Source organism: Roseospira marina, from assembly GCF_014197855.1.
In the GTDB taxonomy this organism is placed as follows: domain Bacteria; phylum Pseudomonadota; class Alphaproteobacteria; order Rhodospirillales; family Rhodospirillaceae; genus Rhodospira; species Rhodospira marina.
The window spans coordinates 1-46,354 of sequence record NZ_JACIGJ010000024.1 but is presented as its reverse complement, the minus strand read 5'-3'; the positions used below and the strand labels follow the sequence as shown (position 1 = coordinate 46,354).

Annotated in this window: 36 protein-coding genes, 2 tRNA genes and 2 pseudogenes; 23 read left to right on the top strand and 17 right to left on the bottom strand. The window is 68.5% G+C overall.

The window, feature by feature from the left end:
- Positions 1–135: 135 nt before the first annotated feature.
- The 3 genes from GGD82_RS19065 to GGD82_RS19055 all read right to left on the bottom strand — a co-directional run bounded on the left by GGD82_RS19065 (position 136) and on the right by GGD82_RS19055 (position 3,992).
- Complete coding sequence (locus GGD82_RS19065; RefSeq protein WP_150063905.1) at positions 136–1,395, bottom strand: O-antigen ligase family protein; 1,260 nt, start codon at positions 1,393–1,395, stop codon at positions 136–138.
- 149 nt (positions 1,396–1,544) lie between these two features.
- On the bottom strand, positions 1,545–2,276 hold the full coding sequence (gene cobB, locus GGD82_RS19060; protein WP_150063904.1) for a Sir2 family NAD+-dependent deacetylase: 732 nt from the start codon (positions 2,274–2,276) through the stop codon (positions 1,545–1,547).
- Between the two features lie 99 nt (positions 2,277–2,375).
- Complete coding sequence (locus GGD82_RS19055) at positions 2,376–3,992, bottom strand: response regulator (protein WP_150063903.1); 1,617 nt, start codon at positions 3,990–3,992, stop codon at positions 2,376–2,378.
- 138 nt (positions 3,993–4,130) lie between these two features.
- On the opposite strand from GGD82_RS19055, the gene GGD82_RS19050 reads away from it, so the two are divergent.
- The 3 genes from GGD82_RS19050 (at position 4,131) to murA (ending at position 6,323) form a co-directional block, all read left to right on the top strand.
- Entirely contained in the window at positions 4,131–4,388 is a 258-nt protein-coding gene (locus tag GGD82_RS19050; protein ID WP_150063902.1) for a hypothetical protein, read from the top strand.
- Entirely contained in the window at positions 4,379–4,936 is a 558-nt protein-coding gene (gene dcd / locus GGD82_RS19045; RefSeq protein ID WP_150063901.1) for a dCTP deaminase, read from the top strand. Before GGD82_RS19050 ends, dcd begins: the two co-directional genes overlap by 10 nt.
- A 76-nt stretch (positions 4,937–5,012) precedes the next feature.
- Positions 5,013–6,323: a UDP-N-acetylglucosamine 1-carboxyvinyltransferase gene (murA, locus tag GGD82_RS19040; protein ID WP_150063900.1), complete on the top strand. Its 1,311-nt coding sequence runs from the start codon at positions 5,013–5,015 to the stop codon at positions 6,321–6,323.
- Positions 6,324–6,348: 25 nt separating this feature from the next.
- Here the strand turns inward: murA and mutS are convergent, their stop codons facing one another.
- The gene (mutS, locus tag GGD82_RS19035; RefSeq protein ID WP_375782139.1) at positions 6,349–9,174 is read right to left on the bottom strand and encodes a DNA mismatch repair protein MutS; all 2,826 of its coding nucleotides are present in this window, start codon (positions 9,172–9,174) and stop codon (positions 6,349–6,351) included.
- A gap of 168 nt (positions 9,175–9,342) precedes the next feature.
- Here mutS and GGD82_RS21495 point away from each other — a divergent pair, with 168 nt between their 5' ends.
- Both GGD82_RS21495 and GGD82_RS19020 read left to right on the top strand, forming a co-directional pair.
- Entirely contained in the window at positions 9,343–11,181 is a 1,839-nt protein-coding gene (locus GGD82_RS21495) for a PAS domain-containing protein (RefSeq protein ID WP_170284458.1), read from the top strand.
- Positions 11,182–11,508: 327 nt separating this feature from the next.
- Positions 11,509–11,952, top strand: a complete 444-nt coding sequence (locus tag GGD82_RS19020) for a hypothetical protein (protein ID WP_150063897.1) — start codon at positions 11,509–11,511, stop codon at positions 11,950–11,952.
- Positions 11,953–12,555: 603 nt separating this feature from the next.
- Here the strand turns inward: GGD82_RS19020 and GGD82_RS19015 are convergent.
- Entirely contained in the window at positions 12,556–12,765 is a 210-nt protein-coding gene (locus GGD82_RS19015) for a hypothetical protein (protein WP_150063896.1), read from the bottom strand.
- 308 nt (positions 12,766–13,073) lie between these two features.
- Here GGD82_RS19015 and GGD82_RS19010 point away from each other — a divergent pair, with 308 nt between their 5' ends.
- Entirely contained in the window at positions 13,074–13,334 is a 261-nt protein-coding gene (locus GGD82_RS19010) for a helix-turn-helix domain-containing protein (RefSeq protein WP_150063895.1), read from the top strand.
- Between the two features lie 180 nt (positions 13,335–13,514).
- Here GGD82_RS19010 and GGD82_RS21280 read toward each other — a convergent pair whose 3' ends face one another.
- The 3 genes and pseudogenes from GGD82_RS21280 to GGD82_RS18995 all read right to left on the bottom strand — a co-directional run.
- Positions 13,515–16,610 (bottom strand): site-specific DNA-methyltransferase, encoded by a 3,096-nt coding sequence (locus GGD82_RS21280; protein ID WP_150063894.1) that lies wholly within the window; start codon positions 16,608–16,610, stop codon positions 13,515–13,517.
- On the bottom strand, positions 16,610–17,437 hold the full coding sequence (locus tag GGD82_RS19000; protein WP_150063893.1) for an NYN domain-containing protein: 828 nt from the start codon (positions 17,435–17,437) through the stop codon (positions 16,610–16,612). The genes GGD82_RS21280 and GGD82_RS19000 overlap by 1 nt, the downstream gene beginning before the upstream one ends.
- 325 nt (positions 17,438–17,762) lie before the next feature.
- Positions 17,763–19,895, bottom strand: a pseudogene (locus GGD82_RS18995) (BPTD_3080 family restriction endonuclease); the annotation flags it as partial.
- On the opposite strand from GGD82_RS18995, the gene GGD82_RS18990 reads away from it, so the two are divergent.
- The 4 genes from GGD82_RS18990 (at position 19,867) to GGD82_RS18975 (ending at position 23,536) form a co-directional block, all read left to right on the top strand.
- Positions 19,867–20,733 carry a DNA cytosine methyltransferase gene (locus GGD82_RS18990; RefSeq protein ID WP_150063892.1) on the top strand — a complete coding sequence of 289 codons (867 nt, stop codon included), beginning with the start codon at positions 19,867–19,869 and terminating at the stop codon, positions 20,731–20,733. The pseudogene GGD82_RS18995 and the gene GGD82_RS18990 sit on opposite strands and share 29 nt — an antisense overlap.
- Positions 20,734–21,382: 649 nt before the next feature.
- Positions 21,383–22,477, top strand: a complete 1,095-nt coding sequence (locus GGD82_RS18985) for a hypothetical protein (RefSeq protein WP_150063891.1) — start codon at positions 21,383–21,385, stop codon at positions 22,475–22,477.
- Positions 22,446–22,877: a hypothetical protein gene (locus tag GGD82_RS18980; RefSeq protein WP_150063890.1), complete on the top strand. Its 432-nt coding sequence runs from the start codon at positions 22,446–22,448 to the stop codon at positions 22,875–22,877. The genes GGD82_RS18985 and GGD82_RS18980 overlap by 32 nt, the downstream gene beginning before the upstream one ends.
- Positions 22,874–23,536, top strand: coding sequence for a hypothetical protein (locus GGD82_RS18975; RefSeq protein ID WP_150063889.1), 663 nt, complete (start codon positions 22,874–22,876; stop codon positions 23,534–23,536). Before GGD82_RS18980 ends, GGD82_RS18975 begins: the two co-directional genes overlap by 4 nt.
- Here the strand turns inward: GGD82_RS18975 and GGD82_RS18970 are convergent.
- Both GGD82_RS18970 and GGD82_RS18965 read right to left on the bottom strand, forming a co-directional pair.
- Entirely contained in the window at positions 23,448–24,428 is a 981-nt protein-coding gene (locus tag GGD82_RS18970) for a phosphoadenosine phosphosulfate reductase domain-containing protein (RefSeq protein ID WP_150063888.1), read from the bottom strand. The genes GGD82_RS18975 and GGD82_RS18970 overlap by 89 nt on opposite strands.
- Entirely contained in the window at positions 24,425–25,480 is a 1,056-nt protein-coding gene (locus GGD82_RS18965; RefSeq protein WP_150063887.1) for a hypothetical protein, read from the bottom strand. The genes GGD82_RS18970 and GGD82_RS18965 overlap by 4 nt, the downstream gene beginning before the upstream one ends.
- 295 nt (positions 25,481–25,775) lie before the next feature.
- Between GGD82_RS18965 and GGD82_RS18960 the strand changes: the two genes are divergently transcribed.
- Together GGD82_RS18960 and GGD82_RS18955 are read left to right on the top strand one after the other, a co-directional pair.
- Positions 25,776–26,060: a hypothetical protein gene (locus tag GGD82_RS18960; protein WP_150063886.1), complete on the top strand. Its 285-nt coding sequence runs from the start codon at positions 25,776–25,778 to the stop codon at positions 26,058–26,060.
- 75 nt (positions 26,061–26,135) lie between these two features.
- Complete coding sequence (locus GGD82_RS18955) at positions 26,136–26,429, top strand: hypothetical protein (RefSeq protein WP_150063885.1); 294 nt, start codon at positions 26,136–26,138, stop codon at positions 26,427–26,429.
- Here GGD82_RS18955 and GGD82_RS18950 read toward each other — a convergent pair.
- Together GGD82_RS18950 and GGD82_RS18945 are read right to left on the bottom strand one after the other, a co-directional pair.
- Positions 26,354–27,622, bottom strand: a complete 1,269-nt coding sequence (locus tag GGD82_RS18950) for a tyrosine-type recombinase/integrase (RefSeq protein WP_150063884.1) — start codon at positions 27,620–27,622, stop codon at positions 26,354–26,356. The two genes, GGD82_RS18955 and GGD82_RS18950, sit on opposite strands and share 76 nt — an antisense overlap.
- Before the next feature lie 217 nt (positions 27,623–27,839).
- Positions 27,840–27,930 (bottom strand) — tRNA-Ser (locus GGD82_RS18945).
- A gap of 470 nt (positions 27,931–28,400) precedes the next feature.
- On the opposite strand from GGD82_RS18945, the gene GGD82_RS18940 reads away from it, so the two are divergent.
- Together GGD82_RS18940 and GGD82_RS18935 are read left to right on the top strand one after the other, a co-directional pair.
- On the top strand, positions 28,401–28,691 hold the full coding sequence (locus tag GGD82_RS18940) for a hypothetical protein (protein WP_150063883.1): 291 nt from the start codon (positions 28,401–28,403) through the stop codon (positions 28,689–28,691).
- A 251-nt stretch (positions 28,692–28,942) separates the two neighbouring features.
- Positions 28,943–32,587, top strand: a complete 3,645-nt coding sequence (locus GGD82_RS18935) for a chemotaxis protein CheB (RefSeq protein ID WP_150063882.1) — start codon at positions 28,943–28,945, stop codon at positions 32,585–32,587.
- A gap of 246 nt (positions 32,588–32,833) precedes the next feature.
- Here the strand turns inward: GGD82_RS18935 and GGD82_RS18930 are convergent.
- The 4 genes from GGD82_RS18930 to secA form a co-directional block, all read right to left on the bottom strand.
- Positions 32,834–32,917: transfer RNA gene (locus tag GGD82_RS18930), tRNA-Leu, on the bottom strand.
- 109 nt (positions 32,918–33,026) lie between these two features.
- Positions 33,027–33,575: an NUDIX hydrolase gene (locus GGD82_RS18925; protein ID WP_150063908.1), complete on the bottom strand. Its 549-nt coding sequence runs from the start codon at positions 33,573–33,575 to the stop codon at positions 33,027–33,029.
- Positions 33,576–33,991: 416 nt separating this feature from the next.
- Entirely contained in the window at positions 33,992–34,204 is a 213-nt protein-coding gene (locus GGD82_RS18920; protein WP_150063881.1) for a hypothetical protein, read from the bottom strand.
- A gap of 212 nt (positions 34,205–34,416) precedes the next feature.
- Entirely contained in the window at positions 34,417–37,155 is a 2,739-nt protein-coding gene (secA, locus tag GGD82_RS18915; protein ID WP_150063880.1) for a preprotein translocase subunit SecA, read from the bottom strand.
- Positions 37,156–37,457: 302 nt separating this feature from the next.
- Between secA and GGD82_RS18910 the strand changes: the two genes are divergently transcribed.
- From GGD82_RS18910 to GGD82_RS18895, 5 genes and pseudogenes are all read left to right on the top strand, one after another.
- Entirely contained in the window at positions 37,458–38,315 is an 858-nt protein-coding gene (locus GGD82_RS18910) for a peptidylprolyl isomerase (RefSeq protein ID WP_246164003.1), read from the top strand.
- Between the two features lie 13 nt (positions 38,316–38,328).
- Positions 38,329–39,561: a bifunctional glutamate N-acetyltransferase/amino-acid acetyltransferase ArgJ gene (argJ, locus tag GGD82_RS18905; RefSeq protein WP_150063879.1), complete on the top strand. Its 1,233-nt coding sequence runs from the start codon at positions 38,329–38,331 to the stop codon at positions 39,559–39,561.
- A pseudogene (locus GGD82_RS21705) lies at positions 39,524–40,039 on the top strand (GNAT family N-acetyltransferase); the annotation flags it as partial. The gene argJ and the pseudogene GGD82_RS21705, both read left to right, overlap by 38 nt.
- A gap of 84 nt (positions 40,040–40,123) precedes the next feature.
- Entirely contained in the window at positions 40,124–40,564 is a 441-nt protein-coding gene (locus GGD82_RS21700; protein WP_246164004.1) for a (deoxy)nucleoside triphosphate pyrophosphohydrolase, read from the top strand.
- Positions 40,565–40,672: 108 nt separating this feature from the next.
- Positions 40,673–41,437 (top strand): competence/damage-inducible protein A, encoded by a 765-nt coding sequence (locus GGD82_RS18895; protein ID WP_150063877.1) that lies wholly within the window; start codon positions 40,673–40,675, stop codon positions 41,435–41,437.
- Positions 41,438–41,443: 6 nt separating this feature from the next.
- Here the strand turns inward: GGD82_RS18895 and GGD82_RS18890 are convergent, their stop codons facing one another.
- Complete coding sequence (locus GGD82_RS18890; protein WP_150063876.1) at positions 41,444–42,334, bottom strand: LysR family transcriptional regulator; 891 nt, start codon at positions 42,332–42,334, stop codon at positions 41,444–41,446.
- 153 nt (positions 42,335–42,487) lie between these two features.
- On the opposite strand from GGD82_RS18890, the gene GGD82_RS18885 reads away from it, so the two are divergent.
- From GGD82_RS18885 to GGD82_RS18870, 4 genes are all read left to right on the top strand, one after another.
- The gene (locus tag GGD82_RS18885; RefSeq protein ID WP_150063875.1) at positions 42,488–43,690 is read left to right on the top strand and encodes a YbfB/YjiJ family MFS transporter; all 1,203 of its coding nucleotides are present in this window, start codon (positions 42,488–42,490) and stop codon (positions 43,688–43,690) included.
- 3 nt (positions 43,691–43,693) lie between these two features.
- On the top strand, positions 43,694–44,311 hold the full coding sequence (locus tag GGD82_RS18880; RefSeq protein WP_211364846.1) for a glutathione S-transferase N-terminal domain-containing protein: 618 nt from the start codon (positions 43,694–43,696) through the stop codon (positions 44,309–44,311).
- A gap of 300 nt (positions 44,312–44,611) precedes the next feature.
- Entirely contained in the window at positions 44,612–45,226 is a 615-nt protein-coding gene (gene rpsD / locus GGD82_RS18875) for a 30S ribosomal protein S4 (protein WP_150063874.1), read from the top strand.
- 322 nt (positions 45,227–45,548) lie between these two features.
- Positions 45,549–46,172: a hypothetical protein gene (locus tag GGD82_RS18870; protein ID WP_170284456.1), complete on the top strand. Its 624-nt coding sequence runs from the start codon at positions 45,549–45,551 to the stop codon at positions 46,170–46,172.
- Positions 46,173–46,354: the final 182 nt, after the last annotated feature.

Here is a 46,354-nt window from a genome sequence, read left to right as displayed (position 1 = left end):
CTTTCCAAACCATGGCCGCACCTCCGCGACCATCTTGACGACCTGTTACCCATGTCTCCGGTCTGTTCTGTTACCTATGTATCCGGATTGGACCCACCAAGGCCCTCCCCCCGGTGTCGTGGGTGGGGTGCACTGCTAAGGGGCTGGGTCGGGGACGTCGCGCGGCGCCGCCTCGCTCCCGTCGTCCGCCAGCGGTCGCCGCCGCCGGCGCGGCGCCTCCCCAGCGGTCCCCAACCACAGCCCGGCCGCGACGTAGAACACATACAACGCCAGCGGTTGGTTCCAGATGTGCACGGTCAGGATCGCAAGGGACATGCCCGAGATCATGATGATGTGCCCGGTGCGGAGTTGGCGCAGACGCCGGTCTCTGAGACGCGCGCGGGCCATGTAGGCAATGCCGAACAGCAGACACAGGAGCAACAGGGCAAACCCGGGTATGCCATAGCGCAACGCCGTCACCAGCCAGAAATTATCGACGCTGGGCAGCATCCACGACGGCCGCGTCCACTCGTTGAATCCGATGCCGAACATCGGGTTTCGGAACAGATCGTCCGACGCATAGGTCCAGATGCGCAAGCGATTGAAGGCCGTGCCCGTGTTCAGAGAGAACAGGCTGATCGCCACCTGATACGGCGTGCGGCTGGACAGAAGATCGAGGGCGACATACGCCGACGACACCAACCCCAGGAGCAGCCACCACTTGTGGCGCACCCGGGCGACCGTGTCCCACGCGAACCCGGCGAACTGAATCCCCAAAAACGCCAACGCACCGGACGACATGGACAGGGCCGTTGCCGCCATGGGAATGGCGACCCGGGCGAAAAACGTCACGACATTTCGGCGGTGCCGCCAAAAATACAGCATCGGCGCAAGCAGACTCGCGCAGGTGACTCCGTACAAAATCGGGTGGTCGAATGCGGCTTGCGCCCGAAACAGGCCGAGGCGGGGCGGGTAATCGACGCGCCCCACCGTGTATCGCCCGAGAATGCTTTCGAAAAAACCGACATTCGTCAGCGATTCAAACAGGGCGATCGGCAGCATGATCGCAACGCCGGTCAGAAGGATCGTGAACGCCTGGCGAAAGGCCCGCGGGGTGCGGATTTGTGTTCGGGCCAGAAAGTAGGCCGACAGGATTTCGAGGGCGTAGATGCCGATTTTCTCGATGTACGACGTGCCGTGGACAAGGAATATGGCAAGCGAGGCCCACAGGACGTGGGCGATGATCAAGCCATCGGCGGTACAAAACCGAATGCGCCGGTTCGAAATAAACGTCGCAAGAGAGGGAAATAAGGCGACGATCAGGACCAGGCGATACGGCTCCATGTACAACGGGCCGATGTAGAACTGCAGGGGAACAAACAGGGCGACCAGAAACAGGGTCGCAAACAGACCCAAGCCTCGTTCCCGTCGCTGGGGAGGGGGGGGCTGATCCAGGGGCTGGGTCGTGTCGGTCAACGCTTCTGAGTCCTGCATCGTCCACGTTTGCATGGTTGTGTTCGCGTAAATTCCGAGCGATCTGGAGCCGGTCGTGACGACGATGTGCCCTACCTCGGGATCCCATCGGTCAGCAGGCGCTCCACATAGGCCGGCACCACCCGGGTCGCGGGGCCGAGCACGGACTCACGGAACAGCGTCGCGCCCAGGCTGGCCTCCATGTTCAACTCGACCGTGTGCGCCTGCCCCAGCCGCTCGACCTCGGCCACGAAGCCGGCCGCCGGATACACCGTGCCGCTGGTGCCGATGGACAGGAACAGCGCGCAGCGGTCGAGGGCATCGGCGATCCGCTCCATGCCGAACGGCATCTCCCCGAACCAGACGATGTCCGGCCGCAGGTGCCCGGTCTCACCGCAGGCCGCGCAGTCGTGCTCCGCGCCCAGGTTGTCGTGCCAGGGGTGCACGGCCGCGCAGGCGCCGCACCGGACCTTCAGCAGTTCGCCATGCATGTGCAGCAGGTTGCGGGAGCCCGCGCGCTCGTGCAGGTCGTCGATGTTCTGGGTGACCAGAAAGACCTCGTCCGCCCACTCCGCCTCCAGCCGCGCCAAGGCGTCGTGGGCGGCGTTGGGTCGGACGTTGTCGCTTTGCAGGCCGCGCCGGCGGTCGTTGTAGAACGCCTGCACCAACTCCGGATCGCGCGCGAAGCCCTCCGGGGTCGCCACGTCTTCCAGGTTCACGCGCGCCCAGATGCCATCGGCGTCGCGGAACGTGTCGAGGCCGGATTCCTTTGAAATGCCGGCCCCGGTGAGGATGACGATCGGGCCGGTGCGCGGAGGGGACATGGTTCGGGCTCCCTAGTGGGCAGGATGAATGATGCGCAGGACGGATGGTGGGCAGGACGATGGGACAGAGCCGGGCGTTCGGGAGGGTCTTCGGCCCGCTCAGGTCCCGCCCGTCCCCCCCAGAACCGTTTCGACGGCAGCGCGCAGGTCGGCCAGACCGAACGGTTTGCGCAGGATGGCGTCGGCCATCGCCGCGACCTCGGCGTGGCTGGTGTCGCCCTGGATATCCAGGCCGGACGCGACGATGATGGCGAGGTCCGGATGGGCGGCTTCGGCCGCGCGCATCAGGCTGCGCGCCCCGCCCCCGGGCATCGACAGGTCCGTGATCAGCACGTCGAACGGGCTCCGATCCAGGGCCGTGATCCCCGTCGGCACATCCCCGACCACGGTGACGTGATAGTTCTGATCGCGCAGGAACTCGGCGATCTCCGTGGCCGCTTCGATTTCGTCCTCGGCGACCAGCACGCGGACGGCACGGGTCCCGCCGTTGCCCGGCGCCGCGTCGCCGCGCGGCGGTCCGGCGGTCGCGTCCGGCACCGGATCGATGGCGCGCGCCAGGTCCAGCCGCACACCCCGCAGCGCCCCGCTGTCGTCCACCAGCATCATCAGATGACCGCCCAGCCCGGCCAGCGCCATCGCCGCCAGCATCACCCGGCGCGGCATGGACAGGTCGGGCGCCAGCGCCGTGAGCGGGATGGCCTCGCGGAACACCGTGTCGTGCGCCATGTCGACGGTCAGGCGGGTCTCGGCGGCGTCCGGCGCCAACCGCACCATCAACGAGGTCACCGCGCCCGCGGCGTAGGGACGGGGGCGCCCGGCGTTGCGGGCCTCGGTCGCGCCCTCCGCCGCCGTGGTGCCGATGGCGTCCGCCAGCACGGTCAGCGCCGCGAACCCCACCTGCAGCAGCAGGATCGGCTCGGCCAGCGCCATCGGCATGTCGGGCGGTGTGACCACCTCGGGCCGCAGGCCGGCCGCCCGCAGCGGGCCGCGCGCCAGATGCGCCGCCCGGTTCATCATCACGCCCAGGTCGAGCGGTTGGAGGTCCTCGGTGCCGGCCACGGCCGGCGCGCCCTGCACCAAGGCGACGGTCTCGAACACCGCCTCGGCCTGATCCGCCAGCCGGGCGAAGCGATCGGCGAGGGCCTGATCTCCGGGGCCGTCCGGCCCGCCCCGCTCCGCTTCCATCGCCGCACGCTCGGCGGTCAGGCGGATGACGTTCAGGGGCTGCGTCATCTGGTGGGCCAGCGCGCCGCCCATCTCCCCCAGCAGAGCATGCCGGACTAGCACCGCCATCATCTCGTCGAACCCGCCTTCATCGGCGCCGGCGGCGTGGGCCTCGTCCTCGTTGACGCGACAGGGCCACAGGGCGTGCAGCAACGCCGAGGGACCGGCGTCCTGCGGCCCGATGTCGGGCGGAAGGGGGCGGCTCCAGATCCAGAACGGGCGGGGATCGCCGCCGTCGCCCATCGGCAGGGTGTCCCACCCCCCGGCGTTGCGCGCGGTGGCGCCCGGCAGCCGCCCGGGCCAGTCGCCGGGCCGCGCCGCGTCGGTGACTCCGAGCAACCGGCGGGCGCGCCGGTTCATGTGCAGGGCCACGCCGTCGGCGTCCGCGAGGATCAACGCCTGCGGGGTCGCCTCCAGGGCCGCGCGGTACACCGCGCCGTCCGGCGCGTGTGCGGCGGGCGCGCCGGGGGGACGGGTCGGACGGGTCGCCAACGATTCAACCTCCAAGGAGATCCGCGTGGGGTTCGGAGCGACCGACCATGCCGCGAAGCGGCGGGCGCGTCCAGCCTTCCGGGCGCGGGGGTATCATCGGTCGTTGACGCTGTCGCGCGCTCAGGCCATGGTGCCGCGATGACACGCACACCCGCCACCCCGGCGGGATCCGGATCGCCGCGCGCCGGCGAGGGATCCCCGGCTTATTCTGATCGTTCGACCGGCCCGGACCGGCGCGACCGCAGCGCCGCCGCGTTGCGCGCCAATCTGGCACGCCGCAAGGCCCAGGTGCGCCAACGCACTGAAACCGTGCCAGCACCCGACGCGGACGGCGCCGACACGGGCTCCAGCGAGACCACCCCTCACACCGCCGCTGGGGACCGTCCATGTCCGTGATGCCGGATACCTGGATCCGGGAGCGCGCGCTTCGGGACGGCATGATCGAACCGTTCGTGGATCGTCTGGAACGGACGGGTGTTATTTCGTACGGCCTGTCGTCCTACGGCTATGACGCGCGCGTCTCCGGCGAGTTCAAGGTGTTCACCAACGTCGATTCGGCGGTGGTCGATCCCAAGCAGTTTTCGGACAAGAGCTTCGTGAACCGCGACGTCCAGGATCACGTCATCATCCCGCCGAACAGTTTCGCCCTGGCGCGGACGGTCGAGTACTTCCGCATTCCGCGCGATGTGCTGGTGATCTGCCTGGGCAAAAGCACCTACGCCCGCTGTGGCATCATCGTTAACGTGACCCCCCTGGAACCCGAGTGGGAGGGGCATGTGACCCTGGAGTTCTCGAACACCACGCCGCTACCGGCGCGGGTGTACGCGAACGAGGGCGCGTGCCAGTTCATCTTCCTCCAAGGCGCCGAATCCTGTGCGGTGTCCTACCGGGACCGCAAGGGCAAGTACCAAGGACAACAAGGTGTCACACTCCCCCGTCTCTGACGCGATTCTCTCCGACGCCCTGTCTCATCCCATCCCGGACTGGATTGCGCGCGGGGCCTCAGGAAAGGCCTCTGGCATGGACCGCATTCGCATCGAGGGCGGCCGCCGGCTCGACGGCACGATCACGATCAGCGGCGCCAAGAACGCCGCCCTGGCGGTGATGCCGGCCTGCCTGCTGACCGACGGGCCGCTGGTGCTGACCAACGTGCCGCGCCTGATGGACATCGAGTCCATGATCACCCTGCTGGCCCAGCACGGCGCCCTGGTGGAGGATGCGTTCGCGCCCCACCCCAACACGGCGAGCGGCACGGCAGATGGGGGGGCGACGCGGCGCCTGACCCTGCGGGCAGCGACCATCGCCAGCGCGACCGCGCCTTACGACATCGTGCGCAAGATGCGGGCATCGGTGCTGGTGCTGGGGCCGCTGCTGGCACGCCACGGGCACGCGCGCGTGTCGCTGCCGGGCGGGTGCGCCATCGGCACGCGGCCGGTGGACCTGCACCTGAAGGCGCTGGAGGCCCTGGGCGCGGAGATCACGCTGGAGGGCGGCTACATCGACGCGCGGGCGCCGGCCGGGGGCTTGCGCGGGGCGGAGATCGTATTCCCCACGGTCACCGTCGGCGGCACCGAGAACGCCCTGATGGCGGCGGTCTTGGCGCAGGGCGAGACGGTGATCGAGAACGCGGCGCGCGAGCCCGAAATCACCGATCTGGCCACCTGCCTGACCGCCATGGGCGCCCACATCGAAGGCATCGGCACCAACACCCTGCGTATTCAGGGCGTGACGGCCCTGCACGGCGCGGAGCACGCCATCCTGCCGGATCGGATCGAAAGCGGCACCTACGCGCTGGCGGCGGCCATCACGCGCGGCCGCATCCGGTTGCAGGGCACGCGGGCGGACCTGTTGCAGGCCGTGATCGAGACCCTGGAGGAAACCGGCGTGACCGTGACGCCGGAGGCCGACGGCTTCACGGTGGACGCCCGCGACCGCACGCTGCGCGGCGTGGACGTGATGACCAAGCCGTTCCCGGGCTTCCCGACCGACATGCAGGCGCAGTGGATGGCCCTGATGGCGACCGCCGAGGGGGCCTCCATGATCACGGAGAACATCTTCGAGAATCGCTTCATGCATGTGCCGGAGCTGGCGCGCATGGGGGCGGACATAAACATTCACGGCGGCTCGGCCATCGTGCGCGGGCGGGCCCACCTGTCCGGTGCCGAGGTGATGGCCACGGACCTGCGGGCGTCCGTCTGTCTGGTGCTGGCCGCGCTGGCGGCCGAAGGCGAGACCGTGGTCAACCGCGTCTATCACCTCGACCGGGGCTATGAGACGGTCGAGGCCAAGCTGGCCGCCTGCGGCGCCGCCATCGAGCGCCTGCGCGCCTGAGCCCGTTTCCCGGTCCCCGTTTTCCCTACCCCTTCCCCGCCAGGGTCTTGAGCCGATAGAGCGCCTCCAGCGCCGCCCGCGGCGTCAGGTCGTCGGGCTGAAGGTCCGCGAGCGCGACCTCCAGCGGCGAGGGGGCTGGCGGCGCCGTCGTCGCCAAGGGCGGTGATGCCGGCGCGGCCGGCGGCGGCGGTGGGGCGGCGCGCTTGGCCCGCGCGGCCGGGCGCCCCTTGGGCGCGACGGCGGCGAACAGCGGCAGATCCTCGACCAGTTGCGCCGGACTCGGCGCCCCCTCGGCGCCCTGTTCCAGGCGCTGCAGCACGGTCTCGGCCCGCGCCAGCACCGGCCCCGGCAACCCGGCCAGCCGCGCGACGTGGATGCCGTAGGAGCGATCGGCCACCCCGGGCGTGACCTCGTGCAGGAACACGATGCCGTCGTTCCATTCCCGCACCCGCATGGTGTGGCAGGACAGCCGGTCCAGTGTTCCCGACAGCGCCGTCAGTTCGTGATAGTGGGTCGCGAACAGGGATCGACAGCGGGACACCTCGTGCAGGTGTTCCAGCGTCGCCCAGGCGATGGCGAGCCCGTCATAGGTCGCCGTGCCGCGCCCGATCTCGTCCAGAATGACCAGCGAGCGGTCGGATGCCTGATTGAGGATGGCGGCCGTCTCCACCATCTCCACCATGAACGTGGAGCGCCCGCGCGCCAGATCGTCGGCGGCGCCCACGCGGCTGAACAGCCGGTCCACGATGCCGATATGGGCGCTCTCCGCCGGGACGAAGCTGCCCATCTGCGCCAGCACGGCGATCAGCGCATTCTGGCGCAGGAAGGTGGACTTACCGGCCATGTTGGGGCCGGTGACCAGCCACAGCCGGGTGGCGTCGCCCAGATCGCAGGCGTTGCCGACGAAGGCGCCGGCCTGCTCCGCCTCCAGCGCGGCCTCGACCACAGGATGGCGCCCGCCGACGATCGCGAACGCGGTCGAATCATCCACCTGCGGCCGCACGTAGCGCCGCGCCTCGGCCAGATCCGCCAGCCCGGCGACCACGTCCAGCCCGGCCAGCGCGCGCGCCGTCGTGGCGATGGCGTCGGCCCGCGCCGTCACCTCGGCGACCAGATCGGCGAACAGCTCCTGCTCCACCGCCAGGGCCTTGTCGCCCGCGCCGCGCAGCTTGTTTTCCAGGTCGGACAGCTCAACCGTGGTAAAGCGGGCCGCGTTGGCCATGGTCTGCCGATGGATGTACCCGGAGTCCGGCGCCATCAGCCGGTCGGCGTGGCGGGATGGCACCTCGACGAAGTAGCCGATGACGTTGTTGTGCTTGATCTTCAGCGCGTTGATGCCGGTCTCGCTGACCAGCCGGGCCTGAAGCACCGCGATCAGGCGGCGGCTCTCGTCGTGCAGGGTGCGTAACTCGTCCAGGCCGGCGTGATAGCCGGAGCGGATGAACCCGCCGTCGCGGGCCAGCAGCGGCGGCTCGGCCTCCAGCGCCCGGGTCAGGCGGTCCACCAGGGTGTGGTGATCGCCCAGATCGCGGGCCAGATCCCGCAGCATCGCGGGCACGGCATCAGGGGCCTCGCCCTCCAGCCTCTCCCCACCCAGGGCCCGGCTCAGATCCTCGTCGAGCCCGGCGCGCAGGCCCGGCCCCTCGGCCAGGGCATCGCGCAGCATGGCCAGATCGCGCGGCCCGCCCCGGCCGAGCGCCAACCGCGACAGCGCGCGCTCCACATCCGGCACCCGGCGCAGGCGGTCGCGCAGCGCGTCCCGGGCCGCCGGCCCCGCGACCAGGGCGCCGACCGCCTCCAGCCGCGCGGTGATGGCGGCTGGATCGGTCAGTGGTGCTGCCAGCCAGCGTTCCAGTTGCCGGGCCCCGGCCCCGGTCACGGTGCGGTCGAGCACCGCCAGCAGGGAGCCCCGGCGCTCTCCGGACAGCGTGCGGGTCAGCTCCAGGTTCCGGCGGGTGGCGGCGTCGATCTCCATATGCGCGCCTTCGCCCAGGCGGCGCGGCGGCTCCAGCCGGGGCAGGCGGCCTTTCTGGGTGGCCTCAACGTAGTCCACCAGAGCCCCCGCCGCCGCCAGATCGGCCCGCGAGAACGACCCGAAGGCGTCCAGCGCCTCGACCGCAAAGGCGGCCTTCAGGCGGGTCTCACCCCCCTGCGAGGTGAACCGCGCGGACGGCAGCGGGGACAGCGCTCCTTTCCACTCGCCCCAGGTCTCGTACAGGTCCGAGCGTTCCAGCAGGCGGTCGGGGACCAGGATCTCCCCGGGCACCAACTCGGCCAGCGCCGCGCCCAGCCGGCCCGCGTCCACCGCCCGCACCGCGAAGGCCCCGGTCGAGATCTCCACCCAGGCCAGGGCCAGCGCGCCGCCGGCCTCCGCCACGCAGGCGAGGTAGTTGTGGCCGCGCGGGTCGAGCAGCCCATCCTCGGTGATCGTGCCGGGGGTGACGATGCGGATGACGTCGCGCTTCACCACGGACTTGCCGCCCCGCTTCTTGGCCTCGGCGGGGTCCTCCATCTGCTCGCAGATGGCGATCTTGCGGCCGGAGCGGATCAGCTTGGCGAGATAGCTTTCATGGGAGTGCACCGGCACCCCGCACATGGGGATGTCCTCGCCCAGGTGCTTGCCGCGTTTGGTCAGCGCGATGTTCAGGATTTCGGCGGCATCGACCGCGTCGTCGAAGAACAGCTCGTAGAAATCCCCCATGCGGTAGAACAGCAGGCAGTCCGGATGCGCGGCCTTCACCTCCAGAAACTGGGCCATCATCGGCGTGACGGCGCCCCCTTCGGCCGCGGCCGGAGGGGCGGACGGATCGGCGGATTCGGCGGACGGGGCGGGTTCGGGGGACGCGACCATGGACTCTCGAAACGGCAAAGGGGACGGGGTGGGCGAGTGCGGCCCACTCTATCCGCGGCGGACCGGCGGCGCCACACGGCCCGTGTCTCACAGGGTGCCAAACGGCGGCCACAATGGCATAGTGAGCGGGTTTCCGCCCTCGTGGTCGCAGAACGGACCCGCCCCGCCGTGACACCCCATCCGCGCATCGCCGCCCGTCTCGTCCTGTTCCATGGTGGAATCATTGTGGTCTGCGTGGCGCTGGCCGTGGTGCTGTTGGTGCAGCAGGAGTGGGCCGCGCGGGAGCGGCATGCCCTGCTGGACGAGGCGCTGCCGCGCTTCTCCGACATGCTGGAGGTCAGCCGCCTGGGCGACGCCCTGGCGGAGACGGCCGGCGCGCTGGCGGCCGCCACTAGCGAAGCGGACCGGGCGACCGCCCTCAGCGCCATCGCGCACGCCCGGGCCGCGTTGCTTGACCGCATCGCCGCGCTCGGGACCCGCCGGTTGGAGCCCGCGACCCGCGACCGCCTGAGCACCGCCGCCGACGACCTCGCGGCCGCCCTGGACACGCTGGACGCCCTTGTGGGCCGGCGGCTGGCGCTGGCTGGCACGACCGCGGAGTTGAACGCAAAGCTCTCCCGGATCGGCGACCTGTTGCCGGCGCTGGAGCGCGGCCTGCTGACCGGGGAGGCGCCGGATCGGCTCGACGGTGTGGTGGACATGGAGCGGCTGGAGTTCCCGACCGGCCCCAGTGGCGAGGCCGCCGCCGCCGTCGCCGTCCGCACCTGGGCGCGCAACGCGCAGGTGGCGGTTGGGATGATGCTGGCGGCCTCCGGCGCGGCCAGCACCGACGAGCTGGACTATCTCCGTATCCGTACCGAGGAGGCCCTGCGCCGCTCTGCGGGCGCGATTCGCGCGGCGGATCGCGGGGCCCGGCCGCTGATGGAGGCCATCCAGGGCGCGCTGACCGACATATCGGTCAGTCGCGACGGCAGCGATGGCGTGATTCGGGCCCGCCGCCAGCACCTGACGCTGAACCAGAACACCCCGGCCGTGCTGGCGCGGGGGCGGCAGGCCTCGGACCGCCTGACCGCCGCTGTCAGCCAGATCATCGCCGATGTGCAGCAGGCCCGGGCTGTGCAGGTCGCCCAGCGTGCCCGCACCCACCCCATGTGGCGCCTCGGGATCGGGCTTCTGGCCGGGCTGGGCGTGGTTCTGGCGCTGCTGTCGTTCCTATTCCTGTGGCGCGCCGTGGTCCGACGCTCCCGCCGCCTGGGCCGGGCGGCGTTGGCGGCCCGGGACGACACACCGGTGCGCTTGCCCGACCGCGACCTGTGGCCGGATGAACTGGGCGTGGTCGCGCACGCCGTCGAGGCCCTGGATGCGGAACGCCGCCGGCTGGCCGCCGCCCGTCGCGACCAGGGCCGGCGGCTGTCGGTGCTGTTCGCGGGGCTGCCCGACGCGGTTCTGCTTCTGACGGCCGACCGGCAGGTGGATGACGCCAACCCCGCCGCCGCGCGCTTGTTTGAGCGTCCGGTCACGCACCTGCTGGCCAAGCCGCTTGGGACGCTGCTGCCCGATGCGCCCGAGGTGGCAGCGGCGGTGGATCGGGCGCTGAAAGCACCGGGCACGATCGGCGAGCCGGTGACGGCGCGGGTGCCGGACCCCGCGGGGGGGGCGGCGTCGGCGGACCGGACTGTTGTGGTCTCGGTGACCGCCGCGTTCGCTGCGCCCTCGGGGGCCGCGGCCGCTGGGACGGACGACGAGCCCGACGACGACGGACCGGCCGCCGGCCCGTTGGTGGTGGTCGTGCTGCGGTCGGGTCCGCGCCCCGACGCCATTCCGGAGGATGCGGCTGCGGAGTCACACGGTGATCCAGACGGTGACCCGAGGGGCGATCCGGAGGGCGACACGGGCGACGGCTCTGAAGACGATGGCGGCGAGGATGGTGCTGCGACACCGGACGCCCGGCCTCCGGCGCAGGGCGACCGCGCCGCGTCCGAGGGGGCACGGCCCCATGTCTCCTAACGCCGCGCGTAAAGGGGCTCCGCTCGGGGAGGTGCACGCGGCGCAGGTGTAGCGCGTCGCCTGGGCTGTGCCCACGCGGTACCCCCCGGCCGCCGCGTGCGGATGGACGACACAGCCGCGACCACCACCCGCCGCTTGGGGCGTCAAGACCCCCGTGGCTTACGAAGGGGTGACAGGCCGTGCCTTGGGCGCTGCCGCTGTTGTTGCCAGTGGTGTCGGAGCTGGATACCTCGTTCACCGTGGCATCCGTGTGGTCCCGTCGATTCGTTTCCGCTGTAACGTCCGTTAAGCCGCTCTATTCCCTTACGTTCTGAGGGTTCCTCACGAGTGAACGATCCAAATTACGCCGTTCCGAGTGATATTGTCTGCAGCCTCGCGCTCGACGCCGCGACCCCTCTCTACCCGCAACTGCGTGTCCCGCACCACAGTGTCCCGCACCACGCGGGGCGCTTGGCGATGCATGGTTTCCTGAAGGCAGCCATTGAATCGTCACGCTTTGCCGAAAAACACGCATTATGGGAGCACACTGTATCCTACGCCAACCACACCTTGAGTGAAGAAACGTCGCGAATCTGGCTCTCATGGCTTTTTAACGGCTTTACAGGTGTTCATCCAGCCGATGTCGATCTATCGGGCTGGCTCATGGCTTTGGATCACTACCATCGCCCGCATGCCGACTGGACCAGCACGGGCATGAGTCCGGATGAGATCGCGTTGGCGAAGGATTTTATAAATATATATTTCGACGAGTTGAATGAACCAAAGTTTTAATTGGAACTAGAGCGGTGCAGATCGTACCCATTAAGCGAGTGGGACAAAAGGATGCATGCATCCTACGGGTTTGTATATTTTCACCAGTCCGGCGGTTCGGACCCGTTCCTCACGCTAAAATTCGCCAATCAAGGCGAGTCATTGCGCCGCACGCTTCGGTCCTATGCTTTTGAGTCCGTCCCCGACTTTCCGCACCAGGCGTTCAAGCGGGCCGCGCAGAGTCTGATCGATCGTCGTCATGTCTGGATGCCAGAGGGTCGGACGCTTTGCGCTCTGACGGACGTGCCATGACGATCACGGCGGATCACGTGCATCGGGGTGTCGCCGCATCTGTGCGGCCGACAGGGCCTATGGCCGTTTTGGGGCGCATCGCATGGGCCTCATAACGCGGCTCTGCCCGCCGACACAGGCACCGAACGGACTATGAATCCCGTCACGGCCGCGCACCCGTTTAAATTGACGCCCCGGTCCCCGTCATGGGACAATCCGAATGCGTTTATTGCCTTTTTAGGTTTCGGGTTTTCAGGCGCTTCGGGTTTTGCGGGGTCGGACCTCATGATCGCACAGAGGCCGACGTCGGGCCTTCCGGTTTAGGAGACGTCCTCAATGGGACAGCCGGCCGCGCGGGTGGGCACACAGACGATAGAGCGGCTCGGCCTGACGGACGGCGCGGCTCAGGCGCTCCCAGGCCCGGTCATAGCCGCGCGCCCGGGCACTGCCCCGTTGCCGGTCGGCGTCCGCCTTGCATGCCTGCTCCCGCTGCTCCGGCGGGCGCCAGCCAGCGGGGCGATGGACCGGTGGGCGAGACGGCACTGCAGGTCTCCGCATACGAAGAACCCCGCGCCGACAGTGCCGGGCGGGGCCTGAAAACGCAATTACTTCATATATTGCCTTGACATATACGCAGTTATTGCGTATAACAGACTTGTGAACGGGACGGATGGTCCGGCCCGAAAAGCGAAAGGAGGCAAACCTGAAACTTCCGAGGCGGTTCTGCCTCGATATCAAGTTCCTCGGCTGCCAACTGAGACTTGAAATCGAGTGGTAGGAGCCAGGGGGGCCGCGAAACCGGGCCTCCCACCTCGGCAAGCAAAGGCTCGCCTCCCGAATAGGATAATACCATGACCCGCGATGAAATGAAATCGCTCCGCAAGTCCCTCGGTCTCACACAGACCGAAATGGCCGAACAGATCGGGCTCACCTTGCGCGCGTATCAGGCTTTGGAAAAGGGCGAAACCGCCTTGCGCCAAGCCAACGCCCTGGCCGCCGAACGCGCCGCCCTGACCGAGGCCATCCGCCAGGGCAACCCGATGCTCGCTCCAGCCTCCATCCGCCGCGAGGCTTTGGAGATTGCCCGACTCATCACCGGAGAGGGCGCATAGAAAACCCCGCTCGGCTGCCCGTCGGGACTGGCCGCCTTCGACGGCGGCAACCAGCCGCTCGCGTAGGTCGGCGGAGAGGGGTTTCGTCATAGGCGCTGGCCTCCTTCTCCAGCCCCTATCTTGAATCACAAATCAACCGCCTGACGAATCCCCTGCGATTCCGTCAGACCGCGGGATGCTCTATCCCACGCTGAACACCTTCATGACCTCGTCGCCGAGGTGGTTGATGACCTTGACCGCGATGCGGCCGGTGGTGGGCTTGTCGAACGGGCGCGAGACGGCGCGGTTCAGGGAAGCCCAGGCCTCTTCGTCGATTTCCGCCTTCAGGGTCGTCTTCAGCGCCTTGTAGGGATCGCTGGCCCCCAGGAAGTAGGCGTGGCGGACGAAGAAGCTCTCCTCGTTGTAGGCGGTGTCGATGAACCAGCAGGCAATGCCCTCCGGCCCGCTGGAATCGATCTGCCCGGTCTGCGGGTGGAACACGTCCACGCCGTTGATGCGCACCTGGATGCGGCCGTCGTCGATGTCCTCGATGTCGATGTCGGGCTCGCCGAAGATCACGAACAGGTTGCCCTTGCCCGTGTTCTTCAGGTCGTCGGCCATGTGCAGGTCGGCGTTCATGCGTGCCTTCAGCACCGGGATGCGGCCCAGCTTTTCGAACTCCCCGGCGTGGGCGTCGTAGTTGAAGGCGCAGGCGATCAGAACATCAAACCCGGCGTCCCCAGCCTCGCGGGCCGCCGCCACCAGATCGGGGCGGGAGACGGTGCCGAACTCCGGCCCGATGAACACGCCCGCCCTCTTCTCGGTATCCCCTTCCATGAACCGGCCCTCGGCGCCGATGAATTCGCCGGGCCAGCCGGACAGGGTGGAAAAGGTGATCTTATCCTCCTTGTGCGCCTGCTGGACGCCGGAGGTCCTGAGGTGATCCAGAACCACGGTGGTGAAATCGTTGGCGTCGGCGGTGTGCTCCCCTCCGGTGCGTTCCCCTGGGTGGCGTCGCCCCTCGGCGGCGTCGAGCATATCCACCAGCTCGTCGTCCTGATCGACGGCCAGCACGCGGTGGGGTGAGAGGCTTTCGACCGTGAACGGCCCGGCCACGCGGACGCGGTGGGTGTCGCTGTAGGGCTTGTCGTACAGGTATTCGACGTCGGCCTTGGCCGCGATGGAAGCATCGATTTCTTTTTGCCGGGCGATGCGCGCCTGCCAGAAGGCCTCCAGCGCCGCGTTGGCGGTGTCGGGCCAAGGCGTGACGGGGCGCGGCGGCAGGCTTTCAGCCGTGACGTCGGTGTTCCGCAACGTGTTCAACTGGGCGAGGGCCTGGGCGGCCGCCTTGCGTTTGGCCGGTGGGGCGTCGGTAACGTCGAGGCGCGCCGTGTCCCACAGTTTCCGGTGTTTCTCCGGCCATGGGGTGCCGGGCTCGCGCGGCACCTCCCATTCCATGAAGCCGTTGGCCGGGGCGTCCTCGCCGGACGGCAGCGTGACGGTGCCGGAAGCGGTGAAGTCGATGCTCTTGCCGGCGCGGCCGCCGGTGGACACGGGGAACCGCTCCCCATGACCGGCCAGGGCGGCATTCAGGTCGGCCCGCGCGGCCTCAACGGCGGGCTGGAGCCGGTCCCAGATGACGTCGATTTCGGCGTTGTTGGCGATGGACTTCAGGGTGATGTGGGGCACGCGCTCATAGACGAAGCCCTGACGGATGTCGGCCCGGGTGGAGGTCTCCGACGGCGCCCGGCGGGACACCTCGGCCTCCTTCGCCTGCCCCTCTATAGAGTCGGCCAGCAGGTAGTAGGGATAGCGCGCCCCCATGATCCGCGCCCGGGCCAGCGCGAGGGCGACCCGTGACGTGTCGATGGTGATCCACCGCCGCCCCCACTGCTCGGCCACCGTGGCCGTGGTGCCGGACCCACAGGTCGGGTCCAGGACAAGATCGCCGGGATCTGAAGCCATCAACATACATCTCTCGACAATTTTTGAAGAGCTTTGCACGACATAAAATTTCTCTTCCGAAAATCCGGTCATAAGCACATCGCGCCATATATTAGAAATCGGATATACGGAGAAGTCATCTAAATATCTTCGGTACATTAGCGTATTTCCGATAGGATGAAGTCTCGTTGCCTGACTCAGTCGGCGGAACCCATGATCGTGAGTTTTCCAGAACCCCTTTCCAGGTCCAAATATCTTGCCGCTTTCAGTAAATGGGAAGTCCCCAGGCGGTTTTTGGCTTGTCAAATTGTCTGGGGCAAAGACGTAATAATCCTCCTTTTTTTGAAAACTTACTAAGTTAGGCGATTTTATTATTTCTGTGATTCCTGTTTTTTTATAAGAAATCATTTTATACTGCGTTGTTCCATCCGAGCCCAGCTCTTTAAGCGCATAAATAGATCTGTATTTTAGCCTTTCACGGTTTTTAGAAAAGAACAAAACATAATCCGCGACCCCAGCAAGGTATTGCGATGTAGCGCTCGTTGTTTTAAGCGCCGTTATCAAACAAATAAAATTCCCTTCCCCAAACACTTCATCCATCAGTGCGCGAACGCGATGGACGTTCTCGTCGCCGATCTGGACGAACACCGATCCGCTGTCGGCCAGCAGGTCGCGGGCCACGGTCAGGCGGTCGCGCAGATAGGTCAGGTAGGAGTGGATGCCGTCCCGCCACGTATCCCGGAACGCCTTCACCTGCTCCGGCTCGCGGGTGATGTGGTCGGCCTTGCCGTCCTTCACGTCGCGGCTGGTGGTGGACCACTGGAAGTTGGAGTTGAACTTGATGCCGTACGGCGGGTCGATGTAGATGCACTGCACCTTGCCGCGCAGCCCCTCGCGTTCGGCCAGCGAGGCCATGACCTGAAGGCTGTCGCCCAGAATCATGCGATTCGACCAGTTCTGGTCGTGTTCGTAGAACTCGGTCTTCGCCTCGGTGTCCGGCAGGCCGTTGAAGTCGGCGAACATGTCGAACTGGTCTTCGGCCGGGGCGTCCGCCTGCGTGCGGGCCCGGCTGCGGCGCATCAGGTCGTCGATCAGGACCTTGGGGTGGACCTTTTCCTGGATGTAGAGCGGCGGGGCCTGCACCACGAGGTCGGACCAGTCCTGCTCGTCCTTGCCGCGCCAGACCAGTTGCGGGTCCAGGTCGCGGTTGCGGCGGTCGTAGGCAACGCGGATCGGGCTCTTGTCCTCGGTCCGCATGACGGATTCCAGCTCGGCGGTCGGAATGTTGCGCCGCTGGGCCTCCTCATGGGTCAGGGTTTCGACGGATAGGGGTTTCTTGGGTCCGCGCGCCATCAGTCCTCGGTCTCCCGCAGGGTCGTGGTCGGGTCGGTCCGCAAGACGCTGACCAATCCGTCAATGTGTTCATGCAACTCGTCGGAAATGCTCTGCCACATGGGGTCGAGAATGAACTCGACGCCTTCGCGCCGGGCCAGCTTGGCCGCCGGGACGAAGTCGGCATCACCCGTCACCAGGACAATCGTATCGACCTGCCCCTTCAGGGTCATGGACGTGATGTCCACGCCGATACGCATATCGACACCCTTCTGGCGCAGACCCAGGATGACATCCCCCTCGTCCAGGCTGCGCCAATCCTCGATCAGCGTCTGAAGAGCGCGCCGTTGGTCCTCGGCAAGCAGGGCGTCCGTCCATGGTGTGCCTGAGTCATCCCGCAGAGGCGCCTCCAGCAGAGGCAACCAGTCCCGTGTTTTCAGCAGGCGCTTCGTCAGCCTCTCGCGGATTCGCCAGTCGCTTTCCTTGGTGACCTGTCCCAGACGAAGCGCGAACTTGCGCTTTTTGCGGAGTTCCTGGAACAGGGCTTTGCGAAAGGCAGCCTGATCGGAGGTGGCGAATTGGACCCGCCGGTTCGCGATGGGATGGTGCGAGACACCGTCGTAGGGCAGGGCATCGTAGTAGAATAGGCGATAGACGTGATCCAGCCACCGACTCTGCCTGGCGCCCAACGCTTCGCCGATCAATCTCTGAACGTGCTTCTTGCAGAGGATTCGAGCGGTGTCGGCCACGGTCTCCGGCGTAGTCCGGAAGCGGTCCTCAACCACCTTGGGAAGTCGCTTGATGAAATAGCCGCCGTCGATGAGAACAGCGATCCGTCGGGTTCTCATGCGCGGCCCCACGTCCAGAAACCGGGCACAAAAAAGCCCCAGGGTTTCTGCACACGCTCAGGATCATTGAGCGGGCGTACTCCCAAGGGGCGGATACCACGTAATTGTAAGTCGAACCGTGCCGTTTGGCAATCCTGACATTGGCACCGTCTGACACCGAGGTGATCCGCGCCGCAGGGGACAGACGGTTGGGACATGGTGATGCTCTTCCTGGCCCGTGCGCCCGTGCTGGGATGCTCAACAGCTCGCGTGTTCCGCCGGACCTGTAGGGAACGCGCACGCGGGCGGCCCCTCTCGCGTGACGCACATGGCAAAGCGCGGCCGTTCATGCCGCCGCCGTCGCGCAGAATGTGGCGATGAGTGTGTCGAACGCCCGTTCGATCTCATACACGGCCGTGAACTCGGCGGCGGCCCAGCGCCCAAACGAACCAAGGTTGTTGACGCCCGGCACCCAGTAGGTCCGCAGTGTGTTGGCCTTCTCCTTGGCGTCCTCGCCGCGATAGCCCTTGATCTCGACGATGAGGTTGAGGGGGTCGGGGCGCCCGTCGTCTATGCGAACGATGAAATCCGGGATGTACTTCCGGCGGACGCCCGCCATCAGATAGGGCACCTCGAACCCCAGGTTCTGGTTCTTGATGTAGGCCAGGACACGCGGGTGCGCCTCGGCGACCCGGCAGAACTCGGCCTCCCAGTCGCTGTCGCAGACGGCCCAGTTGACGTGGCATTTGGCGGGGTCGGTTCGCCAGCGGGTTCCCTTCGACGTCGTGAAATTCACGTAGGCGCTGGAGCCCGTCGGATTGTACGGATCCAAGACCGCCTTGATGGGCCGATCCTCCCGGGCCAGGGATTCCGTGATTGCCGACTTGATGCGCTCGCACGCCATGTCCGCGATCGCCTGATAGAGAAGCTGTGCGGGATAGGTGCCGCCCGTGCAGCGCAGATAGCCGCCGTCCAGCCACTGGCGGGTGATCCGCTTGAGCTGACCGAACAGGTGCAGCTTGGGCTCCTCGCCGGGATCGCGGTACTGCGTGAAAATCAGGTGGCGCGTCAGGTGGAAAAGGATCGTCGAGGTGCGGACGTCTTTCAGATGCTTCAGGCTCAAGTCGACGTCTTCGCCGACGATGCCCTGATTCTGGGTGATGGACGGCCCCACAAGATCGGGGGTCAGCTCCAGCACGGAATCCGGCCCGAACTTGGCGGAGACCGTCTCGTTCGGCAGTTCGACACGATAGCCCTCGACCCGAGGGAAGGTGATCTCCAGCGGGTCACGGTCGGGGATCACCGCGTGAACACGGACCGTCTCACGCGGCCTCTTGGGTGGCGCGACCACGGGCTTGGCGGCGAAGTCGAAGGGAATGCCCAGGACGTCGGCGTATTCCACGTTGAACAGACCGTCGTCGTTGGTGTCGTAGTTCTGGCGTCGCAGTGCGCGCCCGACCACCTGCTCGCACAGAAGCTGCGTGCCGAACGCCCGGACGCCCAGGATATGGGTGACGGTATTTGCGTCCCAGCCCTCCGTCAGCATGGAGACGGAGACCACGCAGCGAATGGACTCGCCCAGCCGGTCTTTCTTGCCGACGGTGTTCATGACCTCGCGCAAGAGATCCGGGTCGGAGATCGTGTCGCCAGCCTTGATGTCGCCCGTGCGCTCGATCAGTTCGCGGCGGAACCGCTTGATCTCGTCGGAGGCCATGTCGCGGAAGGTCGTATCCAAGGCATCGCCGGATTCAAGCTGCTCGCTGTCGATCAGGAGTGTGCGCGGGCGGGACAGGCGATGGCCGTGTTCGTCGTAGTTCCGGAACAGCGCCAGCCGCCCCTGTTCCAGCGTGGATGTGCCATCTTCATGCTCACGGTGAAATCCGGAAATGAAATCGTAAACCAGCTTTGACGTCGCCGTGTTGTTGCAGACGACAATGAAGACCGGCGGAACGTCGATCCCAGCCTGTTCCCACAGCGTGTAGGTCTCCACATAGTGACCGTACAGGGCCTGCAAAGCGCTCTGGAGTTCGGGTGGCAAGTTCAGCGGATCCAGGGTTTTTCCCGCCCCGCGCCCCTTCTTTGGCATTTTCTTGCCGATGTGTTCCCACAGGTTCCGGAACATCGGCGTATCGCCACCCGGCACGTTGTCGGCGACGGGCACGCGCGGCAGCTTGACGATGCCGCACTCGATGGCATCCATCAGCGAGAAGTCACTCACCGTCCAGTGGAACAGGGTCCCCTCGGCATAGCCGGAGCCGCGCAGGAAGAACGGGGTCGCGGACAGGTCGAACACGGTGCGGACGCCCAGCTTGCGTTGCACGGCTTCGATGCCGGAGATCCAAAGGCGGGCCGCCTCGTTGTTCTTTTCGGCCTCCTTCTTCTCGTCGCCCTTCAGGTCTTCGGTGTCGTCCGAAGGGCGTTCCCGATAGCAATGATGGGCTTCGTCATTGATGACGAGGATGTTCTTCATGCCCATCAGCCCCATGGAGGCGACGCAAGGCCGTCCGGTCGGCCTGCTGTGGGCCTCGCCAGACTGCCGTCACTTCAGCAAGGCCAAGGGCGGCAAGCCGGTGTCGGCCGGCGTGCGGGACCTCGCGTGGGTGGTGGTGGAATGGGCGCGGCGGGCGCGCCCGCGCGTCATCATCCTGGAGAACGTGGAAGAGTTCCAGACCTGGGGACCGCTGCAACAGGACGGTAAGCCGTGTCCGAACCGGAAGGGCCAGACCTTTACCCTGTGGGTGGAACGGTTGCGGCGCCTGGGCTATCGGGTCGAATGGCGCGAGTTGCGCGCCTGTGACTACGGCGCACCGACCAGCCGCAAGCGGCTGTTCGTCATCGCCCGCCGGGATGGTCAGCGCATCGTCTGGCCGGAGCCGACGCACGGCGCCCCGGACAGCCCGGAGGTGTGGGCGGGAACACGCCAACCCTGGCGCACGGCGGCGGAGATCATTGATTGGTCGCTGCCGTGCCACTCCATTTTCCTGACGCCGGAGGAGGCCCGCGCCGTCGGCGTGAAGCGCCCCCTGGCCGAGGCCACGTTGCGCCGCGTCGCGCGCGGTATCGTGCGCTACGTGCTCGACCATCCCCGGCCCTTCGTCATCCCGGTGACGCATGGCGGGGACGCCCGGTGCTGGGACTCGCGGGAGCCGCTGCGCACCATCACGACCGCCAAGCGCGGGGAAATGATGGTGGTGGCGCCGTCGCTGATGGTTAATACAACCGGGCACCCCGGCGCGCTGGTGACCACCAACGTGCCCGAGATGGCCGCCCGCCCGCTGTCGGAAGCGCGTTCGAACGAGGAGGTGGCGGCCTCATGACCCCCCTCCTGCGCTCCACGCTCGACCTGTATCTGCGCGGCATCATGGGCGGCCGTTGGCATGGCCTGCGATCGGTGGCGTTCCGGCCATGGCGGCGCCAGCACCTGCGCAGCGTCGTGCGCCGTCGGCGCCGCGTTTGGCCGGATGATCGGCGCGTTCCCGCCCTCCCTCCAACCCCGGTGCGCCACGCAACTCAAGCGACGAAAGGTTTTTGGACAGACGAAGCGGCCGGGCCGGTTGGGGAACCGCCCCATCCTGCGCCGGGGTTCGAGGGGGAGCGGACGCACACGCCCGCAGGCGCGACGGGGAGGGTGCTATGAGCGTGACCCCCGACCTGTTCGGCGCGCCCTCGCGCCCCGCCCTCGCGCCCCGCCCTCGCACCCGCCCAGGCCCACGCTCAAGCCGCCCCGCGCCTCCGCCGGCGCGCCGCCGCCCTGGTGCAGGGCCGGCTGGTCCACCCCTGCGCCGTCGCGGATTGCCCGCGCTACGCCAGCCGGGGTTGGGGCTACCACCCCCAGCGGTTCCGCGAAACGGGGGACCCGCGCCACCTCGGCGTCTGGTGGTGCCCCGAGCATGCGCCGCCGTCCGACCCCCCCGACCCCGACCCGTCCGCCATCCCCACCCACGCACCGTCCGGAAGGGCCGCATCATGACCGGATTCCTCGCCCTGTCCCGATCCTACCTCGACCACCCGGTGGTCGGGCTGCACACGCCGGAATGGTTCGCGGCCTGGGTCTGGATGCTGGCCGAAGCGGCCTGGGCACCGCGACAGGTGCGGGTGGGCCGGCAGCGCGTCACCCTGGAGCCAGGGCAGTTCAGCCACTCCGTTCGCTTCATGGCGCAGGCGGTGGGGTGGACCCCCAGCCGGATGGCGGACTTCCTGGCGCGGCTGGAGGACGCGGGGTTGATCGCGCGTGCGCCCGTACAGCCCCCCGCCGAAAACCGCACAGACGCCCGCACAGGGGGCCGCACAGAACAACGCGTCATAACCATCCTGGATGACACGCTTTTCCCGGATGGCGTGGGAGCCGTCCGCACAGAGGCCCAGACAGAGGACCGCACAGGCATCCGTCAAAGTCCGGACAAACAAAGAACAATACAACAAGATTCTTCTCCCCCTCCCTCCGCGCGGGGGCGCGAGGACGATCCGCCCGATCCGATCCCCAATTCGGTCGCCGACTCATCGGCCGAGGCCGCGCCGACGTTTGCGCTGGAGCCGCCGCCGGGGCCCGGCCCGGTCGACCGCATGGCCGAGGCCTGGAACGGGATGGCGCGCGATGTCGGGCTGCCCCTGGTGCGGTCCGTCACCCCTAAGCGCCGCGCCGCGGCCGAGCGGTGGCTGCGTGACTTCGGCGGCGGGAGCGTCGGCGGCGGGGGCGGGTTGTCGGCCTGGGCGCTGCTGCTGGATCGCATCCGGGCGAGTCCCGTCCTGACCGGCCAGACCGGCCGCATGCGCGCGGACGTCGATTTCGCGCTCGACCCGCATACCACCACCCGCATCCTGGAGGGCAGTTACGATGCCATCACACCCGGTCCCCACGGCGGCGGCGGTCCCCGGCTCGTTGCCCGCGACGGCACACCGGTCGGGCGGGGACGGGGCGGCTCGCCGCGCGCGCCCCGCGACGACATCGACGCCCGCATCGCCCGGCTGCTGGAGCACGGGAACGACGCGGCTGCTGGGGGCGCTGGAGGGGTGGCGGGCCAGCGACCCGTTGCCGGCGACGGCGACGGCGGCGGGGGTTGATGCAGCGGCGGCGGAGATCGCCGCGACCTGCACCCCGGTGGACGACAGCACGGTGTCGCGGGTGCTGGCGCGGCTGATGGACTTCGGGCAGCGGCACGACCTGATCGGCGCCCCGCACCGGCTGGCGGCGGCGGAAGCGGACCGGTGGGAGTCCGGCACGCGGCATGATCTGAGTGTAGCCCTGGGGGACCTGCCGGCGGCGGCGGTGTTGGTCGGGCTGGAAGGGTTGCTCGGGAGTTGGCGGCAGCCGCGCCTGCCGCTGCCTGGGGACGTGCGCGCGGCGGCCGAGGGTCTTCCGGCCTGGATGGAGACGCGCGCCGCGTTGCACCGCTTGGGCACGGTCCGGTGGGTATTGGAGCGGGAGGCGCGTTCGTCCCGCCGGCGGAGGGCGGGCCGATGAGCGCGCCCCTTCCACACGCCCCCCTCCCGCACGCGGTGTCGCTGCGACCGCCGCATCCGAGCTGGGTGATCGAGGGGGCGCCGAAGGACGGGCACCAGGATGTGCTGCCCCTCACGTATTTCACGATGACGACCGGGTGGCTGCTGATCCACGCCGGCCGCACGGACAGCCGGCGCCATCGCAAGGCCGTCACCCCGGACATGGCGCGCGGCGGGATCGTGGGTGCGGTGCGGGTCGTGGCTTGCGTGCCGAGCGAAGCGGAAGCGTCCCGCATGGCCCGCCGGGGGTACACGCGCGGGATCGGCGGGCGTACGGCGCTGCCCGAAACGTGGGAGGCGGCCTGGCGCAGCCCGTGGTGGGCGGGGCCGTTCGGGCTGCTGGTGCGGGATCCGGTGCCGCTGCCGTTCGAGCCCTGCCGGGGCCGCCTGGGGGTGTTCGACCCCGAGCTGTCGGCCGAGGCCACCACGCGCGTCCGCGCCGCGCTGGCGGAGGCCCTGGCGGCGCGCGGACTGGACGGGAGCCCGCCCGTGCCCGCCCCCGACCCGGTGCTGACCGCCGCCACCGCCGCCGTCACCGAAGCCATGACGGCGGCGATGCACCGCCAGCACGCGGCATCAACGGCGCCGGAGGGCCCTCAACACAACGGGGAGACAGCATGACGACCGACAGCCGGCGAACGATCACCGCGTGGCGCCTGCGCGCCCATTCCGCTACGGCTTTGATGCCGGGCATGGGGATGTCCCGCCGGCCCTGATGGTCACCAGGGATCTTGTCGTGCGCAAAAAAGGACGACAGGCCGCGTCGACTTGCTGCGCCGACCAGACGTTCCCATTCGGCCACGCGTTCGACCTCAGCCGGAAAGCGCCGTGCGATTTCAGCAACCTCGGCCTTGCGGGCGTGAATGCAGGGCATGCACCCCACGCGGCCCATGCCCATAGTGTAGAGGGGGTTGGGTGTGACTGCGTGCCGCCGGTGCAGCGCAAACACGTCGTCGGCCGTCCACCGGAGGATCGGGCGCCACACCCAAAGCCGGCCATCGGCCCGCTCAAAGCGCCGTCGCTGGGATCGAGGGAGGCTTTCGTCGGCACGGATGCCTTGCCACGACAGGACGCGGCTGGACCGCATCAGGGGCAGATGAACCCGTTCATAGATCGGTCGCCATTTCAGTTCCTCCGAACAGAAGCGGCGGCGGGCAGAGGGAAACCGACCTTTCCACAGGCACAGGTCGAGGAAAGGGATGCCCGTGGGCTGCAGTAGCGCGACGGCCTGGGCGATGCGGTGCGGCGGCACGCCTGCCGCCGTCCAGCGACGACCGATACTGTTCCGCTTGCGCGCAATCTGGCGCGAGAAATCGGCCCGAACCCACTGGACGGGCGTTCCGAGATGGCGTTCCAGGCGCCCCAGAACCTCATAGGTCAGAGGGTGTTCGTGCCCGGTGTCGGCAAAGACAAACATGGGCTCGATGCCGGCCCGCTCGGCCTGCTCCAAAGCCAGAAGAGCCACAGCGGTGCTGTCTTTGCCGCCGGACAGTGACACGACATGATGGGTCACGCCGCACCCGCCTCGACGCGCGGGGCGTCGTCGTCATAGTCGCCGGGCCGTTCCAGGCGTTTGCGGGTGCCGGGCGGGATCCATCGGAAGTCCGTGCCACCGATCCGATGAGGGTCATGGCGCCACACGATCCAGCAGTAGGCCGTGGCCGTGGACGCAGAGCGCAGGCACCGGCCCTTGTGCATCGGCACGCGCTCGGCAAATTGGGCGATCGTCGCGGGTGGGTACGGGTCAAACAGGTCGCGCCACCGCTCGCCACCTTCCAGGAACGCCGTGCGGACCAGAACGGCGACGACAGCGGCTTGCGGAAGCGCGTGCCGCACAAACGCGGACGCAAGCCGAAACGGCGGGTTCGTGATGATGGCGTCCAGCGTCCCGGCAGGCAGGTCGGCCGGGCGGGGCTCCAGGACGAAGTCGTGGCGCTGGCCATAGCCGATCTGGTCCGCCGCCACGTCGGTCGCGACGACGCGCCCCCAATACTCGCCGAGGGGGCGGGCCATGCGCCCGGCGTCCATCCCGGCGTTGAAGGCGCGCCCACCGTTCTCGAGCGACGGATCCTCGGGATCGACGCGGCATTCGCCTTCGTGCTCGTGGGGCTCGACCGGGTCGGTCTCGGCCGGTGCGTCGGGGCTCTCTCCGTCGGCGGTCCGGGGCTCGGCCTCGGCCATCAGGGTGCACACCGGCTCGTACACCCAGTCGGGCATATGCGTTCCCGCCGTGTCGTCCTTGCACTGCTTGATCGTCGGAACGCTGATGTTGGTCGGGCTGTTGGAGTAGTCGCAGCCGATGGTCCCGTTGAGCTTGACCGACAGCAGGTCCGTGTCGGGGTCGATCGAGGGCGTGCAGCCCGTGGGCACAACCGGGTCCTCGATCCCGGTGAGTCGGCCGATCACGTCGCCCAGGGCATCCCAGGCATCCTGAAGGCTCGGCAGGCATTCCATCTCGCCCTTGAGCGTGACGGCCTCGGGGCCGGACGGAGCGGTGTCGTTGACCCACGAAATCCGCGGCAGGCCATCCTTGAGCTTGATTCCGGTGATGCGGTGTTGGGGCACGGCGGGTCTCCTATCGTGCGGGGGATGCGCAGCCCGGCCGGGACACGGGACAGCCGGGCTGCGCGGCGCCTGGAGCAAGAGAGGGGCGGACGGGGGCCCCAGGCGCGTCTCGGGGGTCAGCGTTCGCGGCTGACCGGATTCGTGGTTCGGGTGGCGCGGCTCACGGGGCGTTCCGCCCGCCGCCGACCGCGCGCCACGCGGCACCGTCCACGTCAATTCGCGCCACGGCGCGACGGTTCGGCAAGAAGACCGCCGGCCGGCTGCTGGACGGCCGCACGCATGATGTGGTGCCGTCATGAGCGGACTCGCGGACGAAATCGAGGCGGCCGAAGCCCACGTGGCAGCCCTGAAGCGCTGCGCCGCCGCCGCGCCCTGCGCGGAGGTTGGGCACGACTGGGTGCCCCTGGGTGGTGCGAACGCCGGGTGCGGCCCCGACTGCTGTTGTTCCATCCCAGTCCATGAATGTCGTCGCTGCGGCGACTGCGACTATGGCGACAACGACGAGGCCATAGAGATCATCCGCGCGTGCCGGGAGGACCCGGACTGGGACGCGGTCGAACCGGATGACAAGCCCTCGTAATGGGATGTGCCAGAACCTGACGAGGTGCCGTCATGAACGCCGTCGATAAGGCTTATATCGTCCAGGAGACGAACGATGAGACAGGCGACGTCGTATTCGCCCATCGGCTTCGGTCGCACCAAGGTGCGGAAGATGATCGACGCCGGCGAGTTCCCCCCCGGCTTCCGGCTGTACGGGGCGCGCAAGTGGGCGCTGACGGCGGTTCTGACCTGGATGGCGGACCGGCGCATTGAGGGCGAGGCGGCCGAGTCCCCTGATGAGACCTCCACCGGGCGGGCGGTGACGGCCGGGGCTCACCCGCCGGCCAAAAACGCCGCCCAGGCGTCCATCAGGGCGCGGCGGCGCTCGAAGAAATCCCCGCGCTGGTAGGCCGCCACCACCTTGTCCGCCTTGGTGTGTGCCAGCGCCGCCTCGCAGATCTCGTGCGGGGCGCCGGCGACCTCGCCCGCCCAGTCGCGGAAGGTGGAGCGGAAGCCGTGTGGCACCGCCGGCACCTCCATCCGGCGCGTCACCGCCAGCATGGCCATGTTGGACAAGGGGCGGCCCTTGCGCTGACCCGGGAACACCAGCGGCGAGCCGCCGCCGTGAACGACGCGGGCGGCCTCCAGGTCGCGCAGCAGCTCCACCGCCGGGGCGGACAGCGGCACGCGGTGCTCTTTGGCCGCTTTCATGCGAGCAGCGGGGATGGTCCAGACCAGCCGGGTCGCGTCGACCCGGTCCCAGCGCAACGGGGCCATGGGGTCGGGACCATCCGGACCCAGACCGGCCGCGCCGTCCCCAACCTCATCCCACGTCGCGCCCAGCACCTCGCCGGTGCGGGCGGCGGTCAGAATGGCGAACTGGAGGGCTTTCGCGCCCAGCCCGTCCGTCATGCGCAACCGGCGCCAGAACGCCGGCATGGCGGCATAGGGCAGGGCGGGGGAGTGCTCGACCGCGCTGACCCGGCTGGGGGCGGGCAGAATCTGGTCCAGGTGGCCTTTCCAGCGCGCCGGGTTTTCGCCCGTGCGCAGGCCCATGGCGCGGGCCGCGTCCAGCACGGTCTCCAGACGGCCCCGGACCCGCTTGGCGGTCTCGGTCTTCTCCGCCCAGATCGGGCGCAGGATGGCGAGCACGTCCTCGGTCGTCACGGAGTCGAGCGGCCGATCGCCGATGGTCGGCCACGCATAGGTCTCCAGCGTGGCGCTCCACTGGGCGGCATGCTTGGGGTTGCGCCATGCCGGCGCCTTGGCGGCGATCAGGTCGGCGGCAAAGGCGCGCAGGGTCGGGCCGGAGCCGGCCGCCGGGGTCGCGTTGGCCGCGCGGGCGGCGTTGCGGACGTCGATCGGGTCGCGCCCCTCGCGCACATGGCGGCGGGCCTCGGTGAGGAGGTCACGGGCTTCGGCCAGCGAGACGTCGACCAGCCGCCCCAGCCCCATTTCGCGCCGGCGCTTGTCCATCTGATAGCGGAACACCCAGTTGCGTCCGCCGTCCTTGGTGATCTTGAGATACAGCCCGTCGCCGTCCGCGTAGGACCCGGGCTCCTTCAGCGTCGCGATGCGTCGCGCCGAGAGCTTTCCCGCCATCCGCCGTCCGTCTCCTCCCGGTTTTCCGGGGGTCTCGGGCCGAAGTGGTGGACTGTGTCCCACTTGGTCCGAGGCCGGTTCTCAATCCACCATCCGGTCCACCACGTGACGGTGGATTGGGATGGTGGGGCCTGAGTCGAAATGGCCATGAGAACCGGGAGAACGCAAGCCTTTTCAAGGTGGAGGGGCCTATCCTGACGGCCCCTGATAAAGCAATTGGCGGAGGGAGAGGGATTCGAACCCTCGATACCGGGTTAGGGTATACACACTTTCCAGGCGTGCGCCTTCGACCGCTCGGCCATCCCTCCACGCGCCGGGGTTGGTTTCCCCAGGGAGGCGCGGACAATACCGAACGTCCGGGGTCGATGCAATGGCTTTTGCCGGACCGGTCACGGCACCGTTTACCGGCGTTTTCGCCGGCCTGCGGTGCCGCGATGTCAGGCCGGAGTCGCCCCATTCGTCCGGGGGATCCGGGGTCTGCGCTCCCCTTAACGCCGGCTGCTCAACGCCGCCCGCTTAACAGCGCACGCTTACCGGTGGTGTTGCAGGGGCGCCCGGCGACTCCGGCCATTGGCGGCGAGAGGGGGGCGCGTTGGGGCAGGGGGGGCGTTGCGGGGCCGGTTTCGGGCCGGTTGATGGGCGGCTGCATACACCCAAAGTCATACCCTATTCGTAAAAATGTACTGAAAAAAAGTGTTGCGAGAACCGCTTGTTACGGGCAGATTCTGGACTCTGGTCTTCAAAGTTCGGAACAGAGGCCCGGGATCCAATGATTCTGATGCGATTTCTCGGATGGGTCCTGATTGCCATGGCCTTCGTCGCCGCGTCGGCGGAGGCTGTGCTCGCGCTCGGCCCCGGGCCGCGTCCCGTCCTGGCGACGGGCGATGTCTGGACCCTGCTGTCCGGCGTGCCGTCGAGTGCGGCGGCCCCTTCCGATCATTGGCTCGAGATGGTCACCGCCTCGGTGATGGTTCTGCCGGCGTGGATCGCCGTGGGCCTGACGGGGCTTCTGCTGGTCCTGGTCGGCCGCATCCGGCGCCGCAAGCACCGCCTGAGCGCGTTCGACTGAGGGGCCGTCCGACGGGCTCCGGTCATCAGGGCCGCCATCCCTGTGTCATCGTCCGGCCCGCGCGGTGCGATCCTGTGAAGGACGCGCCACACAGTCGTCGGACGTCGGTCACCATCGGGCGTTGCGGCGGCCGATCGGGTGTGCGACTCTCTGATGCTAAAGCTTGAGAGCGAAAGGCGTGAACGCGTCCTTCGGGAGCCACCCTCGGCGGGGTGAACGCTTCAGGGCGGCATCGTTCCCGACGGACCCGCATGGATAACACCGCAGCAGACCCGAAAGCCCCGATGCCCCTGCTGGTGGGCGTCGGGGCTTCAGCGGGTGGGTTGAAGGCGTTCCAGACCCTGCTGGAGGTCTTGCCCCCGGATACGGGCATGACCTTCGTGTTCATCCAGCATCTCGATCCTGAACACCCCAGCATGATGACGGACCTGCTGTCGCGGCGCACGACCATGACGGTGCGTGAAATCGGCGACGGCATGGTGCCGGAGCGCGATCACGTCTACATGATTCCGCCGGGTGAGCATGTCATCCTCAAGGATGGCGCCCTGCGCCTGATCCAGCCGCGCGAGCGGCGCGGCGAGCGCATGGCCATCGACACGTTTTTCCGGTCGCTGGCGGAGGAACGGTCGGAGGATGCGGCGGCCATCGTCCTGTCGGGCACCGGCACGGACGGCTCGCTGGGCCTGCGCGAGATCAAGGAGCGCGGCGGCCTCTGTCTGGTTCAGGCGCCGGCGACCGCCGACTACGACGGCATGCCCACCAGCGCGATCCGCACCGGCGTGGTGGACAACGCCCTCGACATCGCCGACATGCCCGCGACCCTGCTGGCGTTCGAGCGCCGCGTGCGCGAGCGGGCCTCCAGCGAGGAGGCCGCGCCCAGTCAGAACGCCTTCAATCGGCTGGTCTCCGTGCTCGCGCACCAGAGCGGCATGGACTTCCGATTCTACAAGACCAGCACGGTGGTCCGCCGCATCGAGCGGCGGATGAGCATGGTCCGGATCGAGGATGCGGACGAGTACCTGACGATGCTGCGCAACGATCCGGGCGAGCGCAAGGCCCTGTCGCGGGACCTGCTGATCAGTGTGACCAGCTTCTTCCGCGATCCGGAGGTGTTCGAGGCGCTGCGCGGAATGGCGTTGCCCGAGTTGATCGGCGACGGGCCGGAGGACCCGCTGCGCATCTGGGTGCCTGGCTGTGCGACCGGCGAGGAAGCCTACACGCTGGCGATGCTGGTCCAGGACACCATGGACAAGACAATGCGTCAGCGGCCGGTGCAGATCTTCGCGACCGATGTGGACACGCAGGCCCTGCGCGTGGCGCGCGAGGGCGTGTATGCGGAGGGCATCGCGGCTGATCTGCCCGAGCACTGGCTGAATCGGTATTTCGTGCAGCAGGACGGGACCTATGTGGTCGGCAAGGCCCTGCGGGACATGGTGGTGTTCGCCGAGCAGAACCTGCTGACGGATCCCCCGTTCTCGCGGATCGATCTGTTGAGCTGCCGCAACTTACTGATTTATCTTAAAAACGAGGTTCAGGCTCGCGTCATGGGCGTATTTTCGTTCGCGCTGCGCGAGGGCGGGTTCCTGCTGCTCGGGTCGTCGGAGAGTGTCGGGCGCGCGGATGACCTGTTCTCGGTGGTCTCGAAAAAGCACCGTCTGTTCCGCCGCACGGGGCAGTCCGCCATTCCCGTGCTGTCGCCGCCACCGCCCAGCCCCATCGCCCATCAGGCCGGGTCCGCTCCCACGCGGTCGAACACCATGTCGATCCGGGAGATCGCGCACCGCGCCATCCTGGAGCACGTCTCGCCGCCGTGCGTCCTGATCGATGCGGCGCACCAGGTGCGGTACTACCACGGCGATACGACCCCGTTTCTGACCCAGCCGCCGGGGGAACCGACGCGGAGCCTGATGGACATGCTCCGGCCCGGGGTCAAAACACGCCTGCGCAGCCTTATGCGGACCGTTCGCGAGAACGGCGACCCGAAGAAGCCGCCGCGTGTTGTCAGCGAGTCCGTGTCGGTGCGCGATCCGCGGGGCCAGCGCCTCGCCGTGCGCCTCGCCGTGGCCACGGTGGAGTCACAACTGGAAACGCTGTTTCTGATCGCGTTCCAGTCGGAAGAGACGGACGTCCTGGAACAGGACAACGACGCGGAAACGTCCTGGATGGTGCGCCAGCTCGAACAGGAGCTGACGTCCACTCGTGAGGATCTTCAGTCGACGATCGAAGAACTGGAGACATCCAACGAAGAGCTCAAGGCCTCCAACGAGGAGGTCATGTCCATGAACGAGGAGTTCCAGTCCACCAACGAGGAGCTGGAAACCTCGAAGGAAGAGCTTCAGTCGCTGAACGAGGAGCTGACCACCGTCAACGCTCAGCTCCAGGAAAAGGTCTCGGAGCTGGAGCAGGCCAACAACGATCTGACGAATCTGTTCGAAGCCACGGACATTGCGGTGGTCTTCGTCAACAAGAACGGCATCATCAACCGCTTCACCCCGCAGGCGGCCACGCTGTTCAAGCTCCGGTCGTCGGACCTCGGGCGTCCGGTGTCGGAGTTGCGCCTGAGCGCGATGGACGAGGGGCTCCATGAACGCATCCTTTCCGTCACGCGCAGCCTGCGCCCGACCTCGCATGTGTTCGAAAGCGAGGATGACCGGTGGTTCAGCGAGCGCATCAACCCCTACCGCACTTCGGATGACCGCATTGACGGGGTTGTGGTCAGCCTGATCGATATCACCGAGGAAACGCGGATTCAGCGCGAGACCGCGCGCCAACGCACCCTGTTCAGTTCGGTGATGCAGCAGGCGACCGAAGGCATCGTCATCGCGGGCGCCGACGGGCGCATGGTCTTGGTCAACGATGCGGCACGGCGCTTGGCCACCGGGGATCCGGAAGGCGCCCGGGTGTTGGACGGCCCGCGGTTCTGGGGCCAAGCGTACCGTGACGACGGCGCGGCGGTGAAGCCGGAGGACTGGATTCTCCTGCGCGCCTTGAACAGTCGAAAGGCGCTGGCCGAGACCGCGCGGCTGGTCCGGGCGGACGACCGTCACTACGATATCGCCATAAGCGCCGCACCGGTGTTCGACGACGACGGCGTGGTGGTGGCGGCGGTGGCCATCTTCCGCGACATCACGACGGAACGCCGGCTTATCGCGGACAAGGAGGTGGCAATCGCGACCGCAACCGCCGCGAACGACGCCAAAACGCGGTTCTTGGCCAACCTCAGCCATGACCTGCGCACGCCTCTGAATGCCGTGCTTGGGTTCACGGACGCGTTGCTGGACGATGTGTACGGGACGCTGGCGGCGCCGCAGGCCGAGGCCCTGCGGATGGTTCTGCGCGCCGCCGGGCATTTGCGCGATCTGGTGAACGACATCCTGGACATGGCCCGGATCGAGGCGGGGCACCTGGAGATGGCGCCGACGCGGATCCCGGTCCAGGCGGCCGTCGCGGAGGCTGTTCGAACAGCCCGCGCCCAGAGCCGCGCCGACCGGACCGTCGTTGAATACGAGCTGGAGCCCGAGGCTATCGCCGTGTGGGCCGATCCGATCCGTTTGAAGCAGGTGCTGATCAACGTGCTGGACAATGCGTTCAAGTACGGGCCGGCGGATGGCGCCGTTCGGGTTCGCGCGCGGTGGAGCGACGCCATCGGGGGGGTGTGCATCGCCGTCATCGACCAGGGGCCTGGCATGGCGGAGGAGGCCCGCGCAAAGGCGTTCGAGCCGTTCTATCGCGGGGAGTCCGGGGATTCCGAGGTGGAGGGGGTGGGACTCGGCCTATCGCTCGTGCACCGCATTCTCAGCCTTCACGGTGGCACGGTGCGTCTGGACGAAGCGGACGGTGGCGGTCTTGCGGTGGTGATGGAGTTTCCCGGGCCGCCGCAGGACGCCCGCGCTTGATCGCGCGCAGGGGATCCCGTGGACCAGATTGCGCCAGAACGGAAGTGCGCCAGAACGGAATCGCCGTCGGATGCCGTTCCGGCACGTGACACGGCTCTCCAGTCATGGGGTTAGAGCCGAGTCACGTTCAGTAATAGGACCGCGATGTGGTGCCGGTTTTGAACGATCGGCTCACCCGCGGCTGGGACCGGCGCGCCGGGTGGAGTGTTCTATCCGAGATGTCTGATGGTGTGGCGCTCGGTCCGGTGGTGCGGGCGGCCGGACTCGAACCGGCACGGATATACCAAGCGATTTTAAGTCGCCAGCGTCTACCACTTCCGCCACGCCCGCTAAAACCCCTCCCAGCGGAGCGGCCGTAAAATAGAGGGGCGCGCGCAACAACACAAGGGCGCATCTGGACCCGGTGTCAGCCTTTGGAAGGCCAGCCGTTTCGGGCGCGTCAGGTTAACGGATCGTCGTCGTCCGGAACGCCCAGCGGTGCGAAGTTGGCGCGGCCCCGCATGGCGCGGTGCTGGCGTAACGCCCAGGCGACGTTGGGATAGGCGAGGTCGTTCCAGGGCAGTTCGTCCCAGGCGACCAGCGTAACCTCCTGACTTTCCGGGCCGGGCGCGCAATCCGGCGTCAGCATGCGGGCGCGGTAGATCAAATGCACCTGACTGATGTGCGCCAGGTTGTACAGGGCCAGGAGATCCGTCACCGCCACCCGGGCGCAGGCCTCTTCCCACACCTCGCGCGTGGCGCCGGCTTCCGTGCTTTCGCCCAGTTCCATGAAGCCCGAGGGCAGGCACCAATGGCCTTCGCGTGGCGGAATGGCGCGCCGGACCAGAAGGTACCGGTCCTCCCAGGTGCACACGGCGCCGACGATGATCTTCGGGTTGTCGTAGCGGACATAGCCGCAATCGGTGCAGACCAGCCGCTCGCGATCATCGCCATCGGGCACCATGGCGACGGTGGGGCCCGCGCCCCGGGCGCCGCCGGGGACCGGCATGAAGTAGGTCTTGTGAATGCGATCGACGCTCAAGGCCCGTCCGCCCTCTCCGGATTGCGGGGCCGTCGCCCCGCAGCTGGGCGAGACTACACGGTAATGTCCAAGTATGTCCCACGCGGTGCGTCGGGGTCCAGTTCCCGGCCCTGGAACCGGATGATGTGGGGCGGACGCCGCTCCTCCGACGTCTGGAGGTCGGATGTTCTGGCTTCGGCACGAGGACCCCGCGTCCCGCGATCATCGACGCCGGGAACGGACAGACGAACCGCTTCGCCGCGCGCGGGGAGCGGCGGTGGGGGGGAGCCGGCAACGCCGGGTGTTTCAGCCATGCGGGGATCTCCCGTGGCGGCCCGGTCCCGTCATGGCCGGACACCTCCCCCAGGCTGGGGCGAGGGGGCCGGCTAGGGGACGGACCGCGCTCAGGCGGTGATATCCACCTGCGTTCCTTTGCCGGAACCGGCGGCCGGGGTCACGGCCTGCGAGGGGTTTTGCGCCTGTCCACCCGACGACTGAAGCAGGCCGGCCACGGCCTGATCGGCTTCCGCGCTCATTTTCAGCATGGAGGTCTGGGTGTGCAACAGACTCACGGCCTGGGACAGCATGGTGCCGCCGGCAAGGGTGCTCACATTCATCACGCACGCTCCCGTCTCCGGGGTTTGGCGCGGGTCACCGATCAACCCACGCCCACATCAAGGGACACCCTATCAAATTCGGCGTCCCGCCACAACACAGGCCGGGCCGCGTGCGGGCGATACAGCGGCCGCGCAGGGGCCGGGGGCCCTTCCACATCCGGTGAGTCTCCGGACCCCGATCTCTCGTCTCCCGCCGGTCCGTCGGTGCGGCGTTAGGCTGCGGTGCCGTGGCAGTGCTTGAACTTCTTGCCCGACCCGCAGGGGCACAATTCGTTGCGGCCCACCTTACCCCAGGTCGCCGGATCGGCGGGATCGCGCGACTCCGGGTCGACGCGCGCCGTCTCGACCATGCGGAAGGTCGGCTGCAAGCCCTCGCCCTGGGGTGCGCCCGCCCCGACCTGCGGCTCCGGCGCCTCGTGGCGCGCCTGCATCTGGGCGGGACTGCGCGGCGTCAGGTCCTCCTGGGACGGGGTCTCGCGGATCTGAATGTGCGACAGGAACTGCGTCACCCGTTCCCGCAGCGTATCGAGCATGGCCTGGAACAGTTCGAACGCTTCCTGCTTGTATTCGTTCAGCGGGTCGCGCTGGCCGTAGGCGCGCAGCGAGATGCCCTGGCGCAGGTGGTCGAGCTGCAGAAGATGCTCCTTCCAGGTCTGGTCGAGAATCTGGAGCAGCAGGCTCTTCTCCACCTGACGGAGGGTGTCGGCGCCGAACTGGGCGGCCTTCTGGGCGTGCAGTTGCTCGGCGGCCTGAAGGATGCGCTCCTCGATTTCCGCCTCGGCGATGCCTTCCTCACGCCCCCAGTCCTCGCACGGCAGGTCGAGCGCCAGCAGGCGCACGCACTCATCGTGCAGGCCGGCCATGTCCCATTCGTCGGGCATGGCCTTCGGCGGCATATGCCGGGGCACCAGCCCCTCGACGACCTCGCGGCGCATGTCCACGACCGTCTCGCGCACGTCGCCCGCGTTCATCAGGTCGCGGCGCTGCTCATAGATCACCTTGCGCTGATCGTTCATGACGTCGTCGAAGCGCAGCAGGTTTTTCCGGATCTCGAAGTTGCGCGCCTCGACCTTCTGCTGCGCCTTCTCCAGGGCCTTGTTGATCCAGGGGTGGACGATGGCCTCCCCTTCCTCCAGGCCCAGGCGGCGCAGCATGCCGTCCATGCGGTTGGTGCCGAAGATGCGCATCAGGTCGTCTTCCAGCGACAGGAAGAACTGGGACGCGCCCGGGTCGCCCTGACGGCCGGCGCGACCGCGCAGCTGGTTGTCGATGCGCCGGCTTTCGTGGCGTTCGGTGCCGATCACGAACAGGCCGCCGGCTTCCAGCGCCTGCGCCTTGCGGGCGCCGACCTCGTTCTGGATCTCGCGGATGCGCTGCTCGCGCGCCTCGCCCTCCAGGTCGGCCGAGACCTCGTGCGCGATGCGCATTTCCAGGTTGCCGCCGAGCTGAATGTCGGTGCCGCGCCCGGCCATGTTGGTGGCGATGGTGACGGAGCCGGGCACGCCCGCCTCGGCGATGATGAACGCCTCCTGCTCGTGATGGCGGGCGTTCAACACGTTCGGCTTGATCTTTTTGGCCTTGCGCAGGGTCTGGGCGATGAACTCGGACTTCTCGATCGATACCGTGCCGACCAGCACCGGCTGACCGCGCTTTTGGCAGTCCTCGATCAGGTCGATGATGGCGTCGTACTTCTCGCGCGCGGTGCGGAACACCTGATCGTCGCGGTCGTCGCGCTGCATCGGCCGGTTGGTCGGCAGGTCCACGACCTCCAGCTTGTAGATCTCGGCGAACTCGCCGGCCTCGGTCATGGCGGTGCCGGTCATGCCGGCGAGCTTGGGGTAGAGACGGAAGTAGTTCTGGAAGGTGATCGAGGCCAGCGTCTGGTTCTCGTTCTGGACCTTCACGCCCTCCTTGGCCTCCAACGCCTGATGCTGCCCCTCGGAGTAGCGGCGGCCCTCCATGGCGCGGCCGGTGAACTCGTCGATGATGACGATCTTGCCGTCCTTGACCATGTAGTGGACGTCGCGCTCGAACAGCTTGTGGGCGCGCAGGGCCTGGTTCAGATGGTGCACCAGCGAGACGTTGGCGAGGTCGTAGAGAGTGCCGGACTCGATCAGCCCGGCTTGGATGAGAAGCTGCTCGGCGTATTCCGTGCCCTCTTCGGTCAGGGTGACGGAGCGCTGCTTTTCGTCCTTTTCATAGTGCTCTTCGGTCAGCTTGGGGATCAGCGCGTCGACCTTGCCGTACAGGTCCGTGCTGCCTTCGGCCATGCCGGAGATGATGAGCGGCGTGCGCGCCTCGTCGATCAGGATGCTGTCGACCTCGTCGACGATGGCGAAGCGGAACCCGCGCTGGACCATATCCTCCAGCCGGAGCTTCATGTTGTCGCGCAGGTAGTCGAAGCCGAGTTCGTTGTTGGTGCCGTAGGTGATGTCGCAGGCATAGGCCGCGCGGCGCTCGGCGTCGGTCAGGGCGTGCGTGATGCAGCCGACCGTCAGGCCGAGGAACTCATGAACCTGGCCCATCCAGCCGGCGTCGCGCTGGGCCAGATAGTCGTTCACGGTCACGACGTGGACGCCCTTGCCCTCCAGCGCGTTGAGGTAGACGGCGAGGGTCGAGACCAGCGTCTTGCCTTCACCCGTCTTCATCTCGGCGATCTTGCCCTGGTGCAAGACCATGCCGCCCATCAGCTGAACGTCGTAGTGCCGCTGGCCGAGGGTGCGGCGGGCCCCCTCGCGCACCGTCGCGAAGGCGTCCACCAGAAGGTCGTCGAGCGTTTCCCCCTTGGCCAGCCGGTTCCGGAACCACACGGTGCGGGAGCGCAGGTCGTCGTCCGACAGGGCGGTCAGCTCCGGCTCCAGGGCGTTGATGGCGTCGACGGCCTTTTGCAGCCCCTTGATGTAGCGGTCGTTGGCGGTACCGAACAGCTTGCGGGCAATGGCGCCGATCATGGAGGATCCTCGGAAACGGGGGCGGACGGGGCGGATTGGGGCCGTGCGGGCGCGCGACCGCGCTTCGCGTGACCCCGGGGCCGCGCGACCGGCAAGAGATAGAGAGCGCTGCCAAGGCTGTCAACGACGCCCCGGTGCCGCCCTAAAACGGTCAAAGTGGCGCTCTAACCAAGGTCACCCTTCAAAACGCACCGGGTGCGGACGGTTGACGCGCGTCCCCGGAGCGGTCAGGGTTCCGCCCATTGCGTTCGGCACGTTTGCCGACCCTTTTTTCTTTTCGACGTCATCAAGGATACCGCGACATGGTTCGTTCCGCTTCCCGTGCCCTGGCCTTCGCCGCGGGCCTGACGCTGGCCGCTGCCGCCGGCACCGGCTCTGCGCTGGCGCAGCAGCCAAGCCTTGATCCCAGCACGGTGGTGGCCGTCGTCAACGGCCATGAAATTACCCTCGCCGAGGTGCAGGCCGTGCGGTCCCGTGATCCGCAGCTCGGTCAGGTGCCGCTGGCGATGCTGTATGACTCGCTGGTCAATCATCTGGTCGAGGGCCAGTTGATCGCGGACAAGGCCAAGGCCGAAGGGTTCGGGGATAACCCGGAGGTGGCCGAGCGCCTGAACGCGGTGCGCGACGAGATTATCCGCAGCGTCTATCTGACCCATGTGGTCGAGGACGCCGCCACCGACGAGGCGCTGGAGGCGAAGTACGAGGAGTACAAGGCCGCCAACCCGCCGCAGGAAGAGGTGAAGGCCTCCCACATCCTGGTGGAGTCCGAGGAGAAGGCCCGCGACCTGATCGCGCAGCTTGAGGACGGCGCCGATTTCGCGGAACTGGCCAAGGCCGAGTCCACCGGCCCGTCGGCGCCGAACGGCGGCGATCTGGGTTACTTCCAGCGCGACGGCCAGATGGTCGAACCGTTCGCCAAGGCGGCCTTCGACCTTGAGGCCGGCGCCTATACCAAGGAGCCGGTGCAGACGCAGTTCGGCTGGCACATCATTAAGGTGACCGACCGCCGCATGTCCGAGCCCCCGAGCCTGGACGACGTCCGGAACGAGCTGACCACGGAGATCGCCCAGGATCGCATCGCCGCTCTGGTCGAAGACCTGCGGGACGGTGCCGAGATCGAGACCACGCCGCTGGACGAAATTGTTCCGAAAACCGAGTAGGGGCACGCCGCGCATGGATACGCCGGTTTCGCCCCTGGCCCCGGAGACCATCGTCACACCCGCCCCCGTGGCGGGTGTGCGACTCGCCACCCGCGCCTGCGGGGTCCGCTATAAGGACCGCACGGATGTGCTGCTGGCGCTGTTCGACCCCGGGACCACGGTGGCCGGGGTGCTGACCCGATCCAAGACCCGCTCGGCCCCGGTCGAGTGGTGCGCGGCGGGACTCACGCAGGGAACTGCGCGGGCGCTCGTCGTCAATTCCGGCAACGCCAACGCGTTCACCGGGATGCGCGGCGTTTCGTCGGTGGAGAACATCGCCCGTGCGGCCGCCGCCGTAGCCGACTGCGCGCCGGAGGCGGTGTTCGTCTCCGCCACCGGTACCATCGGGGAGTTCCTGCCGGACGCGCGCATCACCGAACCGCTGCCGGAGATGGCGGCGGTGGCGCGGGAGGACGCCTGGATGGAGGCGGCCCGGGCCATCATGACCACCGACACCTTCCCCAAGACCGCGACGGTACGCAGCCGGATCGGCGATGTGCCCGTCACGCTGTCGGGCATGGCGAAGGGGTCTGGCATGATCGCGCCCGACATGGCGACCATGCTGGCCTATGTCGCCACCGACGCCGCGCTGCCGGCGGCGGTGCTTCAGGCGCTGCTGACGCCGGCCGCGGATGCCTCGTTCAACAGCATCACGGTGGATGGGGACACCTCGACCTCGGACACGCTGCTGCTGTTCGCCACCGGCAAGGCCGGCAACCCGCCCGTCACCGACGCCCGCGATCCGGCCCTGCGCCGGTTCAAGCGGGATCTGAATGCCCTGCTGCTCAGCCTGGCCCATCAGGTCGTCAAGGATGGCGAGGGCGCCAGCCGCTTCGTCGCCATCCATGTGACCGGCGCCGCCAGTAAGCGGGCGGCGCGGCGGATCGGTCTTGCCATCGGGAATTCGCCCCTGGTCAAGACGGCCATCGCCGGTGCAGACGCCAACTGGGGCCGTATCGTCATGGCCGTCGGCAAGGCCGGGGAGAAGGCCGACCGCGACCGCATGGCCATCCGCATCGGCGGCATTCCGGTCTGCGAGGGCGGTCTGGCCGTGCCCGACTACGACGAGGCCCCCGTGGCCGCGCACATGCAGGGCCGGGAGATCGACATTGCGGTGGACGTCGGAATCGGGCGCGGATCGGCGACCGTGTGGACCTGCGATCTGACGCATGGGTACATCGACATCAATGCCGATTACCGAAGCTGAGGCCGGCGCTATCGCCGGACGGCTGGCGGAGGAGGGGGGCTGCGGCGCCGCCCTCCCGCTGGTCACCGACCGGCTGGTGTTGCGCCCGCCGCGTCCGGACGACGTCGCGGCCGTGGCGGCGCTGGCCGGCGCCTGGTCGGTGGCACGCTTCACGGCGCGCATTCCGCATCCCTATACCGAGGCGGACGCCCGCGACTGGATCTGCCTGGAGGCAGGGCTGCGGGCCCGGGGCGAGGGCCTCGCCCTGCTGCTGACCGACCGGACGGGTGGCACTGTCATGGGCGCCGTCAGCGTGGACTGGAAGCAGACGTGGCCCGCGGCCGAACTCGGGTTCTGGCTGGGCGAGGCATTCCGGGGGCGCGGGCTGGCCGAGGAGGCCGGGCGCGCTATGCTGCGGCTGGCCTTCGAGACCATCGGCGTGACAGAGGTCTTCGCCAGCGCGCACCCCGAGAACACGGCCTCCCAGCGGGTCCAGGACGCGCTGGGCATCCGTCCAGACGGTCGTCGGATGCGGGTGCGCGCGGTGGCGCGCAACGAAACGTGGGACCTTGCGCGCCGCTCCATGGATCGGGCTGCCTGGGAGTCCGACCGCGCCGCCCGGGCGCGCCTCCTGCTCGTGGTGGCGGCGGCCCTGGTGGACGCCGATGGCCGCGTGCTGTTGACCCGCCGGCCGGAGGGCAAGCCCATGGCCGGTCTGTGGGAGTTTCCCGGCGGCAAGGTGCAGGACGGCGAGACGCCGGAGCGCGCCCTGGTGCGCGAGCTGGAGGAAGAGCTCGGCATCGACACCCGCACGTCCTGCCTTGCGCCGTTGACCTTCGCCTCGCATGCTTACGAGTCGTTTCATCTGCTGATGCCGCTGTTCGTGCTGCGTACCTGGACGGGGCGCGTGACCCCGCGCGAGGGGCAGGAGATCGCCTGGGTGCGCGCGGCGCGGCTGCGGGACTACCCTATGCCGGCGGCCGATCCCCCGCTGATCCCGGCGCTTCAGGACCTGTTGGGCTGATTGTCGCGGCCGTCGGGCCGAGGGGCGGCCCGTGTTCACCACTCTGACTCGGGGGTCGAGGGCGCGGCGGGGTGCTCCGGACCCGAGGCTTAGCCACGGGATACCGTTATGGCCGACGAGGAATGCGCTCCGTCCACCGCCGCCCTGGTTCTGATCGGTAACGAAATTCTGTCGGGCCGGACCCAGGACACCAACGGGCCGTATCTGGCCCAGCGGCTCGGCGCGCTGGGGATTCTGTTGCGAGAAATCCGGGTCGTCCCGGACGTCGAGTCCGACATCATCGCGGCCGTGCTGGCCCTGCGGGCGCGGTTCACCTACGTCTTCACGACGGGCGGCATCGGCCCCACCCACGACGACATAACGGCGGCCAGCATCGCGGCGGCCTTTGACGTGCCGGTGGTGCGCCATCCCGAGGCCGTGCGCCGCCTGCGCGCGCACTACGGCGAGGATCTGACCGAGGCCCGCCTGAAGATGGCCGAGGTGCCGGAGGGCGCCTCCCTGATCGACAACCCGGTCAGCGCCGCGCCGGGCTTCCGGATCGCCAACGTGTTCGTGCTGGCTGGCGTGCCGAAGATCATGCAGGCGATGGTCGAAAGCGTGGCCCCGGATTTGACCGGCGGGCCGCCGATCCTGTCGCGTGCGGTCAGCGCGGCGGCCCGCGAAGGCGAGATTGCGGGGCCCCTGGCGGCGATCCAGACGCGGTGGCCCGCGGTGGATCTGGGCAGCTATCCCTGGGCGCAGGGCGGGCTGGTCGGGACGACCCTGGTGGCACGCGGCACCGATCCGGCGGTGCTGGAGGCCGTGCTGACCGACTTGTGCGCGATGTTCGACGATCTGGGCCTGGACGCCACGATCCTGGATGGGGTTCGGTAGCGGACGTCAGGACGCGACGGCCGTGTCCGGCGCGAGAGTGCCCTGGTCCAGCGCGCCCGCGAAGGCGGTCAGGGCGGGGGACCATGTGCCCGGCTCAGGGGCCGCGAACAGGGTATCCACCACGCCGATGTCCGGCGGCAGGGGCAGGGTCTGGATATCGAACCGGAGGCGGTGGGCCTCCACCACCGCGCGGGGCAGGACCGCATAGCCCATGCCGGCGGCGACGCAGCCGAGGATGCCGTCCAGGGTGCCGAACTCGAACATCCGCACCGCCGTAACGCCGAGAGACGCCAACAGCCGCTCGGTGCGGTGGCGATAGCCGCACCCCTGGCGAAACACGAGAAAGGCCGTCGTCAGAAGCTGGTGTGCCGGGGGCAGCGCGGTCAGGCGATCGCGGGACACCAGCACCAGGGTCTCCCGGAAGGCCGGCACCTGATAGAGGGCGGCGCCCGGTACGGCGTCGCAGATGAAGGCGCCGTCGAGCCGCCCCTCCAGCAGATCGGCGACCAGATCCGCTGTCGGTCCGGTCTGCAAAGCGATATCCACTCCGGGATGCGCGGCATGAAACGCGGCCAGAACGGGCGGCAGGCGGAGCGCGAGGGTCGTTTCCATCGCCCCGATCCGCAGGCGCCCGCTGTCCGCCGGCCGGCCCCGGAACCGGGCCACGGCCGCGTCGTGGATCGTCAATAGGCGCTCGGCGTCGTCCGCCAGCGCCCGGCCCGCCGACGTCAGGCGCACCGTGCCCTTTCGGTCGACCAGCCGGACCCCAAGCTCCGCTTCGAGCTTCTTGATGTGCGCCGTGACGTTGGACTGCACCGTGTTGAGCCGCGTCGCCGCCGCCGAGAAGCTGCCGGTGTCGTCGACCGCCAGCAGCAAGCGCAAGGACTGCAAGTGCACGGACTGTCTCCCGTCTTCGGTTCGCCCGATCATTATAAGTGATCGGCGCGATCACGACAAATCAGTTCGATTGCGAGTCGTGTCCCCGTACCCTGTGGCCTCCACGCGACCGCGGCCCACCGGGAGCCGTCGCACAGGGAGGAAGGGACCCGCATGCCAATCCGAGCCGACGCTCCCGCCCTGTTGACCGGGCTGCTGTCCACACTGGCCGGGATCGGCATGGCCCGGTTCGCCTACAGCGCCCTGCTGCCCGCGATCATCGACGCGGGGTGGTTTGGGCCCTCGGCGGCGGCCTATCTGGGGGCCGCCAACCTGCTGGGCTATCTGGTCGGCGCCGTGTCCGGGCATGCTCTGTCGGAGCGGCTGGCGCCGCGTCGTCTGGTCGGGCTGTGCTTCGTGGGGATCGTGCTCAGTTTCGTGCTGTGCGCCGTGCCGGGGCCGTTCGCCTGGTTCCTGGTCTGGCGGGTCGTGTCGGGGGTGGCCGGCGCCATCCTGATGGTCGTCGGCCCGTCGCTGGCCCTGACGACGCCGCCACCGGAGCGCCGCAAGGCGGTCGGTGCCCTGGTGTTCACGGGCATCGGGCTGGGGGCGTTGGTCTCGGCCACCCTGGTGCCACTGCTGCTGCTGGCGAGCGGACCCACGGCGGCTTGGCTGGTGCTGGGCGGGGTGTGTGCCCTGGCCGGGGTGGCTTGCGACCGCGCCCTGGACCGGCTGCCGGCGCGGCCGGCGCCCGTCGACGCGCCCGCCCGGGCCCCCGGTGGCGGGGTTTCCACGATCGTCGCGCTGGTCGTCGCCGCCTATGCCCTGGATGCAGTCGGATTCGTGCCGCACACCGTGTTCTGGGTCGATTACCTTGCCCGCGAGGCCGGACTCGGCGGGCCGGCCGCGTCGCTGCAATGGGCCCTGTTCGGCGTCGGTGCCATCCTGGGGCCGCTCGCGGCCAGCGTCGCCGTCCGTCACCTGGGCTGGCATCGCAGCCTCTGCCTCGCCTACCTCATCAAGGCCCTGGCCGTGGCGGCTCCGTTGCTGTCGCTGGCGGTGCTGCCCCGGTCGCTGTCGTCGCTGCTGGTGGGGGCCATGGTCCCGGGCATCGTCGCCCTGACGTCCGGCCGTTTGGCGGAACTGGTCGGGCCGCACGCCCACAAACGGCTGTGGGGGCAGGCCACCGTGGTTTTCGCCGTCGCCCAGGCGCTGGCCGGCTATGGGATGACGGGCGTGTACGACCACCTGGGGACGTTTGCGCCGCTGTTCGCCATCGGCGGCGCCGTTCTCGTGGTGGGTTTCGGGCTCGTCGCGCTCAGCCCCACCCTGGGCGGCCGGGCGATGGCGGGCGCCCCATCCGGCCGGAGGTCCTGACCGATGATGCAGCTTTTCCTCAATGCAACCTCGCCCTATGCCCGGGTCGCGCGGATCGCGGCGCTGGAGAAGGGGTTCGGTGACACCCTGGCCCTGACCTGGGTGGACCCCTGGGCGGACGACCCGGCCCTGCTGGCCGTCAACCCGATCGGCCGGGTGCCGGTTCTGGTGACGGAGGCCGGAACACCGCTGACCGAATCCCTGCTGATCGCCCGCCACCTCGACACGCTGGGCGCGGGACCCACGCTGTTTCCGACCGCCGGGAGCGCGGCGGTGCTGAGCCTTGCGGGGGTGGGATACGGCCTGATGGAGGCCGCGTTCCACACCGTCATCGCGCGCAAGCAGGGCGGACCGGAGGCCGACGGAACCACGCTTGGGCGCCGTCGCGCGCGGGCGATTGACCGCAGCCTGCATGCCCTGGACTTAGACCGACTCGCCCCCACACCCTCCCAGGGGGGCGGGGGCACCCTGACCATCGGCCTTCTTGTGACCGCCGTCGCGTTGGACTACGTCGCGTTCCGCCTGCCGGAGATCGCCTGGCCCGCGACCCACCCCGCCCTGGCCGCGTGGCATGAGAGCGTGATCGGGCGCGACAGCTTCCGCCGGACCCGGTTCGCGTGACGGCGGCGGTAGCGCTAACCCCTCGTCGCCAGCCCCTCGCCGCGAGCCCCTCGTCGCCAGCCCCTCGCCGCGAGCCTTGACCCGGCGCGGCGGGTGGCGTAGACACCCCTCTTCCTTCCCGGACAGGCGGACTCTCTCGGGAGTGGCCGGCGCGTCTGCGCCCTGGCCCGCGTCGCCCGATCCTGTGCGTTCCGCGCATCGGATCGCACCCCGACCCTCGGGGTGCCGGGACACCAAAAGGCCGCCGATAAAAACCAGGGCGGCCGCCTGACAACAACCTCGATGAAGGTGTCTTGACCGATGAGCAAGCGTCATTCCGCCAAGTACAAGATCGACCGCCGCCTGGGCGTGAACCTCTGGGGCCGCCCCAAGAGCCCGGTCAACCGCCGTGAGTACGGCCCCGGCCAGCATGGCCAGCGCCGCCGCAAGCCCTCGGACTTCGGTGTGCAGCTGATGGCCAAGCAGAAGCTGAAGGGCTACTACGGCGATATCTCCGAGAAGCAGTTCCGCAAGATTTACGAGGAAGCCACCCGCCGCAAGGGCGACACCTCCGAGAACCTCATCAGCCTGCTGGAGCACCGGCTGGTTGCCGTGGTCTACCGCATGAAGGTCGTGCCGACCGTGTTCGCGGCGCGCCAGTTCATCAACCACGGCCACATCAAGGTCAACGGCCGCACGGTGACGATCCCGTCCTACAACGTGCGCGAAGGCGACGTGATCGAGGTCAAGGAGAAGTCCCGCGAGCTGCCGCTGGTGCTGGAAGCCCTCGGCTCGCCCGAGCGCGACGTGCCGGAATACATCCAGATGGACGCCAAGGGCACCACGGGGACGTTCCTGCGCGCGCCGAAGCTGGCCGACGTGCCCTACCCGGTCCAGATGGAACCGAACCTCGTGATTGAGTACTACTCCCGCTGATCCGGAGCCGGCCGGGATCGTGCCGACCCCATGCGGGGGCGGCGCGGTCGCGGATTCCGGCTCCCCTTCGAGGGTTCGGGCGGAGAGATCTCCGCCTCCGCAACGCGCGCTCCGGGCCACGGGGTGCGCGTTTTTCGTGGGGGCCGTGGGGTGGCCGCGCGGGGGCTGGATTTTCTCTTGACCTGTGGCGCCAAACGGCAAGATTGGCGGACCGGTCGCCCGACCCAGACGGTACGGGACGGCGCCTTCGGTCCGGACGAAGGCACCCGATAAGCGCGGTGACCGCTCTGTTTTACCACTCTATATCGTCGCCGGGGGCCCCATGTTTGTCGTCGAAGTTCTCTTGATCGTCGGATTGCTGGTTCTGGTCAGCGTCCGCCAGCGCGCGCTCCTGAAGGAGATCCAGGCCAGCCAGGCCGCCCAGGCCGCCCAGGCCGGAGCGGCGGAGGCCGCGCCCGATGCGCCGCCGACGGCCCCCGCTCCGGCCCCCACCCCGGCGGCCCAGCCCGCGCCGGTACCGGCCCCGGAACCGAAGGCCGCGACTCCGGCGCCCGCGCCGAAAGCCGAGCCCTCGAAGGCTGCGCCCACACCGGCCGCTCAGCCCCAGGCTCAGGTGGCTCCGGCGCCCAAACCCCAGCCGGCCCCGGCTGCGAAACCCCAGCCGGCCTCGGCGGTCCAGGCCAAACCGCAGGCTCAGCCGGCTCCGACGCCCAAGCCCGCCGCGCCCGCCCCGAAGGCGCAGCCGATGCCGGCGCCCGAGGCCGGCCCGGTGGCCCAGCCGGCGCCCGCGCCCGCGAAGCCGGGCGCAACTCAGCCGGCGCCCGCGAAACCGGCCACGACGCAGCCGGCGCCCGTAAAGCCGACGGCTTCGCAGCCGGCGGGCACGAAGCCGTCCAAGAATGGCGGCAAGAAGCGGGGCAAGGGCGCGCCCAAGCCGAAGCCTTGAGCGCGCTGCGGTAACTCTTGGTTCCCTCCCCTGGAGAGGGGAGGGTCGGGGTGGGGTTGAAGCCGAGACCCGCACCCGCGCGCCGGGCCCCTGAGCAACCGGAAACATTGGTAACGTTTTGGACCGATGACATAGGTAACACTTTTTGCCTCTGATCACCGCCTGGACCCGGGTCTGGATCG

Bases quoted from the DNA above. Each gene is read 5' to 3' on its own strand.
- cobB (WP_150063904.1), bottom strand. From the start codon at position 2,276: ATGTCCCCTCCGCGCACCGGCCCGATCGTCATCCTCACCGGGGCCGGC.
- GGD82_RS19050 (WP_150063902.1), top strand. From the start codon at position 4,131: ATGACACGCACACCCGCCACCCCGGCGGGATCCGGATCGCCGCGCGCC.
- dcd (WP_150063901.1), top strand. From the start codon at position 4,379: ATGTCCGTGATGCCGGATACCTGGATCCGGGAGCGCGCGCTTCGGGAC.
- murA (WP_150063900.1), top strand. From the start codon at position 5,013: ATGGACCGCATTCGCATCGAGGGCGGCCGCCGGCTCGACGGCACGATC.
- mutS (WP_375782139.1), bottom strand. From the start codon at position 9,174: ATGGTCGCGTCCCCCGAACCCGCCCCGTCCGCCGAATCCGCCGATCCG.
- GGD82_RS19010 (WP_150063895.1), top strand. From the start codon at position 13,074: ATGACCCGCGATGAAATGAAATCGCTCCGCAAGTCCCTCGGTCTCACA.
- GGD82_RS21280 (WP_150063894.1), bottom strand. From the start codon at position 16,610: ATGGCGCGCGGACCCAAGAAACCCCTATCCGTCGAAACCCTGACCCAT.
- GGD82_RS19000 (WP_150063893.1), bottom strand. From the start codon at position 17,437: ATGAGAACCCGACGGATCGCTGTTCTCATCGACGGCGGCTATTTCATC.
- GGD82_RS18990 (WP_150063892.1), top strand. From the start codon at position 19,867: ATGACGAGGATGTTCTTCATGCCCATCAGCCCCATGGAGGCGACGCAA.
- GGD82_RS18985 (WP_150063891.1), top strand. From the start codon at position 21,383: ATGACCGGATTCCTCGCCCTGTCCCGATCCTACCTCGACCACCCGGTG.
- GGD82_RS18975 (WP_150063889.1), top strand. From the start codon at position 22,874: ATGAGCGCGCCCCTTCCACACGCCCCCCTCCCGCACGCGGTGTCGCTG.
- GGD82_RS18960 (WP_150063886.1), top strand. From the start codon at position 25,776: ATGAGCGGACTCGCGGACGAAATCGAGGCGGCCGAAGCCCACGTGGCA.
- GGD82_RS18955 (WP_150063885.1), top strand. From the start codon at position 26,136: ATGAGACAGGCGACGTCGTATTCGCCCATCGGCTTCGGTCGCACCAAG.
- GGD82_RS18950 (WP_150063884.1), bottom strand. From the start codon at position 27,622: ATGGCGGGAAAGCTCTCGGCGCGACGCATCGCGACGCTGAAGGAGCCC.
- GGD82_RS18940 (WP_150063883.1), top strand. From the start codon at position 28,401: ATGCGATTTCTCGGATGGGTCCTGATTGCCATGGCCTTCGTCGCCGCG.
- GGD82_RS18935 (WP_150063882.1), top strand. From the start codon at position 28,943: ATGGATAACACCGCAGCAGACCCGAAAGCCCCGATGCCCCTGCTGGTG.
- GGD82_RS18925 (WP_150063908.1), bottom strand. From the start codon at position 33,575: ATGCCGGTCCCCGGCGGCGCCCGGGGCGCGGGCCCCACCGTCGCCATG.
- GGD82_RS18920 (WP_150063881.1), bottom strand. From the start codon at position 34,204: ATGAATGTGAGCACCCTTGCCGGCGGCACCATGCTGTCCCAGGCCGTG.
- secA (WP_150063880.1), bottom strand. From the start codon at position 37,155: ATGATCGGCGCCATTGCCCGCAAGCTGTTCGGTACCGCCAACGACCGC.
- GGD82_RS18910 (WP_246164003.1), top strand. From the start codon at position 37,458: ATGGTTCGTTCCGCTTCCCGTGCCCTGGCCTTCGCCGCGGGCCTGACG.
- argJ (WP_150063879.1), top strand. From the start codon at position 38,329: ATGGATACGCCGGTTTCGCCCCTGGCCCCGGAGACCATCGTCACACCC.
- GGD82_RS21700 (WP_246164004.1), top strand. From the start codon at position 40,124: ATGGATCGGGCTGCCTGGGAGTCCGACCGCGCCGCCCGGGCGCGCCTC.
- GGD82_RS18895 (WP_150063877.1), top strand. From the start codon at position 40,673: ATGGCCGACGAGGAATGCGCTCCGTCCACCGCCGCCCTGGTTCTGATC.
- GGD82_RS18885 (WP_150063875.1), top strand. From the start codon at position 42,488: ATGCCAATCCGAGCCGACGCTCCCGCCCTGTTGACCGGGCTGCTGTCC.
- GGD82_RS18880 (WP_211364846.1), top strand. From the start codon at position 43,694: ATGATGCAGCTTTTCCTCAATGCAACCTCGCCCTATGCCCGGGTCGCG.
- rpsD (WP_150063874.1), top strand. From the start codon at position 44,612: ATGAGCAAGCGTCATTCCGCCAAGTACAAGATCGACCGCCGCCTGGGC.
- GGD82_RS18870 (WP_170284456.1), top strand. From the start codon at position 45,549: ATGTTTGTCGTCGAAGTTCTCTTGATCGTCGGATTGCTGGTTCTGGTC.